55 protein-coding genes, 1 tRNA gene and 2 pseudogenes (2 of these 58 only partly in view) are annotated in these 57,098 nt (G+C 57.8%); 29 read left to right on the top strand and 29 right to left on the bottom strand.

Annotated features, from left to right (window positions below):
* The 4 genes from thiL to QZ487_RS06840 form a co-directional block, all read left to right on the top strand.
* On the top strand, positions 1-283 hold the end of the coding sequence (thiL, locus tag QZ487_RS06855; protein WP_296023893.1) for a thiamine-phosphate kinase. It extends 545 nt beyond the left edge of the window; only the last 283 of its 828 coding nucleotides appear in the window; the start codon falls outside the window, past its left edge; the stop codon is at positions 281-283.
* Positions 284-426: 143 nt separating this feature from the next.
* Positions 427-2,544, top strand: a complete 2,118-nt coding sequence (locus QZ487_RS06850; protein ID WP_296023892.1) for a sodium-translocating pyrophosphatase — start codon at positions 427-429, stop codon at positions 2,542-2,544.
* A 119-nt stretch (positions 2,545-2,663) separates the two neighbouring features.
* The gene (locus tag QZ487_RS06845) at positions 2,664-3,572 is read left to right on the top strand and encodes an acyl-CoA thioesterase II (RefSeq protein WP_285974909.1); all 909 of its coding nucleotides are present in this window, start codon (positions 2,664-2,666) and stop codon (positions 3,570-3,572) included.
* 205 nt (positions 3,573-3,777) lie between these two features.
* Entirely contained in the window at positions 3,778-5,310 is a 1,533-nt protein-coding gene (locus tag QZ487_RS06840) for a carotenoid oxygenase family protein (RefSeq protein ID WP_296023890.1), read from the top strand.
* A gap of 59 nt (positions 5,311-5,369) precedes the next feature.
* Here QZ487_RS06840 and QZ487_RS06835 read toward each other — a convergent pair whose 3' ends face one another.
* Entirely contained in the window at positions 5,370-5,732 is a 363-nt protein-coding gene (locus QZ487_RS06835; RefSeq protein WP_296023889.1) for a hypothetical protein, read from the bottom strand.
* 253 nt (positions 5,733-5,985) lie between these two features.
* On the bottom strand, positions 5,986-7,938 hold the full coding sequence (uvrC, locus tag QZ487_RS06830; protein WP_296023888.1) for an excinuclease ABC subunit UvrC: 1,953 nt from the start codon (positions 7,936-7,938) through the stop codon (positions 5,986-5,988).
* A gap of 132 nt (positions 7,939-8,070) precedes the next feature.
* Here uvrC and QZ487_RS06825 point away from each other — a divergent pair, with 132 nt between their 5' ends.
* Positions 8,071-9,333, top strand: a complete 1,263-nt coding sequence (locus QZ487_RS06825; protein ID WP_285974905.1) for an APC family permease — start codon at positions 8,071-8,073, stop codon at positions 9,331-9,333.
* 18 nt (positions 9,334-9,351) lie between these two features.
* On the top strand, positions 9,352-10,527 hold the full coding sequence (locus QZ487_RS06820) for an NAD(P)/FAD-dependent oxidoreductase (RefSeq protein WP_285974904.1): 1,176 nt from the start codon (positions 9,352-9,354) through the stop codon (positions 10,525-10,527).
* Positions 10,528-10,798: 271 nt separating this feature from the next.
* Here the strand turns inward: QZ487_RS06820 and QZ487_RS06815 are convergent, their stop codons facing one another.
* On the bottom strand, positions 10,799-13,597 hold the full coding sequence (locus QZ487_RS06815; protein WP_296023886.1) for a hypothetical protein: 2,799 nt from the start codon (positions 13,595-13,597) through the stop codon (positions 10,799-10,801).
* A gap of 194 nt (positions 13,598-13,791) precedes the next feature.
* On the opposite strand from QZ487_RS06815, the gene infA reads away from it, so the two are divergent.
* From infA to purQ, 9 genes are all read left to right on the top strand, one after another.
* A complete protein-coding gene (gene infA, locus QZ487_RS06810) occupies positions 13,792-14,049 on the top strand; it encodes a translation initiation factor IF-1 (protein ID WP_067600927.1) in 258 nt (85 codons plus the stop codon).
* A gap of 15 nt (positions 14,050-14,064) precedes the next feature.
* On the top strand, positions 14,065-14,637 hold the full coding sequence (locus QZ487_RS06805) for a nucleoside triphosphate pyrophosphatase (RefSeq protein WP_285974902.1): 573 nt from the start codon (positions 14,065-14,067) through the stop codon (positions 14,635-14,637).
* Positions 14,630-15,589, top strand: a complete 960-nt coding sequence (locus QZ487_RS06800) for a ribonuclease (RefSeq protein ID WP_296023884.1) — start codon at positions 14,630-14,632, stop codon at positions 15,587-15,589. Before QZ487_RS06805 ends, QZ487_RS06800 begins: the two co-directional genes overlap by 8 nt.
* Positions 15,586-15,774 (top strand): DNA gyrase inhibitor YacG, encoded by a 189-nt coding sequence (locus tag QZ487_RS06795; RefSeq protein WP_285974900.1) that lies wholly within the window; start codon positions 15,586-15,588, stop codon positions 15,772-15,774. The genes QZ487_RS06800 and QZ487_RS06795 overlap by 4 nt, the downstream gene beginning before the upstream one ends.
* Positions 15,775-15,897: 123 nt before the next feature.
* Positions 15,898-15,973, top strand: a tRNA-Phe gene (locus QZ487_RS06790).
* 148 nt (positions 15,974-16,121) lie between these two features.
* Positions 16,122-16,928, top strand: coding sequence for a phosphoribosylaminoimidazolesuccinocarboxamide synthase (gene purC / locus QZ487_RS06785; protein ID WP_296023883.1), 807 nt, complete (start codon positions 16,122-16,124; stop codon positions 16,926-16,928).
* Between the two features lie 63 nt (positions 16,929-16,991).
* Positions 16,992-19,826, top strand: coding sequence for a pitrilysin family protein (locus QZ487_RS06780; RefSeq protein ID WP_296023882.1), 2,835 nt, complete (start codon positions 16,992-16,994; stop codon positions 19,824-19,826).
* Between the two features lie 119 nt (positions 19,827-19,945).
* Complete coding sequence (purS, locus tag QZ487_RS06775; RefSeq protein ID WP_296023881.1) at positions 19,946-20,194, top strand: phosphoribosylformylglycinamidine synthase subunit PurS; 249 nt, start codon at positions 19,946-19,948, stop codon at positions 20,192-20,194.
* Entirely contained in the window at positions 20,194-20,871 is a 678-nt protein-coding gene (gene purQ, locus QZ487_RS06770) for a phosphoribosylformylglycinamidine synthase subunit PurQ (protein WP_285974896.1), read from the top strand. Before purS ends, purQ begins: the two co-directional genes overlap by 1 nt.
* On the opposite strand, the pseudogene QZ487_RS06765 reads toward purQ, so the two are convergent.
* The 5 genes and pseudogenes from QZ487_RS06765 to QZ487_RS06745 all read right to left on the bottom strand — a co-directional run.
* Positions 20,868-21,302, bottom strand: a pseudogene (locus tag QZ487_RS06765) (EAL domain-containing protein); the annotation flags it as partial. The gene purQ and the pseudogene QZ487_RS06765 sit on opposite strands and share 4 nt — an antisense overlap.
* A gap of 23 nt (positions 21,303-21,325) precedes the next feature.
* The gene (locus tag QZ487_RS06760) at positions 21,326-21,637 is read right to left on the bottom strand and encodes a hypothetical protein (RefSeq protein WP_296023879.1); all 312 of its coding nucleotides are present in this window, start codon (positions 21,635-21,637) and stop codon (positions 21,326-21,328) included.
* An 88-nt stretch (positions 21,638-21,725) separates the two neighbouring features.
* Positions 21,726-22,106 carry a GFA family protein gene (locus QZ487_RS06755; protein ID WP_285974895.1) on the bottom strand — a complete coding sequence of 127 codons (381 nt, stop codon included), beginning with the start codon at positions 22,104-22,106 and terminating at the stop codon, positions 21,726-21,728.
* Positions 22,103-23,926 (bottom strand): glutamine--fructose-6-phosphate transaminase (isomerizing), encoded by a 1,824-nt coding sequence (glmS, locus tag QZ487_RS06750; RefSeq protein ID WP_285974894.1) that lies wholly within the window; start codon positions 23,924-23,926, stop codon positions 22,103-22,105. The genes QZ487_RS06755 and glmS overlap by 4 nt, the downstream gene beginning before the upstream one ends.
* Before the next feature lie 91 nt (positions 23,927-24,017).
* Complete coding sequence (locus QZ487_RS06745) at positions 24,018-24,908, bottom strand: DMT family transporter (RefSeq protein ID WP_285974893.1); 891 nt, start codon at positions 24,906-24,908, stop codon at positions 24,018-24,020.
* A gap of 231 nt (positions 24,909-25,139) precedes the next feature.
* On the opposite strand from QZ487_RS06745, the gene QZ487_RS06740 reads away from it, so the two are divergent.
* Positions 25,140-26,690, top strand: a complete 1,551-nt coding sequence (locus QZ487_RS06740) for a CpaF family protein (RefSeq protein ID WP_285974892.1) — start codon at positions 25,140-25,142, stop codon at positions 26,688-26,690.
* A gap of 10 nt (positions 26,691-26,700) precedes the next feature.
* Here the strand turns inward: QZ487_RS06740 and QZ487_RS06735 are convergent, their stop codons facing one another.
* Positions 26,701-26,868 (bottom strand): hypothetical protein, encoded by a 168-nt coding sequence (locus QZ487_RS06735; RefSeq protein ID WP_285974891.1) that lies wholly within the window; start codon positions 26,866-26,868, stop codon positions 26,701-26,703.
* A 156-nt stretch (positions 26,869-27,024) separates the two neighbouring features.
* On the opposite strand from QZ487_RS06735, the gene QZ487_RS06730 reads away from it, so the two are divergent.
* Positions 27,025-27,939 (top strand): DMT family transporter, encoded by a 915-nt coding sequence (locus QZ487_RS06730; RefSeq protein WP_296023878.1) that lies wholly within the window; start codon positions 27,025-27,027, stop codon positions 27,937-27,939.
* Positions 27,940-28,092: 153 nt separating this feature from the next.
* On the top strand, positions 28,093-28,218 hold the full coding sequence (locus QZ487_RS06725; RefSeq protein ID WP_285974890.1) for a hypothetical protein: 126 nt from the start codon (positions 28,093-28,095) through the stop codon (positions 28,216-28,218).
* On the opposite strand, the gene QZ487_RS06720 is transcribed toward QZ487_RS06725, so the two are convergent.
* From QZ487_RS06720 to QZ487_RS06695, 6 genes are all read right to left on the bottom strand, one after another.
* On the bottom strand, positions 28,215-28,817 hold the full coding sequence (locus QZ487_RS06720) for a DUF938 domain-containing protein (protein ID WP_296023876.1): 603 nt from the start codon (positions 28,815-28,817) through the stop codon (positions 28,215-28,217). The two genes, QZ487_RS06725 and QZ487_RS06720, sit on opposite strands and share 4 nt — an antisense overlap.
* 8 nt (positions 28,818-28,825) lie before the next feature.
* Positions 28,826-30,388: a long-chain-fatty-acid--CoA ligase gene (locus QZ487_RS06715; protein WP_296023875.1), complete on the bottom strand. Its 1,563-nt coding sequence runs from the start codon at positions 30,386-30,388 to the stop codon at positions 28,826-28,828.
* Positions 30,389-30,469: 81 nt separating this feature from the next.
* Positions 30,470-30,922, bottom strand: coding sequence for an ABA4-like family protein (locus QZ487_RS06710; protein ID WP_296023874.1), 453 nt, complete (start codon positions 30,920-30,922; stop codon positions 30,470-30,472).
* The gene (locus QZ487_RS06705) at positions 30,919-31,617 is read right to left on the bottom strand and encodes an NAD(P)H-binding protein (RefSeq protein ID WP_296023872.1); all 699 of its coding nucleotides are present in this window, start codon (positions 31,615-31,617) and stop codon (positions 30,919-30,921) included. The genes QZ487_RS06710 and QZ487_RS06705 overlap by 4 nt, the downstream gene beginning before the upstream one ends.
* Positions 31,610-32,767 (bottom strand): deoxyguanosinetriphosphate triphosphohydrolase, encoded by a 1,158-nt coding sequence (locus QZ487_RS06700; protein WP_296023871.1) that lies wholly within the window; start codon positions 32,765-32,767, stop codon positions 31,610-31,612. The genes QZ487_RS06705 and QZ487_RS06700 overlap by 8 nt, the downstream gene beginning before the upstream one ends.
* Positions 32,768-32,866: 99 nt before the next feature.
* Positions 32,867-33,829 carry an alpha/beta hydrolase gene (locus QZ487_RS06695; protein ID WP_296023870.1) on the bottom strand — a complete coding sequence of 321 codons (963 nt, stop codon included), beginning with the start codon at positions 33,827-33,829 and terminating at the stop codon, positions 32,867-32,869.
* A gap of 238 nt (positions 33,830-34,067) precedes the next feature.
* On the opposite strand from QZ487_RS06695, the gene QZ487_RS06690 reads away from it, so the two are divergent.
* Positions 34,068-34,313: a hypothetical protein gene (locus QZ487_RS06690; protein ID WP_296023868.1), complete on the top strand. Its 246-nt coding sequence runs from the start codon at positions 34,068-34,070 to the stop codon at positions 34,311-34,313.
* Here QZ487_RS06690 and QZ487_RS06685 read toward each other — a convergent pair.
* Genes QZ487_RS06685 through QZ487_RS06665 form a run of 5 tightly spaced genes read right to left on the bottom strand, consistent with a single transcriptional unit; the run spans position 34,310 to position 37,662 of the window.
* A complete protein-coding gene (locus QZ487_RS06685) occupies positions 34,310-34,627 on the bottom strand; it encodes a hypothetical protein (RefSeq protein WP_296023867.1) in 318 nt (105 codons plus the stop codon). The two genes, QZ487_RS06690 and QZ487_RS06685, sit on opposite strands and share 4 nt — an antisense overlap.
* Positions 34,628-34,666: 39 nt before the next feature.
* Positions 34,667-36,118, bottom strand: coding sequence for an NAD(P)(+) transhydrogenase (Re/Si-specific) subunit beta (locus QZ487_RS06680; protein ID WP_296023866.1), 1,452 nt, complete (start codon positions 36,116-36,118; stop codon positions 34,667-34,669).
* The gene (locus QZ487_RS06675; RefSeq protein WP_285974881.1) at positions 36,118-36,402 is read right to left on the bottom strand and encodes an NAD(P) transhydrogenase subunit alpha; all 285 of its coding nucleotides are present in this window, start codon (positions 36,400-36,402) and stop codon (positions 36,118-36,120) included. Before QZ487_RS06675 ends, QZ487_RS06680 begins: the two co-directional genes overlap by 1 nt.
* Positions 36,402-37,529, bottom strand: a complete 1,128-nt coding sequence (locus QZ487_RS06670) for an NAD(P) transhydrogenase subunit alpha (protein ID WP_285976971.1) — start codon at positions 37,527-37,529, stop codon at positions 36,402-36,404. The genes QZ487_RS06675 and QZ487_RS06670 overlap by 1 nt, the downstream gene beginning before the upstream one ends.
* Positions 37,530-37,539: 10 nt before the next feature.
* Positions 37,540-37,662 carry a hypothetical protein gene (locus QZ487_RS06665; RefSeq protein ID WP_285974880.1) on the bottom strand — a complete coding sequence of 41 codons (123 nt, stop codon included), beginning with the start codon at positions 37,660-37,662 and terminating at the stop codon, positions 37,540-37,542.
* 270 nt (positions 37,663-37,932) lie between these two features.
* Here QZ487_RS06665 and QZ487_RS06660 point away from each other — a divergent pair, with 270 nt between their 5' ends.
* Entirely contained in the window at positions 37,933-39,351 is a 1,419-nt protein-coding gene (locus QZ487_RS06660) for a sigma-54 dependent transcriptional regulator (RefSeq protein ID WP_296023864.1), read from the top strand.
* A gap of 19 nt (positions 39,352-39,370) precedes the next feature.
* A pseudogene (locus QZ487_RS06655) lies at positions 39,371-40,150 on the top strand (SDR family NAD(P)-dependent oxidoreductase).
* A 4-nt stretch (positions 40,151-40,154) separates the two neighbouring features.
* Here QZ487_RS06655 and QZ487_RS06650 read toward each other — a convergent pair.
* Positions 40,155-41,300, bottom strand: coding sequence for an alkaline phosphatase D family protein (locus QZ487_RS06650; protein ID WP_296023863.1), 1,146 nt, complete (start codon positions 41,298-41,300; stop codon positions 40,155-40,157).
* Positions 41,301-41,371: 71 nt separating this feature from the next.
* Positions 41,372-42,487 carry a dihydropteroate synthase gene (folP, locus tag QZ487_RS06645; protein ID WP_296023862.1) on the bottom strand — a complete coding sequence of 372 codons (1,116 nt, stop codon included), beginning with the start codon at positions 42,485-42,487 and terminating at the stop codon, positions 41,372-41,374.
* A gap of 323 nt (positions 42,488-42,810) precedes the next feature.
* Here folP and QZ487_RS06640 point away from each other — a divergent pair, with 323 nt between their 5' ends.
* Complete coding sequence (locus QZ487_RS06640; RefSeq protein ID WP_296023861.1) at positions 42,811-44,034, top strand: P1 family peptidase; 1,224 nt, start codon at positions 42,811-42,813, stop codon at positions 44,032-44,034.
* A 44-nt stretch (positions 44,035-44,078) separates the two neighbouring features.
* On the opposite strand, the gene QZ487_RS06635 is transcribed toward QZ487_RS06640, so the two are convergent.
* The 3 genes from QZ487_RS06635 to QZ487_RS06625 form a co-directional block, all read right to left on the bottom strand.
* Complete coding sequence (locus QZ487_RS06635) at positions 44,079-45,215, bottom strand: site-specific DNA-methyltransferase (protein WP_296023860.1); 1,137 nt, start codon at positions 45,213-45,215, stop codon at positions 44,079-44,081.
* 203 nt (positions 45,216-45,418) lie between these two features.
* Complete coding sequence (locus tag QZ487_RS06630) at positions 45,419-46,345, bottom strand: calcium/sodium antiporter (protein ID WP_296023859.1); 927 nt, start codon at positions 46,343-46,345, stop codon at positions 45,419-45,421.
* Positions 46,346-46,372: 27 nt separating this feature from the next.
* A complete protein-coding gene (locus QZ487_RS06625) occupies positions 46,373-46,987 on the bottom strand; it encodes a ribonuclease HII (RefSeq protein ID WP_296023858.1) in 615 nt (204 codons plus the stop codon).
* Positions 46,988-46,997: 10 nt separating this feature from the next.
* On the opposite strand from QZ487_RS06625, the gene QZ487_RS06620 reads away from it, so the two are divergent.
* The 6 genes from QZ487_RS06620 (at position 46,998) to QZ487_RS06595 (ending at position 51,891) form a co-directional block, all read left to right on the top strand.
* Entirely contained in the window at positions 46,998-48,155 is a 1,158-nt protein-coding gene (locus tag QZ487_RS06620; RefSeq protein WP_296023857.1) for a PQQ-dependent sugar dehydrogenase, read from the top strand.
* Positions 48,156-48,220: 65 nt separating this feature from the next.
* Positions 48,221-48,727 (top strand): GNAT family N-acetyltransferase, encoded by a 507-nt coding sequence (locus QZ487_RS06615; protein ID WP_285974871.1) that lies wholly within the window; start codon positions 48,221-48,223, stop codon positions 48,725-48,727.
* Between the two features lie 60 nt (positions 48,728-48,787).
* Positions 48,788-49,336, top strand: coding sequence for a DUF1285 domain-containing protein (locus tag QZ487_RS06610; RefSeq protein ID WP_296023856.1), 549 nt, complete (start codon positions 48,788-48,790; stop codon positions 49,334-49,336).
* Positions 49,333-49,941 carry a CoA pyrophosphatase gene (locus QZ487_RS06605; protein WP_285974869.1) on the top strand — a complete coding sequence of 203 codons (609 nt, stop codon included), beginning with the start codon at positions 49,333-49,335 and terminating at the stop codon, positions 49,939-49,941. Before QZ487_RS06610 ends, QZ487_RS06605 begins: the two co-directional genes overlap by 4 nt.
* Complete coding sequence (locus QZ487_RS06600; protein ID WP_296023855.1) at positions 49,931-51,106, top strand: CCA tRNA nucleotidyltransferase; 1,176 nt, start codon at positions 49,931-49,933, stop codon at positions 51,104-51,106. Before QZ487_RS06605 ends, QZ487_RS06600 begins: the two co-directional genes overlap by 11 nt.
* Before the next feature lie 236 nt (positions 51,107-51,342).
* The gene (locus tag QZ487_RS06595; RefSeq protein WP_285974867.1) at positions 51,343-51,891 is read left to right on the top strand and encodes a hypothetical protein; all 549 of its coding nucleotides are present in this window, start codon (positions 51,343-51,345) and stop codon (positions 51,889-51,891) included.
* Between the two features lie 79 nt (positions 51,892-51,970).
* On the opposite strand, the gene parC is transcribed toward QZ487_RS06595, so the two are convergent.
* The 4 genes from parC to QZ487_RS06575 all read right to left on the bottom strand — a co-directional run bounded on the left by parC (position 51,971) and on the right by QZ487_RS06575 (position 56,884).
* The gene (parC, locus tag QZ487_RS06590; RefSeq protein WP_296023854.1) at positions 51,971-54,304 is read right to left on the bottom strand and encodes a DNA topoisomerase IV subunit A; all 2,334 of its coding nucleotides are present in this window, start codon (positions 54,302-54,304) and stop codon (positions 51,971-51,973) included.
* Between the two features lie 95 nt (positions 54,305-54,399).
* Positions 54,400-54,675 carry a 2Fe-2S iron-sulfur cluster-binding protein gene (locus tag QZ487_RS06585; RefSeq protein ID WP_285976970.1) on the bottom strand — a complete coding sequence of 92 codons (276 nt, stop codon included), beginning with the start codon at positions 54,673-54,675 and terminating at the stop codon, positions 54,400-54,402.
* Between the two features lie 56 nt (positions 54,676-54,731).
* Positions 54,732-55,808 (bottom strand): cysteine desulfurase family protein, encoded by a 1,077-nt coding sequence (locus tag QZ487_RS06580; RefSeq protein ID WP_296023853.1) that lies wholly within the window; start codon positions 55,806-55,808, stop codon positions 54,732-54,734.
* A complete protein-coding gene (locus QZ487_RS06575; protein ID WP_296023852.1) occupies positions 55,805-56,884 on the bottom strand; it encodes an aminotransferase class V-fold PLP-dependent enzyme in 1,080 nt (359 codons plus the stop codon). Before QZ487_RS06575 ends, QZ487_RS06580 begins: the two co-directional genes overlap by 4 nt.
* A 30-nt stretch (positions 56,885-56,914) precedes the next feature.
* Between QZ487_RS06575 and QZ487_RS06570 the strand changes: the two genes are divergently transcribed.
* Positions 56,915-57,098, top strand: partial view of an alpha/beta hydrolase gene (locus QZ487_RS06570; RefSeq protein ID WP_285974863.1) — the 5' portion only. Its footprint extends 473 nt past the window's final position; the window shows 184 of its 657 coding nt (coding positions 1-184); it begins with the start codon at positions 56,915-56,917; the stop codon falls past the right edge of the window.

Here is a 57,098-nt window from a genome sequence, read left to right as displayed (position 1 = left end):
GGATATCTCGGACGGGCTGATGCTTGATGCTTTCCGCATGGCAAGTGCAAGCGAAGTCTCTATTGCAATCGACAGTGCACTCGTACCCGTGGCATCGAATGAAAGACGCAATGAATGCATGCGTTGGGGCGATGATTACGAGTTATTATTCACGCTACCGCTCGAATCCGAACCACCTATCGACTGCATGCGCATTGGCACAGTCGAACAGCAAGGTTTTGCGCCGCTGATACTCGATGGCAATCCGATCGTGAACCCGGAAGGTTTAGGCTACCAACACTAGCGAAACTGGTGAAACGCAAGGAAATTGGCCGCAAACCGCCGATTTCACCCTTGTCACCCGCGTCGCATACCGTATAGCACCTGCACTAATCGCCTCTGCGTCCGCAGGGGCGTATTTCCACGTGGGTTTAAGGGGAAGAGTTCGTGGACCTAATTCGTATTTCAATCGGGCTGGGACTGCTTGCCATCGTATATGGCATTTTCACCAGCCGCCAAGTTCTCGGGGCAGATCCCGGGAACGCAAAAATGCAAGAAATCGCCGGTGCCATTCAAGAAGGCGCGCAGGCCTATCTCAATCGCCAATACACTACCATTGGCGGCGTCGGTGTGGTTGTCGCAATCTTGGTCGGGGTGTTCCTCGGCGCGATCCCGGCTGTAGGTTTCGTTATCGGCGCAGTCCTGTCAGGAGTTGCAGGCTATATCGGGATGAACATCTCGGTTCGCTCCAACGTACGCACAGCACAGGCAGCAAGCACTGGTTTGCAGCAGGGCCTCACCATCGCATTCCGCGCTGGCGCGATCACCGGCATGCTGGTGGCAGGCTTGGCTCTTCTGGCTATCGCTGTATTCTTCTACGTTCTGATCGGTCCGATGGAACTCGAAGAGAACAGTCGTGCGGTCATTGACGGGCTGGTTGGGCTGGCATTCGGTGCATCGCTGATCTCGATCTTCGCACGTCTGGGCGGTGGTATCTTCACCAAGGCTGCAGACGTTGGCGCCGACCTGGTCGGTAAAGTCGAGGCAGGCATTCCTGAAGACGACCCCCGCAATCCGGCGACCATCGCTGATAACGTGGGCGACAATGTTGGCGACTGTGCCGGCATGGCTGCCGACCTGTTCGAAACCTATGTTGTGACCGTTGGCGCAACCATGGTTCTGATGGCGCTGCTTCTGACCGGTATTGGCGATCTGTTGCTGCCATTGATGGCACTTCCGCTGCTGATTGGCGGCGCGTGTATCGTGACATCAATCATTGGCACTTACTTTGTCCGTCTCGGCAATGGCACAAATGTCATGGGCGCGATGTACAAGGGCTTCGTCGTTACCGCCGTTCTGGCGATCCCACTGATCTGGTATGCAACGTCATACGCACTGGGCACAGCTGGCATGGACATGAACACAGTGCTCAATCCGGGCCTGGGTATGGTCGAATTTACCGGCCGTGACTTGTTCTATTGCTCGTTGATCGGTCTGGTTCTGACCGGCGTCATCATCTGGATCACAGAGTACTACACCGGCACCAACTACCGTCCGGTACGCTCGATCGCCAAGGCTTCAGAAACGGGCCACGGCACCAACGTGATCCAGGGTCTGGCAATCAGCCTTGAATCAACCGCTCTGCCTACCATCGTGATCATCGCTGCGATCATCGGCGCATACCAGCTTGCTGGTCTGCTCGGCCTCGCATTCGGTGCTACGGCAATGCTCGCACTTGCTGGCATGGTTGTCGCGCTTGATGCTTACGGCCCAGTAACCGACAATGCTGGCGGTATCGCTGAAATGGCCGGTCTGGACGAAAGCGTCCGCGAAAAGACCGACCTACTCGACGCGGTTGGCAACACCACCAAGGCTGTGACCAAGGGCTATGCAATCGGCTCCGCCGGTCTCGCAGCGCTCGTGCTGTTCGCTGCATACACCGCTGACCTTCGCGAGTATTTCCCGAACGCTGAAGTCAACTTCAGCCTCGAGAATCCTTACGTGATCGTCGGTTTGCTGCTCGGCGCATTGCTGCCGTACCTGTTCGGTGCAATGGGCATGACCGCTGTTGGCCGCGCTGCGGGTGACGTGGTTGTAGACGTGCGTGACCAGTTCGCGAACGACCCGGGCATCATGGAGGGCACCAGCCGTCCAGACTATGCCCGTACCGTTGACCTGGTGACCAAGGCCGCAATCAAGGAAATGATCATCCCGTCGCTGCTTCCGGTGCTTGCGCCGATCGCGACCTACTACGTGATCTACTTCCTGGCGGGCCAGAACGAAGCGTTCGCGGCCGTAGGCGCTCTACTCCTCGGCGTGATCGTAGGCGGTCTGTTCGTTGCCCTGTCGATGACAGCTGGTGGTGGCGCCTGGGATAACGCCAAGAAGTACATCGAAGACGGTAACCACGGCGGCAAGGGCTCTGAAGCTCACAAGGCTGCTGTAACTGGTGACACTGTGGGTGACCCGTACAAGGATACCGCAGGCCCGGCCGTGAACCCGATGATCAAGATCACCAACATCGTCGCATTGCTTCTGCTTGCTGCACTGGCTGGTGCTCACTAAGACAAGAGTTCCCCTTGAGGGACTGGGACCCCGCTCGGAGCGATCCGGGCGGGGTTTTTCTTTGGTCTGAGGAATTTGGCGCGTTGACGTTCGCGTCAGCGCGAAGCAATGCTTCCTTCATGACCGACACAGCCTCCCCCGAACGCATGGTCGCCGGCCTTGTAAAGCTGCTCACAGTGGAGCCCGCTGGCGCAATGCAATTCACTGGCAAAGCGCAGAAGAATGGCGTCGGCCGGATGTTCGGCGGACAAGTGATCGCACAAGCGCTCCAGGCCGCGCAAGCAACGGTCGGCGATGGCAAGGAAGCGCATTCCATGCACGCGTACTTTCTGCGCGGGGGCAAAGAAGGCCCGGAAACCACGTTGGATGTCGCGGCCGATTTCGACGGGCGCAGCTTCTCCAACCGCCGCGTCGTCGCCAGCCAATTGGAAGAGGATGGCAGCAACCGCCCAATCCTTAATCTGGTGGCCAGCTTCCAGAAGCCCGAGCCGGGGCTTGAGCATGACGACTATCAGATGCCCGATGTCCCGCAGCCCGAGGATTTGCGCCCCGATATGGAGCTCCGCCGCGAATATGCGGACCAGGCCGGGATCGAAGGCACAGCGCGCGATGTCATGCTCCGCCCGCGCCCCATCGATATGCGTACGACCGACAAGCTGCACTGGATGAATTCAGAACCCCGCCAGCCCAGCGCGCATAGCTGGTTCCGCGCAGCTGCGCCTCTGCCCGATGATCCCGCGCTGCACCGCGCGGTGATCGCCTATGCCAGTGACTTTACATTACTTGGCACCAGCGCATTGCCGCATGGCCTGTCATGGATGCGCGGCGAGTTGACCGGGGCGAGCCTGGATCACGCCATCTGGTTCCACCGTCCAGCCCGCGCGGACGAATGGCTGCTGTACGCCACCGATGCACCCTGGAGCGGCGCCGGGCGCGGCTTCAATCGCGGACGTATCTTCAACCGCGACGGCAAACTGATCGCCAGCGTAGCTCAGGAAGGCATGATCCGTCGGAGGAACAAGAGCTGATCATTCGCCTGCGGTCCGCCCGAAACCCTACAGCATGGAACACTTGGAACACTGTCCAGAGCGCGAAAATCCATCAGCCTGTTTCCGGCAAGAAATCCCCGATCACTGCGAGTTCAAAGAACGGCATCCGTGTAGTCACCTCGTGTGAAGTAGGAAACTTGCGTAGCGGCCGGGACGCGCTACTCTCCGCGCCGAGAGGAACGTCATGCAAATTACTCGCGAAGCACCGTTGCAATACTCGCTGGAGCCCAGCAACCACCCCTATTTATCTGGTCCGTGGACACCCGTGCATGAAGAAGTGTCAGTCGACGAACTCGAAGTGATCGAAGGTGAAGTGCCCGCCGACATCGACGGGATCTACATCCGCAACACGGAAAACCCCATCCACCAGCCACTTGGCCGCCATCACCCCTTCGATGGTGATGCGATGATCCATCAGGTCGACATTCGGGGCGGCAAGGTCAGCTATCGCAACCGCTTTATCCGCACGCATTGCTTCGAGGCTGAACAGATTGCCGGCCAATCGCTCTGGGGCGGCTTGATGGACCCAAAAGGCACATCGAAACGGCCCGGTTTCGGCGCGCATGGCGGGCTGAAGGACACTGGCAGTACTGATATCATTGTGCATGCGGGTGTAGCTTACGCCACGTTCTACCAATGCGGTGAAGCATGGATGGTGGACCCGGTTTCGCTGGAAAACCTCGGCAAGGCACCATGGGGGCCGCTCGATGGCGTCTCTGCACATCCCAAGGTGGATGAAGAGACCGGCGAGATGATGTTCTTCAACTATTCGGTCCATGCGCCATACATGCACTATGGCGTTGTCGATCGCTCGGGCAAGCTGGTGCATTATGTCCCGATCCCCTTGCCCGGCCCTCGCCTGCCGCATGACATGGCGATCACGAAGAATTGGTCGATCCTGAACGACATGCCGCTGTTCTGGGACCAGGAAGCGCTGAAGAAGGACATTCACGCCGCGCGCATGCACGACGGCGTACCGACACGGTTCGCACTGATACCGCGCCACGGCCAGCCGGAAGATATCCGCTGGTTCGAAGCCTCACCGACCTATGTGCTCCATTGGACCAACGCCTATGAGGCCAAGAATGAAAACGGCGAGGATGAGGTTGTGCTGGAAGGCTATTTCCAGGACAAACCGATGCCCGATCCTCTCGAAGAATTCGGGCGTTACGCGCATATGATGGCGTATGTAGACGAGCACAGCTTCCAGCCGCGCATGCATCGCTGGCGTTTCAACTTGAGCACCGGCGAGACTTCGGAGGAGCGCCTGTCTGATCGCATCGTTGAATTTGGCATGATCAATCCGGCGTATTCGATGAAGAAATCACGCTATGTCTGGCACACGACCAGCAAGCCGGGCTGGTTCCTGTTCAACGGATTTGTGAAGCACGATACCGAGACTGGCGAGGAGCAAGTGTTTGAGCTTCCCGAAGGTGTCTATGCGAGCGAGAGCCCGATTGTACCGCGGAAAGGGGCGCAATCTTCGTCAAGTAGCGGTTGCGAAGCACAGCCGAAGGCTGAACCGATAGGACGACAAGGACGCGAAGATGACGCCTATCTGGTCACCTTCCTGATCGACGAGAATAGCGGCACGTCCGAATTCGCAATCCTGGATGCACGCGACGTGACGAAAGGGCCGATATGTCGACTGGCTTTGCCGCACAAGATCAGCAGCGGCGTGCATTCGACCTGGGTGGAACGGACGATGCTAGGGTAACTCTTCAATTACCGCAATTGGGGTGGAAAGCAGACATTCGGTCCAGCCCAAACTTCTGCCTATTTTCGTCTGTTTGCCGACCAAAGAAACACGCCCGAAAAGAGCGCTCCGGCAACACTTGCCACCACAAAGAAGCGCCCCGAAAGCAGAATGTCCTCGTTCCAATACATCCACGCTCCAGCCACGGCGAAAGCTAAGCTACTGCCCCCAATTATGACTTCTGTTTTGATCAGCTTTCTCGGATCGGCAGGTTTTCCCGTTCCAGCCTCTGTCACTGGCCGACCAAATACATGAACAGCAATCGCCATGATGGCTAATCCCCCAATAGCCATCCACCAAACCGCAATGATCGGCACGATAAAGTAGAGAATATCTTCAAACATCAATTGGTAGCCATAACAAAGCATTGGTTCGCTGCCCATATCAGCAATGCGCGCACTTACGAAGGTCAGCTACTGGGTCGTTTTCAGACATTCCAGTTTCGTCATTCCCGCGAACGCGGGGATGAAAAAGTATCTAACGGATACTCTCCTGGCCTTCGACAAGCTCAGTTTAAGCGTGTGTGTGCATCAATGAATGGCAGATCCAGGGTTGTTGACGGACATCCACCCGTCATGATTGCAATCTCAAGCAAGAGAGCACAGCTTTCGTTGGGGTGCCTGTAGTCACATCCCTTCACCCACCTGCGTGGTAAAAATCATAAATCTTGCGCGCCACCGCATCAGAGACGCCCGGCGCGCGCTGCAAATCTTCCAATGCCGCCGCGCGAACCTTGCTTGCCGTGCCGAAATGCAAGAGCAGTGCGCGCTTGCGAGCCGGCCCGATGCCCGGGATCTCATCAAGCGGCGAAGCAGTGATCGCGCGGCTGCGTTTGGCACGGTGCGCGCCAATGACATAGCGGTGCACTTCGTCGCGCAGATTTTGCAGATGGAACAGCACCGGCGAATTGGTTGGCAGGGTTTTTTCGCGCCCGTCGGGGAAGTGGAACACCTCCCGTCCCTCACGCCCGTGGTGCGGCCCCTTGGCAATTGCGATCAGCGGCACATCTTCGATACCCAATTCTTCCAGCGTATCACGCACCGAAGACATCTGGCCTTTGCCGCCATCGATCAGGACAAGGTCAGGCCAGACTGCCCCTTCACCGGAAGTCTCGCGATCTGGATCGTCCTTGATCGCGCGTTCAAACCGCCGCCGCATCACTTCGCGCATCATGCCGAAATCATCGTTGGTCTGCGCTTCCTTGATATTGAACTTGCGATACTGGTTTTTGACGAAGCCATCCGGTCCCGCAACCACCATCGCGCCAACCGCCTTGGCGCCTTGGATATGACTGTTGTCGTAAATCTCGATCCGCTGCGGCGGGCTTTCCAGCTCGAGGAATTCCGTCATTTCGCGCAAGGTCTTGGCCTTTGTGCCGCGTTCGGCCAGCCGCCGGTCAAGCGCTTCTTCAGCATTCCGGCTTGCCTGTTGCATCAGCTTGCGCCGCTCGCCGCGCTGCGGAACAGATACGCTGACCTTCCTGCCCGCCAGTTCTGACAGCGCGGCTTCTACCAGCTCGGTTTCAGGAAGCGGACGATCGACCAGCACAGTCGCCGGCGGGGGCACTTCCTCATAAAACTGCAGGATCACGTTGGAGAGAACCTGATCTTCCGCCACATCCTTGGTATGGGTCGGGAAGAAGGCCCGATGGCCCCAATTCTGCCCGCCGCGAATAAAGAATGCCTGCAGGCCGACCTGTCCGCCCTTCGTAGCTAGCGCGAACACGTCTGCATCGCCTACGCCCTGGGCATTGATAGCCTGGCTACCCTGAATGAAGGTCGCTGCACGCAATCGGTCACGCAGAATTGCGGCGGTTTCAAAATCCAGGTCTTCCGCAGCCTTCTTCATCTGTTGTTCCAGATCAGCCTGCACGGCAGAGGATTTGCCAGACAGGAAATCCTTCGCTTGGCGCGTCAGATCGGCGTAATCCGTTTCGTTGATCCGCCCCACGCACGGCGCACTGCACCGTTTGATCTGGTAAAGCAGGCAAGGCCGGTCACGGCGGCTAAAAAAACTGTCGGTGCAGGATCTGAGAAGAAACAGTTTCTGAAGCGCATTGATCGTGGTGTTGACGCTGCCCGCGCTGGCAAACGGCCCATAGTAATTGCCTTTCGCCTTGCGCGCACCGCGATGTTTCATGATGCGCGGGAAATCATGCCCTTCGCGCAGCAGGATAAAGGGAAAGCTTTTGTCATCGCGCAACAACACGTTGAATGGCGGGCGATAGCGCTTGATCAGCTGTGCTTCCAATAGCAGCGCTTCTGCCTCGCTATTGGTGGTGACGATTTCCATGCTGCGGCATTGGCTGACCATGCGCTGCAACCGATTGGTCAGTTGCGGCACTTGCGTGTAATTCGCCACCCGAGCTTTCAGACTGCGTGCCTTGCCGACGTAAAGAACGTCTCCGCGCGCATCACACATACGATACACGCCCGGCACCGGCTTGAGCGTGTCCACCGTGTCGCGGATCGCTTTCACTCCGGCTTCAAGGTCGGGCTGCGCACTCGATACCGTATAGGCCGCGCGCTCCTCATTGAAGCGTTCGGCCCCTCTCGGGTCGTGCGGAGATCCTGCTTTGGCGCGTGACATGGGATGAGAGATAGGGGGCAAGACGCGCCAACTCAATTCCGCAAACGCACACAGCTATGCACAAAGAGCATGGGGCCGCTTGCACGCTCTGCCCGCACATGCGAACGGTGACACGGTCTCAGGGGGAATTGCATGAATGATCAAGTAAAGCCGCCGCGTACCGTTGGTGTCTGGGGGACCTCACTGATCCAGATCAACGGGATGATCGGTGCTGGGATCTTCGCCCTGCCTGCGGTTCTGGTCGCGGCGGTAGGCAGCTTTGCGCCGGTCATGATCATCATGGGTGGCATACTGATCTTGCCGTTGTGCCTTAGCTTTGCATGGCTTGCGACGCGCTTTGACAGAACGGGTGGCCCCGTTCTCTATGGTAAGGTAGCCTTTGGCAGCTTCGCAGGATTTCAGGCCGGCTGGGGTCGTGCTGCTTCGGGCATAGTCGCACTCGCAGCGAATACGCATGTGATGTTCAGCTATTTCGCAGCGATTTTTCCCGTTCTGGAGAACGAGACCATTAATTCTGCCGCAGTGTTTCTTACGCTGATTCTGGCGACGCTCTACAACATCCTGGGCATGCGCAGCTCGGTCAACGCACTGGGCGTATTGACCGTGCTCAAGCTTGTGCCGTTGGGGATATTGGTCTTGGCAGCGGTATTCGGAAACTTCACCTCACCGTCCATTATTCTGCCGGAATTCAGCGATGCAGAAACAGTCATTCTACTCACATTCTACGCTTTTACCGGCTTCGAAGGCGTTGTTGTACCCGCCGGTGAAATGAAGAACCCGAAACGGGATCTGCCGCGTGTAATCATTGTAACTCTTGCCGGCGTAACGCTTGCCTATGTGCTGATCATCTGGGCCTATCTGACGATAGTTACAGAGCCTTCCGGCGATGCCAACGCCTTAGCCGGAGCAGCTCAAATCGCTCTGGGGCAGGTTGGCGCGGCGATGATTGCGCTCGCAGCCGGTTTCTCGATCATGGCCAACACATTTGGCGGAATGGTTGTTGTACCACGAATTGTCTATGGAATGGCCGAGCAAGGCATGCTGCCGGGCTGGTTCGAGCGGATCCATCCGCGCTTTCTTACGCCAGCAAATGCGATCATGTTTTACGGTTTCACCGGTGCGCTGTTCAGCCTGACCGGCGGCTTTGCAGCACTTGCCGCCGCTAGCACTCTTACACGCATCCTGACCTATGTGATTACGGCTGCTGCATTGCCCATGATTGAACATCGTGAAGGCCGCATCAAGCCGCTGCATGGCCTGATGGCGGTTCTGGCGCTTGCATCGTGTGTCTGGATTGCCTCGCATGCCGGGATGCAATCATGGACAACCTTCGGCGGTCTTTTCGTTGTTGGAACAATTTTGTTCCTGATCGCACGGAGGCAAAGCGGCGATTAGCCAGAGGCGGTATGACCCGTGTTTAAAAACTACGATACCATTATCCTGGGCGGAGGGGCCGCCGGCCTGTTCTGCGCTGCGCGCGCTGGCCATCGCGGCAAACGCGTGCTGGTGCTTGAACGCGCGGCAAAGGTCGGCAAGAAAATCCTGATTTCAGGCGGTGGACGCTGCAATTTCACTAATGTGAATGCGGGCCCGGCAAACTATCTTTCCTCAAACCCGCATTTCGCCAAGAGTGCCCTCGCCCGCTACTCTCCGAAGGACTTCATCGAACTGGTCGATAGCTACGGCATCGCGCATCACGAAAAGACATTGGGTCAGCTGTTCTGTGACGGACCCGCCCAGCAGATCGTCGATCTTCTGCTGGCGGAGTGCGCAAAGGGAAATGTCGAAATCCGATGTGAAGAAGATATCGAAAAGGTCTCTCACTCTGATCAAGCCTTCACAGTCATAACCCAGAACGGCACCTATTCGGCGCCTGCCTTGGTGATTGCGACTGGCGGGCCTTCGATCCCCAAGATGGGCGCGACAGGCTTTGCCTATGATCTTGCGCGGCAGTTTGGCCTCAAAGTGGTCGAGCCGCGCCCTGCCCTCGTGCCGCTGACTTTGGGCGGTGAGCAAGTGCTCTTCCGGGAGATATCCGGCGTGTCCGCGCCGGTTGTGGCCACAGCCAACAAAGCAAGCTTTGCAGAAGCGGCCTTGTTCACGCACCGCGGCCTGTCTGGCCCGGCTATCTTGCAAGTCAGTTCATATTGGAAGCCCGGCGATGCGGTCAGCATCAATTTCCTGCCTGATCACAGCGAAGGCTGGCTGCTGGAAGCCAAGCGGCTCAAACCGCGCGCAACGCTGAGGTCTGTGTTTCGCGAAGTCCTTTCCGACCGGTTGGCAGACATTCTTGCGGACAAAATCGCTCTATCCACCGAGCTAGGCAATGCGCCGGACGCTAAACTGCGCGAGGCAGAGGCCCGTCTGTCACGCTGGATATTCCAGCCCAACGGCAGCGAAGGATTTGCCAAGGCGGAAGTCACGATCGGCGGCATCTCGACCGCTGAACTATCCTCCAAGACTATGGAATCACAGAAAATTCCTGGCCTTTATGCCATTGGCGAAGCTGTAGACGTGACCGGTTGGCTGGGCGGCTACAACTTCCAATGGGCCTGGGCCAGCGCTGTTGCAGCCGCAGACGCGCTTTAGACACCTTTGGCGTCATAGCAGTTGGGGGCCCTTCCCTTGCGGAACCTCCTGACGCAGGCGGTAAGTTGACCAGGCACGCGCTTCTGTTAGCGTCTGCAACAGAAAGGTGTCTCAAGGCATCGAAACGGGAGAGAACCGTTGCGTGATAATCGCAATCGCTGACAAGCTGGCACAGGACGAAGGCGAATGGGCGCCATTCGAGCCTTCGCTCGCGCAACAGTGGATGTATCCGCACACCGGCTTCAATTAAGCGCCGAGAACTCGCTTATTGTCAGAATACCTTGCGGATATCTATCCCAAGGTAGCGCCCGTTCGGATCGATCAAGAACGGTTGATAGCGGAGCGGCGTATCGCCGTTGTCGTCGACAATCCGGCGCTGCGCATCGAGCACATTGTTCGCCAATAGCGACACTGTAAGCCCCTTCAGCGGACCATTCTCTGCCCCTGTGAGCGTGCCCAGATTGGCAAAAACGCGCAGATTGAATGTGGCCAGATCTTCAAAGAACAGCGGGCTTGCGCCGGTTACGGCATTTCCGTTGATACGGGCTTTGCCAGTGTAAAAGCCTGACAAACGGATACCTTTCCCATCGCGGAAGAAACCGGCCTGGAGCTGGGTCGAATGTCGCGGCTGGCCGAAATCGCTTTGCGCATCACCATCGAGCAGATTCAGCACGACTCCGCCCTCTGCAATAAGGATCTGGTTTTCCAATTCAATCGTGTGGCTAAGGCTAGCAAAGTAGCTCCCTCGCACGTCGCGTCCGAAGCCGCCCGAGATCGGGTTGGGTATAGTGCCCGCGGGGCGTTGTTCGGAGTTATCGCCGCCGGAGGGCCCACCGCGCATTTGTTCCGGATCCATCGAGCAGATCCGCTCGCGGAATTGGCCAAGGCGTTCACGATCAATCGAGCCGTCTTCGCCCTTGAACCGTTCGAGCATGCGCTGCGCGCGCGTCAAATCAAGGTCAGGAAACTGCTCGGATAAATCTTCGCCACGCTCGACCGCTCCGGCGATCTGTTCCAGAAACGCCATACCATCATCGGCGCACAGCTTTTCGCGGAAAGCCATGAAGCGCTCACGCTGTTCAGGCGTAGGCGGGCCGCGGCCTTCAGCGCCGGGCGGCGGACCTGGCCGCCCTTCACGCCGCATTCCGGCGGGAGGGCCGCGCCGTCCACCATCGGCCTCTCCTGAAGCCGAACCGCCCCACGATCCGCGCGTGAACAGGCCGAACACAAGCCGCTCGCTGCGCGCGCTGTCGAAGGTCACAGAGCGTCGGTCGAGCGAGACCAGATTGCCGCCCGTCTCGCGCACCACTCGGTCGGGAAAAGCGACTTCGGTTTCTGCCGTCAGAGCGGGAAAGCCGCGCGTCACATCGCTTGATCGGTTGCGAATATACTCGCCGAAGAACGTCGTATTATCCCAAAACGGGATTTGCCAATTCGCGCTGAAGCGCCAATCACGCTGAGTCTCTGCCAGCAAGTCAGGGTTCCCGCCGCTGGTTACCGTTGCAAGGACTGTCTCTCCATTTACAAGATCGAACACCGGCACATTAAAGGTCGTGACGGTCGGGCTACCAAGATCGCTTAAGCCCGGCGCAGCTTCGCGCCATACGTAGGTAGCGGCCAGGTTGAGCCGATCTGTGGGCGCCCAGTTCAGCCCTGCCGTCCAATCCATCAGCGAACCGAAATCTGACAAATCCTCAAAGCCGATGCTGCCATTGAGCGAGAAGCTGCCCAGCGTATCGAGAAAGCCCTCTCTGCGGCTGGTGAGTGGAACAACGATACTGACCCCGCCTTCGAATTGGCGACGCGAAAGCTGCGTCTCGCCATCCGTTCGGGTGTCTTCACTGTTGATGCGTTGCCAGTTGAGGCCAAGATCGAAAGTCGTCGAAACCTCTCCGGCAGGAAGCAGCAGCGGGCTGCCGCGCAGGGTCGCCTTGTTGACGGTAGTGATGGTCTGACTGCGCGCCACGTCGAAGCCGGCGTCAGCTTGTACGGGAATCAGCCCGTCGATCGCCAGCATTCCTGAAGCCGCCGCGTCGATCAGTGCCTGTGTATCGACGCGCCTGTCGATCTCGGTCTCGTTTTCGATCAGACTGGCGTCTGCGGTTGCAGTGAATTGATAGCCGCCAAGCTGGCGCGAATAGCTCGCTGAACTGGACAACGTATCGCGCGCATTTCGTATCTCCAGCGGATCGTCCGCCCCGAAGGTGCGAAAGGCGCTACTACCATCAGGCGCGGTTAGCAGCACGCCATTGAGCCCCGACAAGCCAGTTCCATCAAAGCGATCATATTGCAGGTTCAGACTGACCGATGCTCCGCTGTCCAGAAAAGCTTTCGCCCAGTTAATCGACGCTTGCAGCTCGCGCGTGTCGTTGACTAGACTGCGAAACTGCGCGGGATCAGGATCGCTGGCGAGATCTGAAACCGAACCATCTGTCTGGACTATGTCCCTTTCAGCCTCGGTCAGTTGATTGCGATCGCTGGCCTCAAGGTTGAAGTTCATCCGCGCGCCATCATTGATCGTCAGCAGAGCGAATTCCTGCCCATTGCGCCAGTATCCGCCCCGGTCCGGCGCCTCGAACTCCAACTCGACTTCGCGGCTGGAGAAATTCTCTTTCAGGATGATGTTCACCACACGCCGATCCGGGGCAAAGCCAAAACGCTGGGCCACCTCCTCTGGCATCACTTCGACTTTAGCCACCGATTCAGGTGGGTAGCTTCGCAACTCGCGAAAGCTGCCAATGCGAATGCCGTTGACCAGGAAGACAGGTCGACCAGCGCCCCGTCCTTGAGAAGATCCCGTTTGCGGTCCGATCGCTTCGATCAACTCTTCGATCGAATTGGCGCCAAGCGAGGCAATATCAGCTTCGTTCAACTCGAGCAGCGGCGGTTGCTCTACATCGAGCTGACCACGCAGCCGCTCCGCCTGCACGACGATTGTGCCCGGAGCTGCTGGGGACGTATTGACCTCTACCGGCTGGGCCGCGTCTGGATTTTCTTGTTGCGCATGCGCGACAGTTCCAAAACCAACGCTAAGGCAGGTTGCGCTCAAAAGAAGATATCGGGGGGACATAGAGGCGCATTTCTCTCAATCGAAGCGGACTGACAAGCCGCTGAATTGTATCGGTTTGCATTAATGGTTTCGAAACGTGGCGCATTTCAGACGCATGGATGATTGCGGCTACAACGCACGAGGCTTCCCTTTTGCTCCCGGCGCGGCTAAAGCGCGCCAAATTCGACACTCACTAGGTAAAGCTAAGGAAATTCATGGCTAAAGAAGAACTCCTCGAAATGCGCGGCAAGGTGGTCGAACTGCTGCCTAATGCGATGTTCCGGGTCGAGCTCGAGAATGGCCACGAAGTCCTTGGCCACACTGCCGGCAAAATGCGCAAGAACCGCATTCGCGTTTTGGTGGGTGACGAAGTGTTGTGTGAACTCACACCTTATGACCTGACCAAGGCGCGTATCACCTATCGCTTCATGCCAGGTCGCGGCGGCCCGGGCCAAGGCCCCGGCCCAGCCTAAGCGCGCTGCTCGGATATGAGCGCGCCCATCCTGATACTTGGATCTGCCAGTCCACGTCGCCGCGAGTTGCTCGCGCGTCTGGGCGTGGTCCCTGATGCAGTCTCTCCCGCAGAGATCGACGAGACTCCGTTAAGGAGCGAGCTTCCGCGCGACTATGCCAAGCGCATGGCGCGCGAGAAAGCGATGGCAGTGTCTGGCAACGGGCACATTCTGGCAGGAGACACCGTCGTCGCGGCCGGGCGCCGCATTCTGCCGAAAGCCGAAGATGAAGCAACCGCACGCCAGTGCCTTGAGCTGTTGTCGGGGCGGAGGCACCGCGTACTGTCCGCGATTGCGCTGAAATCTTCCGATGGCGCCCTGCACGAGAAGCTAAGCGAGACCATCGTACGCTTCAAACGGTTGAGCGAAGCCGAAATCGCCGCCTATCTCGCCAGCGGTGAGTGGGAGGGCAAGGCTGGTGGCTATGCGATCCAGGGCATAGCTGAAGGGCTGATCGCATGGATTCAGGGCAGTCACTCTGGCGTAGTCGGCCTTCCCCTGTTCGAGACCCGCGCGCTGCTCAAAACCGCTGGATTCAACATTGGCTGAGTGGCTGATCGAGTATGGCATCGGTGAAGATCGCGCGATGCTGGTCGAAGGCGAAAGGGTGCTCGCAGCAAAGCTTCACTGGCCCGGCGAGATATTCGCGGGACAGATAGTTGAAGCGAAGCTGGTGTCGCGCGCCGCCGGATCGAGCCGCGGCACTGCGGTAACACAAACTGGCTCGCAAATCCTGCTTGATCGCATCCCTAAAGAGGTAACCGAAGGCAGCATGGTCGAAGTGGCGATCACTCGCCCGCCCATTGCAGAGATCGGTCGCACGAAACTTGCCCAAGGGCGCGTGACTGACGGCCTCCAGCACGGCAAGAATTCGTCATTTGACGGGCTCGATGCTCGCGCCATGCCGGGGTTCCCTTCCGGATTGTGGGAAGATATCTGGCACACAGCGTCCTCTGGTCAGGTCGATTTCGCAGGCGGATCAGCGATCTTCAGTGCGACCCCGGCGATGACGTTGATCGACATTGATGGCGAAGGGTCGCCCAAAGAACTCTCGCTCGCGGCTATCCCAGCGATTGCACAGGGCTTGGCGTGGTTTGATCTTGGCGGGAATATCGGGATAGACTTCCCTACCATCGAAGCAAAATCAGATCGCAAGGCAGTCGATAGCGCTCTGGCGAAAGCACTCGATCACTGGCCGCATGAGCGCACCGCAATGAACGGATTTGGCTTTGTACAGATCGTCGCACGGCTAGTGGGACCATCATTGGTTCACCGATTCGCTTCTTCACGCACCGGCATGTGCGCCCGCTATGCCCTGCGCGTTGCCGAGCGGGCCGAAGGCGCAGGCGTAACCCTGCTCACCGTCCACCCGGCGATCAAAGCCAAGCTCAAACCCGAATGGCTAGATGAATTGCGCAGGCGCACGGGTCGTGAATTGCGCGTAGAACCCGATCCCGGCCTTGCGCTTGAAGCGCCAAGTGCGCAAGTAATTGGGTCATGAGCAAATCTTCCAAACCCTGCCCCATCTGCAAGCGACCACGAACCGAGGAATTCACGCCCTTTTGTTCCAGCCGGTGCAAAGACCGTGATCTGGCGAAGTGGTTCGGCGACGGCTATGCCTTGCCCGGCCGACCAGCAGCTCCGGAAGAAATCGCGGGAGAGATCATCCGCGAAGAGCGCGACTGAAGCCGCGCTCCGGGAAAATCCGCCATTTCCTTCCCAAATACCCCTTGCCAAGCCCGCGCACCTTCGCCATAGGCGCGCTCTCACTCGCTCGCCGGTGTTTCAAGGCACCCGCGCCGCAGCGATGCCTCGGTAGCTCAGTTGGTAGAGCATACGACTGAAAATCGTAGTGTCGGTGGTTCGATCCCGCCCCGAGGCACCACTCCCTTTCTCTGTGCGCAGACCGATACGGCAAGATTGCCAATTCGCCCGCTTCCGACTATGGTAACCACTCTCGCCCCGGTCGCCCTTTTGCGCATTTGCAAGGCCAGCCGGGGCGCATGTATTTTTGCAGCAAGAAAGCAAAGCCCATGTCGCGTCGCCGCCAGATCTACGAAGGCAAGGCCAAGATCCTTTATGAAGGCCCGGAGCCGGGTACGATCATCCAGTATTTCAAGGATGATGCGACCGCGTTCAACGCGGAGAAAAAGGGCACAATCAATGGCAAGGGTGTGATCAATAATCGCATCAGCGAACATGTGTTCACCCGCCTTGCGCATATCGGGATCCCGACCCACTTTATCCGCCGCTTGAACATGCGCGAGCAACTTGTCCGGCAGGCCGAAATCATCCCGATCGAGGTGGTGGTGCGCAATGTCGCGGCAGGCTCAATCTGTAAACGGTTGGGTATGGAAGAAGGCGATCCCCTGCCCCACACTCTGATCGAATATTATTATAAAGACGATGCTCTGGGCGATCCGCTGGTTTCCGAAGAGCACATTGCGTGTTTCAACTGGGCCGGCCCGGAGGAAATGCAGGACATCGCCAGCATGGCGATCCGCATCAATGACTTCATGAGCGGCATGTTCGCAGCGATCGATATTCGCCTGATCGACTTCAAACTGGAATTCGGCCGCATATTCGATGGCGATTTCAGCCGCGTGATCCTGGCTGACGAGATCAGCCCCGACGGCTGCCGTCTTTGGGATATGAAGACAGGCGAGAAGCTCGACAAGGACCGTTTCCGGCGCGATCTGGGCGGCGAAAGCGAAGCTTATCAAGAGGTCGCGCGACGCCTTGGCCTGCTGCAGAATGACGACAACGGCCCCGGCGAAGTGTTCGATATGTCGAGCCATCGCAGCCGCCTGCGCGGGACGCCACCTCTTCCCAAGAAATAGGCCGCCCACAGCCTATTCGATTCAGTAATTTGTCAGCCTGTGCGAGGCAGGTAAGCATGCATCATGCGTTTGTTTGCCTCGTTAGCGACCCTTGTCGCAGTCGCCTTATCGCCCACGCCGTTGCTTGCGCAGGAAAGCGCGCCGGATGAGCCCGCTTGGGCATTCGAGGACAGCGACATTCCGGTCGACCCGGCATTCCGGTTTGGCGAGCTAGACAATGGCATGCGCTACATACTGCGGCAAAACTCTACGCCCGAAGACACTGCGCTGGTACGGCTGTATATCGGCTCCGGTTCGCTCGATGAAACTGATAGCGAGCGCGGCCTTGCGCACTTCGTGGAACACATGGCGTTCAACGGTTCAAAACGGATTCCCGAAGGCGAAATGATCCCTCTGCTCGAACGTGAAGGACTTGCGTTCGGGGCAGACACCAATGCCAGCACTGGCTTTGATCGTACGCTCTATATGCTCAATCTGCCGCGCAATGACGAGGACTTGCTGGAAACCGCGCTGATGTTGATGCGGGAGACCGCGAGTGAATTGCTGATCGAGCAGGAAGCGGTTGATCGCGAGCGCGGCATCATCTTGGCAGAACGGCGTGATCGCAACAATTTCGCATTCAAGGCAGCTGTTGACGGTTTTGAATTTGCTGCGCCGGACGCGCGGTTTGTCCAGCGCGTACCGATCGGAACGTTGGAGGTGCTCGAGAATGCCGACGCAGAGCATTTGCGCGGCTTTTACGAACGCACTTATGTGCCTGAAAACGCAGTGCTGGTGATCGTTGGCGATTACCCAGAGGAACTGCTCGAAGACCGCGTGAAGCACTGGTTTGCTGACTGGCAGGGTGGCGCAGAGCGAACCGATCCAATCACCGGGCCAGTCGACATCACCCGTACCAATGAAACCGACATCTATGTTGACCAGGCGCTCAACGAAACCGTCTCCGTCACGCGATACGCACCTTGGGAAGAGCGTAAAGACACGGTCGCAAATCGCCAACAGAACCTGCTGCGAGAGGTTGGTTACGGCATAATCAACCGGCGTCTAGCGACACTCGCGCGGGCAGAAAACGCACCTTTCAGAGCGGCAAGTTTTGGCACGAGCGATCTGTTCGAGGAAGCACGCTCTACGAGCCTGACTGTCACCACTTCAGATAACGAATGGCGCAGCGGAATGATTGCTGCCGGAACAGAGCTGCGCAAGGCGTTGCAGTACGGTTTCAGCGAAGCCGAGGTCGCCGAGCAAGTCGCACGTCTGCGCACAAGCATTGAGAACAGCGCTCGTTCTGCGAATACGCGCAGCAATGGTGCATTGGTCTCTGCCGCACTTGGTCTGGTGCAAGAGGAGAATGTCCCCTCCACACCGGAAAGCTCACTGGATCGCTTTGAAGCTTTCGCTGATGAGATTACGCCGGAGGTCGCATTCGCAGCCGTGCTGGCGGATACGGCTGAGCTGACTGACCCGTTGATACGGTATCAAGGCCGGACAGAGCCAGAAGGTGGCGCGGAAGGGCTAACCTCCGCATGGGCAGAGGTTGAAGCGGCAGTGATTACCGCGCCTGAATTCGCTGAAATGGCAGAATTCGCCTATCAGTATTTTGGCACTCGGGGTGACATCGTTTCCGACGAGACAGAGGAACGGCTCGGCATCCGCATGATCCGCTTCGCCAATGGCGTAATGCTCAATTTGAAACAGACCGATATCAACGAGGATCGCATTCAGTTCCGTGTGCAGCTCGATGGCGGCGACCTGCTGAATACCAAGGACGCACCGCTGACCACGGCATTGGTAAGTTCGCTGGCAGGCGGAGGTCTGGGCAAGCATTCACAAGACGAACTGGTCAGCATTCTGGCGGGCCGCAGCGTTCGCCTGGCGTTGTCTTCCGCCGACAAGGGTTTCCAGATGTCCGGAACCACGACCCCGCGCGATCTTTTGCTTCAGATGCAGCTGCTCACCGCAGGGATTACCGACCCGGGCTATCGCCCGGAAGCGATCGAACGTTTCCGCAGAGGTGTCGCGCAATTCTTCGCAAGCATGGATGCGACGCCGGGACAGGCGCTGGGCAACAATATCGGCGCAATCCTGTCTGATGGCGATCCGCGTTTCTCGCTTCAGTCTGAAGAAGCTTATAACGCGCTGTCATTCGATCGGTTGCGCGAAGACATCAGTGATCGTTTGGCCAATGGGGCGATCGAGATCGCCATGGTTGGAGATTTTGATCAGCAAGCAGCGATCGATGCTGTCGCAGCAACATTCGGCGCGCTGCCAGAACGCGAAGCCGAGTTCCAACCCCGCGAAGAAGCTCGTGAACGTACTTTCACCGCAGATCGTGAAACGCGCATCATCACGCATTCTGGCGAGCCAGATCAGGCGCTTATCCGGATTGTCTGGCCCACCACCGACGATACCGACCATGCAGAAAACATTCGTCTGAGCCTGCTTGCCCGCGTTGTCCAAATCCGCTTGCAAGAAGTGCTCCGCGAAGAGCTTGGCCAGGCCTATTCACCTGGCGCGAACAGTTCACTGTCGCGAACATGGCGCGATTACGGCACATTCGATATCAATGTCGCGGTTGATTATGAGCAAGTTGATGCAGCGAGCAGCGCGATCATGGGAATGATCGCGGGGCTGCGCGAAAGTGTGGTTTCAGACACGGTTGACAGGGCGCGCGCACCGCTGCTCGAACAGTATGACAATTTGCTCAAGACGCTGGGTGGCTGGATGTCGCTGGCAGACAATGCACAGAGTGAAGCGGAGCGGTTGGAACGGTATTTCAACGCACCAGACATGATCCGCGCAGTGACACCGGACGATATTCGTGGTGCAGCACAAACCTATCTCTCTCCGGATGAAGCAGTGCAGATCATCGTTGTTCCAAAGAGCGTTCAGGCTGAATAGTCGCATTTGCCGGTGGGCAACCACGTGCATCACGATTGCAACATGCACCCATCGCGCTATAGGGCTGCGCATATTGCGGGCACGCGCAAAGCCGCCATGCCCCACCAGAGGAGCTGCTCATGAAAGTCCGTGTCCTGGTTCGATTGAAGCCCGGAGTTCTCGACCCCCAAGGCCGCGCAGTCCACCATTCTCTTGAAGGGCTCGGTTTCGAAGGTGTTGAAGACGTGCGCATCGGGCGTGTTATCGAAATGGATCTGGCCGATGGTACAAGTGAAGCAGCCATCGATGATATGTGTCAGAAGCTGCTCGCCAACATGGTGATCGAGGATTACTCGATCGAAAAGCTCGGTCAGACGGAGCCCGCCTGATGTCTTTCCGCGCAGCTGTGATCACATTCCCGGGGTCCAATTGCGATCGGGACATGGCAGTGGCGATCGAGCAAGTCTCGGGTACCGCTCCCTTGCAGGTCTGGCATGGAGACGATGCCCTGCCACAAGGCCTCGACTTTATCGCGCTGCCTGGCGGTTTTTCCTACGGCGACTATTTGCGCTCTGGTGCCATGGCCTCGCGGAGCCCGATCATGAAAGCGGTGGTGAAAGCTGCCGAAGCAGGCGTGCCGGTCCTCGGCGTCTGCAATGGCTTCCAGGTGTTGACTGAGGCCGGTCTCTTGCCCGGCGCATTGATGCGCAACGCAGGCCAGAACTTCATCTGCCGAACGATGCCTTTGACGGTTGAAAACAACCAGACCCTGTTCACAAGCGCCTATGAAGCTGGTGAAACTGTCCGCATTCCGGTGGCACATCACGACGGTAATTTCTTCGCGGATGACGATACGCTGGACCGGATCGAGGGCGAAGGTCGCGTGGCGTTTCGCTACGCCGAACCGTGCAATGGCTCTCGCCGTGACATTGCGGGCATCCTCAATGCATCAGGCAATGTTCTGGGCATGATGCCGCACCCCGAACGTGCGATTGAAGACGTGCTGGGCAGCAGCAATGGCCGCCGCTTGTTTGAAAGCGTGATTGGAAGCCTGGTCAGCGCTTAGGCGCGTTGTTGATTGTGCCGCACGGCAAAGATCTTGCCGGCATCTTCGGCGGACATGGGCCTGCCGAAGTAGTATCCCTGGATCTTGTCGCAACCTAGCTCACGGATAAGCTTCGCTTGCTCGGGGGTTTCAACACCTTCAGCGGTGGTGGTCATTTCAAGACTTTGCGCCATCGCCACAACCGCACGGATAATCGCGAGGCTTTCTGCGCTTTGTTGTGCAGCGCCGATCACAAATGTTCGGTCAATCTTGATGGTCGAGAAACGCAGCTTGCGGATGTAACCCAGCGAAGAATAGCCTGTCCCAAAGTCGTCCAAGGCCACGCTGCAACCCAGAGCCATGACTTGCTCAAGCGCATTTCGCGCAACACTGGCATCGCGGACAAAGATGCTTTCGGTCACTTCGATCTCCAGCCTTTGTGGGCGAAGACCAATATCCCGACCGGAGCAGCCGTTTAGAACAGGGTTGAAGCAGTGATCAGAACTGCCACGATGGTCCAGACCACGGCGCTTTCCACGCCACCCGCCTTTGGGGCAAAGACCAGCAATGCGACCGACCACAGCAGACCGGACGCAACGGGCGTAACCAATTGGTACCGGAATTCCTCTTTGGTGATCCTGCGCTTGTTAGTGTCGGCCAAACCGTTGTCGAACCTCATGCCGCGCAGGTGTGCCCACTGCTCGTCCGCCGGATCATTCAGACCAAGAACTGCGGCAGTGGAAAAACGCATTGGTTCGTCAACAAAGGCAGATTCGTGCTCGCTCACGCCATCGCAGTTCACGCGGAAAGGTTATATTGCGGTAAATGCAGGCCTAATAATCGAATAGCCCGTCAGCCAAACGATCAAAATTGCTTCAGATTCGACCCTCGGCCGCCTTTTCCCAATTCTTGCCGTCAAAAGGCACGATTTTGGGAGCAAGCACCTCTGCATCATCGAGACAACGCAAGTTTACGCTCCAGTCATCCGGGTGCGAACGCGGCTGGTAGAAGCATTTGATACCGCAAGTCCTGCAAAAGAGATGTTCTGCCTCTTTCTTCCCGAAACGATAGCGCGCTTGCGCGTCAGGCGCGGCGATTAATACGAAGTCATCGTGCGGGATGAACAAGTGAACATAGGCAGTCTTGCTGCAGATCGAACAATTGCAATCCCACACTTCGGGGTTCGGGTCTGAAACAGCCGTGAAGCGCACTGCGCCACAATGACAACCGCCTGAAACCGAGACCTTTTCGCTCATTCAACAGTGACTGACTTGGCAAGGTTGCGGGGCTGATCGATATCCGTACCCTTCACACAGGCAACGTGATAAGCCAGCAGCTGAACCGGAATTGCATAGACCATAGGTGCGATTAGCGGGTGCACCCTGGGCATTTCAATGGTGGCCATGCAGCCCTCACCAGCCTCGGCCAGGCCTTTGGCATCAGAAATCAGCACGATCTTTCCGCCGCGCGCACGAACCTCTTCCATGTTGGAGACTGTCTTCTCAAACAACGGTCCTGACGGCGCGATAACGATGACCGGCACCTTTTCATCGATCAGAGCAATCGGGCCGTGCTTCATCTCGCCCGAAGCATAGCCCTCGGCATGGATATAGCTGATTTCTTTCAGCTTGAGCGCCCCCTCCATTGCGAGGGGGAAGTCCTGACCACGGCCGAGATAGAGCACATCGCGCGCTGGTGCAATTAGGTGCGCCATCGCAGCAATATCCTCGTCGTGATCAAGGGCTGCATTGAGCGAAGCCGGTACTTCGAGCAGGTGCTGAACCACCTCCTTCTCTTCCTCTCGGCTCATCCGACCTTTGGTCACCGCCATATGCGCCGCAAGCGCTGCAAGCACCGCCAATTGGCACGTGAATGCCTTAGTAGAGGCCACACCGATTTCTGGACCCGCATGCGTCGGAAGCAGCAGGTCCGCTTCACGCGCCATCGTGCTGGTCGGCACATTAACAACAACGCCGATGGTTTGCCTTGCCTGCTTGCAATGGCGCAGCGCCGCAAGCGTGTCTGCAGTTTCGCCGCTTTGAGAGATGAACAGCGCCAATCCGCCATCCTCCAGCACCGGATCGCGATAGCGGAACTCACTCGCAACATCCACGTCGACCGGGAGCTTCGCAAAATGCTCAAACCAGTATTTGGCCACCAAACCCGCGTAATAGGAGGTGCCGCAGGCAACTATGGTCAGCCGCTTGATGGCTGAAAGATCGAAATCGAACTGCGGCAAAGCGACTGAATTGTCTGATCGGCGCAAATAGGATGTGAGTGTTTGCGCGACGGCTGTTGGTTGTTCGAAAATCTCTTTCTGCATGAAATGGTGAAAATTGCCCTTCTCGACCGCAGCAGCGGATGCACCCGAATGGCGCGTTTCGCGCTCAACGGGATTGTTTTCTGCATCGAAGATTTCTGCACCCTCTTGCGAAATGACTGCCCAGTCACCTTCCTCCAGGTATGAAATCTGCTGAGTCAGATGGGCCAGCGCCAGCGCATCAGAACCAAGGTACATTTCACCATCGCCGTACCCGACAACAAGCGGTGAACCCAATCGCGCGCCGATCAGAATATCAGGGAATCGGCGAAACGTAATTGCAAGCGAAAAAGCACCCCGAAGCTTTGGCAAAACCTCTGCTACAGCCTCCTGAGGTGTGAGCCCGTTTTCTATCCGCACCGAAATGAGATGGGCGACTATCTCCGTATCCGTTTCGCTCTTGTATGTGCGATTTTCACCTTTCAGCTCATCCCGCAGAGACTTGTAATTCTCGATAATGCCATTGTGAACCAATGCCAGTTCATCGGTCATGTGCGGGTGGGCGTTACTTGTCGTCGGGGCACCATGCGTTGCCCAACGCGTGTGGGCGATCCCGACGGATCCGGCGGCCGGTTCTGCGCCTAGTACCTCGACCAGATTGGCAAGTTTGCCCGATGCCCGGCGGCGCACCAGCTCACCATCACTGATTGTGCACAGGCCCGCGCTGTCATAACCACGATATTCCATTCGGCGCAGACCTTCGACCAGTCGATCAGCGACCGGATCCGATCCGACTATTCCAATAATACCGCACATTGTTCTGACCCTGAATTGCTGTTTCGGATATGGCGGCGCTAGCGACCACGCCCTTAACTAGAGATTGCCCTTACTTGTATTGGCCCCTGCTTCAAGCCATCTCTTTGTCGCCAGTGCTTTGATGCCAAAGAAAAATGCCAGCGCCAATGATTATACATGCACCGATCAAAGTGATTACATCAGGCACATCGCCAAAAAACCACCAGCCAAGAATAGTCGCAACCAACATCTGAATGTAGGATGCCGGCGCCACCTGGGATGCGCCGGCGCGCATAGTCCCGAGATAGACGAGCCAATGCGCCGTCGTTGCAGTCAGAGCCACGAAGGCACAACGCAGCACGACATCGAACTGGGGCCACGAGATCGACAGTTCATCAATCGCAGAATACTCGCCAGCGATGGTCGCCATGATCAGGATTGGGGCAGCGATAACAGCCATATAGGCCTGCATCGCCAAAGCGCTGCCCGTGCCCGCAGATGCCCGGTTTGCAATAATCATCAATGAGAAAAACACAGCGGAAATCAACGGCAGGATTGCAAGCCAACCAATCTCAGCCAGATTGGGTCTGAGAATAAACGTCACACCGACCAATGCGGCAATGCATGCCGCCCAAACCGCTCTGTTCACTTTTTCGCCCAACAAAGGCCCGCTCAACACTGCTGTCAGCACGGGCGAGAGGAAGGTGATCGCCATTGTTTCCGCCAGAGGCATTACGAAGATCGCGGAGAAAAATGCCAAAGATGCGCCCGCGAGACAGAGGCCACGTGCGACTTGCAGCCAAGGCTTGTTCGGACGAAAGCCGGCTTTGCCTTCGCTCAGCCCAAGCAATGCACTGAGCGCAATGGCACCGATTGTGAAGCGCAGGGCTGCGACGGCTGTCACTGGCCAATCGCCTGCCATGCTTTTTAGCACCGCATCACCCACCGAAAGTGTGGCAAAGCCAATAACTGCAAGCAGAATCCCGGAACGCGTATCTTGCAATCTTCGCCAATCAGTTTGTGTGTTCAGGCCAGTCGTGGTTGATAGACATAATTCATGCCTGGGCAAGCCGATTTCGTCTTGGGCAAGCCTCGCTCAAAGCCACGCTGCCATAGGCGGCAATCTTAGGAAAATAATAAGGTTTCCCATTTATTCACCATTCATCGAGAGGCACTGTTCGCGAATTGTGGACATGCCGAATTGGAATTGAATCAGCCGCTTGGGGGCCAAGGAATGAGCGCATTCGGCAAAAAGACCGGACCTGGGGGAATGAAGCCCGGGGCACGTCCATCTTTTGGCGTTGCACGACCAATGAAGTCGGGCGAGAAAGCTGATGCCGAAGGGTCCGAAGAAAGGGGCGGCAATCAGTTCCCGCCGCTTCCGAACGGTGGTGGCTCGGCTGAGCCGGCGCCCGCCGCGCCTAAACCAGCGCCATCATCTGGCAATCCCAATTACGACGCGATGGCGCGCCTGTCTGAGCGCATGAATGCAACACATGCGACTGATTCGGAAGTCGGTGGCTTCGAAGCCAGCATTCACAAGATCAAAGAGCAAGTGCTGCCACGTTTGCTTGAACGTGTCGACCCCGAAGCCGCGGCCACGCTGACCAAGGATGAACTGTCGGAAGAATTCCGCCCGATCATCATGGAATTGCTCGCAGAGCTTAAGGTCACTCTGAACCGCCGCGAGCAATTCGCACTTGAGAAAGTACTGATTGACGAATTGCTGGGCTTTGGCCCGCTCGAAGAATTGCTCAACGACCCCGATGTTTCGGACATCATGGTCAATGGCCCGCAGCAGACCTACATCGAGAAAAACGGTAAGCTGAAGCTGGCCCCTATCCAGTTCCGCGATGAAAGCCACCTGTTCCAGATCGCGCAGCGTATCGTGAACCAGGTTGGTCGCCGCGTTGACCAGACCACCCCACTCGCCGATGCCCGCTTGAAAGACGGCTCGCGTGTCAACGTGATTGTGCCGCCACTGTCGCTCAAAGGCACAGCCATCTCGATACGTAAGTTTTCCGAGAAGCCGATCACCTTGGACATGCTCAAGGAATTCGGCTCGATGAGCGATAAGATGTGTACCGCGCTGAAGATCGCTGGAGCTAGCCGGATGAATATTGTCATCTCAGGTGGTACGGGTTCGGGTAAAACAACCATGCTCAACGCCTTGTCGAAAATGATCGACCCGGGCGAGCGTGTTCTGACCATTGAGGACGCGGCGGAGCTTCGCTTGCAGCAGCCCCACTGGCTTCCGTTGGAAACCCGTCCACCCAACCTCGAAGGCCAAGGCGCGATCACCATCGGCGACCTGGTGAAGAACGCCCTCCGTATGCGCCCGGACCGTATCATTCTGGGTGAGATTCGTGGCGCGGAATGTTTCGACCTTCTCGCCGCCATGAACACCGGCCACGACGGCTCCATGTGTACGCTTCACGCCAACAGTCCGCGCGAGTGCCTGGGCCGTATGGAAAACATGATCCTGATGGGCGACATCAAGATCCCGAAGGAAGCTATCTCGCGCCAGATCGCGGAATCGGTTGACCTGATTGTTCAGGTGAAACGTCTGCGCGACGGTTCACGCCGCACGACCAACATCACCGAAGTTATAGGGATGGAAGGCGACGTGATCGTGACCCAGGAACTGTTCAAGTTCGAGTATCTGGAAGAGAGCGACGACGGCAAGATCCTTGGCGAGTTCCGCTCAAGCGGCTTACGCCCTTACACGCTGGAAAAGGCGCGTCAGTACGGCTTTGATCAGGCGTATCTTGAGGCTTGCCTGTAAGGATAGCGGTCTATTGCGAGAATAGAGCTGTCGGCAACGAGAGCGCCAACAGGCCCCCTCCGATGATCGCGCATGCCAGAAACACGAGAGTCCACGGCACCCATCCCACACGATCGAGCCGCGCTAGCCGCTCGCGCCGCGAACGCAGACGGTCCATAATCAGTGCAAAAATCGCCACGGCAATGAAAACTCCTCCTAAAAGAGCGACTTGATGGGCTTCGCTGGCGAATAGAAACGGGTTTGAATTTTTCACAGGGCGCATTTGGAGGCACTGAAGACGAAGAGCAATGCTTTCCGCGCTTGCGTCACCTTTCAACCGCCTTACAGCGGAAGCGTGACCAGCGAAGCCCCTGCCCAACGCCCCATGTTTGCCTTGCTGATCAGGCTTGCCGCGGCTGCAACACTGTCGGTGATGGTAGCACTGGTCAAACTGGCGAGCGAAAGCGGCCTGTCACTGCCAGAGATATTGTTTTGGCGACAATTGCCAACAATCCCGATCATTCTCTTGCTCTTCTGGAGCACAGGTAAACTGTCGCAACTGCGATCGAAGCGCCTTGGACAGCATGGCATGCGCGCTGCACTCGGGATCGGTGGCATGTTCCTGAATTTCGGTGCAGTCACATTGCTGCCTCTGGCAGAAGCTACCAGTTTCAACTTCACTTCAGCCATCTGGGCAGTCATCCTGTCCGCACTGATCCTGCATGAGAAAGTCGGGCTTTGGCGGTGGGGCGCGGTCGCGCTTGGCTTTGCCGGTGTCCTGGTGATTGCACAGCCCGGCAGCGGTCAGGTCCCTGTGTTCGGTGCCAGCGTTGCATTGGGTGCCGCGTTCATGATCGCGCTAATCTCTATCTATATCCGCGACCTGACCAAGACCGAGGGCTCGCTGACGATCGTATTCTATTTTGCATTGTTTTCACTGCTAGCACTGGCGATCCTCTTGCCATTTTTCTGGCAGACCAAGTCTGCCGAGCAGTGGTTTTACCTCATCGCTTTGGGCGTCAGCGGCCTGCTGGGGCAATATTTGCTGACCAGTGCCCTTCGATATGGAAGTGTGTCGAGCGTGATCGTGATGGATTACTCCGCGCTGATCTGGGCCGCACTGCTAGGCTGGTCGCTGTTTGATCGCTTGCCTCCGGCAACGACCTGGCTCGGCGCACCTTTGATCGTCGGAGCCGGCTTGCTGATCGCATGGCGGGAACAGCAGTTGAATATCGCCAGAAATCGATCTCACACGATCGAGCCATCCTAGCCGCTCGCGCTGCGAATGCAGCATATCGATGGAGTGAGGCAGCGGAGCGATGATCCACAGATCGCAGGTGGTTTGCGTCACGAATGATTGCTGCTGTTGCCGTGGCGTTCGGGTGGCGACTTGGCGCACCCGTAAGCAAAGGATACGCAAACTATGCGCAAGACGCTGATTGTAGCTGCGCTGGCAGCAATGACTTTGGCCACCGCCGCATGCAACACTGTGCGCGGCGTGAGTGACGACCTCAAGTCGGTCGCCGACGCGGTTGACGAAGAAACTTAAGCTTCGTCTATCCGGCGACACACCAGAATCAAGTTATTGGCGGGCAATTCGTAGCGGTTTGCTCGCCTGAAACCCGTTTGCGAAGCAAGTCTGTCGACGTCGATTGTCGAGCGCAGCCCCCATCGCGGATCGCGTGCCTTCAGACTTGCATCGAATCCCAGATTCGACTGCGCAGTCTCCACATCCGGTTCAACATAAGGTCCGTATAGGATCAGTGGCGCAGTACCCGTCAGCAATCGCGCGGCGCCCGCAAACAATCCCTCGCTCGCTTCCCATGGGCTGATGTGCACCATATTGATGCATAATATCGCATCAGCCTGATCAGTCGGCCACTGATCGGATAGCGCATCGAGTTGCAAAGGCGGGCGAAGGTTGGCGCTCCCTTCATCGTCCCGCCACGCCTCGATTGATGCGCGCGCCTCCTCGCTGGGGTCGCTGGGTTGCCAGATCAGATCGGGAAATCGCGACGCAAAATAAACAGCATGCTCACCGGTTCCACTCGCCACTTCGAGCACAGTGCCGGACGCAGGCAATTCCTTTGTCAGAACTGCTGCGATGGCATCACGGTTGCGCAAAGTGGCGGGCGCATACTTCTTCACAAGCGGCGCTAGCTGACCTGCCGCTCCTGCCCAGCCCAATAAGGCTCGCGCAGCTGCCGGCGCAGGATCTTTCCGGACGGGTTTCGCGGCATTTCAGCGATCACATCAACACTTTTGGGCGCTTTGAATGCGGCCACGCGTTCGCGCGCATAAGCGATGATGTCACCTGCCTCGACATTGTGGCCAGGCTTGCAAACCACGCATGCCTTGACCTCTTCACCCCATTGCTCGCTTGGCACGCCGATCACAGCAACTTCGGCGACTGCCGGGTGGCCGAAGATCGCGTTCTCGACCTCGGCCGGATAGACGTTTTCTCCGCCAGATATGATCATGTCCTTGATACGGTCTTGAATATAGATGTAGCCGTCTTCGTCCATGATCGCCGCGTCACCGGTGTGCAGCCAGCCATCCGCATCAATCGTTTCGCGCGTCGCATCGGGAAGTTGCCAGTATCCCGCCGTGTTCGAAGGTGACTTGACGCAAACCTCGCCGATCTCGCCCAGCGGCACCTCCTTGTTGTCAGGGCCGCGCACTTGAATCTCTGCACCCGGCACGGCCTTGCCCGCAGAGCGCATCCGCTGGTTGCCTTCGAGCGTGTGATCTGCGGGTGGCAGGATCGAGATCGTGCCCGATGTCTCAGTCATGCCGTAGGCCTGCAGGAACCCGGCATTTGGCATGGTTCGCACGGCTTCTTTCAAAAGTTCCAACGGCATCGGCGCAGCGCCATACATCAGATATTTCAGCGCGCTGAAATCGGTTTCTGCCGCGCGCGGATGTTGTACCACCATTTGCAGGGCTGCCGGTACGATAAACATATGCGTGGCGCCATTCTCGATCGCTTCGAGTACGCCCACAGGCGTGAATTCTGCTTGTATGAGCGTGCGGATGCCGTTGACGATGGCAATGTTGACGAGGCCCGTCCCGCCAATATGCGAACACGGCATGGCGACCAGCATACACTCGCCACCTTCATAGAAATTCCATTCCAGCCCCGCTTCATTGCCCGGGTTACGCAGACCCAGCAAATTGGCGTTGGACAACATCACACCTTTGGGATTGCCGGTGGTTCCCGAGGTATAGAGCTGCAGTACGGGCTCGTCGTCGCCGACCCGCTCGTGCTCGCCCGGTTCGGTGGCTGCAATTGCCCTGCGCGTTTGCGCTTCGCCCATGACGATTGGATTGGCTGGCAATTCAGAAGCGATCTTCGCGGCAGTCTCTGTAAAATCCTCACCGGTAAAGACGATCTTCGCGCCTGTATCCTTCAGGATATAGGCGATCTCCGGTGGGGCCAACCGCCAGCCAACCGGTACCATCACAACACCTACGCGCGCAGAAGCAAGATAAAGCTGGCAATAAAGGTCAGAGTTCTTGCCAAGCCAAGCAACCCGATCTCCCTTGGTCACACCATTTGCCGCCATAAGCGCGATGATACGGCGCGTATTCTCCTCAAGCTGAGAATAGCTTGTCGTTCGACCTTCCTGCTCAAGTGCTGTGTCATCAGGGCGTGCGCGGGCCCAGAAATTCAGGATGTCGTCAAAATTGATGAAGGCGTGATAGGCATTCTGGCCCATGGCGTGATCTCTCCCCGTGATCCTCTTTTCAAGGACTCTAAGAGAAAACGCTCGGTGGGCAAACTGTTCCTTTGATCTGCTCTAGCTCCAGCGGCCCTGCGCGCGTGCCCTGCCCTCCCGGATCACCAACCACAGGAACAACCCAAGCGGGCCAGCCATTAGCGTGAAGAACAGGATCGGCGCTTGCAGGAAGCGCGAAAAGTCCTTTGCATCGGCATCGCGTGCGATCCAGATACCTACGAACAGATCAAACGCCAGATAGTGGATCCAGCCAACCGTAATACCGCCATCGCTGGCAAAGACCGCGCGGACACCTTCGATGCTGCTGAAATTGGCTGAACCATCGCCACCAACCGCGTCAAATGTGCCTGTCATGATCCCGATCAGGCCAAAAGCGTAGGTGAGGCTCAGACCGCCCACCATCAGGTAAAGAAGAGCGCTGAGCAAGGCCGGCCATCGCGGCAGAAACACTAGCGCGACCCAAGCGATGAGCGCGACCATATTGGCAGCACCGAAAATTGCGTCCCAGTTCATTCACTCTCTCCCGATTTTACCCACTGGCGCGCGCATCGCACAATCTGGTCATGCGTATGCGTAAACCTGCCCGATGCCTTTCGGCCCGCAAAACCCAGCGCTGCCTGCGCCACCACTCGGGCATCGATAGATCGGTAGTCGCGATATTTCCCGCCCAGAAATGGATCGATCAGGGGCGCAATCAATTGCCCGATACCTTCGCCGGTTCGCTGGTCATTCTCTCTGGGACCGCGCAACAATCCCGGTTGCAAAAGGTCCAGACGCTTGAAGCCGATCCTGGACAGCTCTGCTTCAGTCTCACCCTTGACCCGTAGGTAGAAGTTCTTGGCGCGTGCATTGGCGCTGATGGAGCTGACCGCAACCATCCGGGTCACTCCCGCATCTTTGGCGGCGCGAGCTGTTTTGATGACAAGATCATGATCAATCGCGCGAAATGCCTCTTCGTCACCACCCACCTTTTTCATTGTCGTACCGAGAGCGCAGATCAATGCTGTGGGTCGCAATGCCTCGAACACGTCGCCCCATTTCTCAAGTTCGGCAACGAACAATTCCATCCGCGCGCCATGCGGCAGCTTAACTTCGCGACGTGCAATCGCCACCAGTCGTACGTCAGGCCTGCCGATGCATTCTTCGATCACACGCCGACCGACAAGGCCCGTTGCACCCACTAGCGCTACACGAAGTGGCTCAAACATTGGTCAATCCGCTCGGTCGTTCCCCATAGATTGCGGCACAACGCTCAATCGCGAAACGGTCGCTCATCCCGGCAATGAAGTCAGCAATCATCCGCGCACGTTGAGGGTTTTCAGCAGGAAGATTCGCTTTCCATTCTTCCGGCATAAGGCTGGCGTCCTGAGCATAAGCTTCAAACAGTTTTGCCACCACCTCGTGCGCGCGCTTAGCGGCTGCCACCTGATCCGAATGGTAGTAAAGCTTGGCGTACATGAACTCTTTGAGGCCGCGCTCTTGCTCTGCGAAGGATGGCGAGAATCCACCGAGCTGGCGCCCTGCCCCACGCACTTCTTCAACCGAACCAATTCCGGCAACCTGCGCCTTGGTATGGGTGATGACATCATTGACCATCAGCCCGATCTGATCGCGCACCAGCTCGCGCTGCAACCGGTCACGCGGCGCATTGGGGTAACGCCTTTCAACCGCGCGCCATTGGTCCTTCAACAGATCAAGTTCGAGTAGATCTTCAAGCGCCAGGAAACCCGCGCGCAGCCCATCATCAATGTCATGATTGTCGTAAGCGATGTCATCCGCCACTGCTGCAACCTGCGCTTCCAGCGAAGGCCACTGCTCGAACTTAAGCGGGAAAGCCTCGTCCAGCTCCGCCAGAGCCCAGTTTGGGGCTTCGATCGGCCCGTTATGCTTGGCCAGTCCTTCAAGCAGATCCCAGGTCAGATTGAGACCGTCATGGCCGGGATACGGGCTTTCAATCCGCATGATCGTGCGCAACGATTGCGCATTGTGGTCAAATCCGCCGTGGCGCTCCATCGCTTCGCACAAAGCATCTTCGCCTGCATGTCCAAACGGCGGGTGGCCCAGATCATGCGCCAAACACAGTGCTTCAGTCAGGTCTTCATCAAGTCCAAGACTGCGCGCGATCACCCGCCCGATTTGCGCGACCTCAAGACTATGCGTCAGCCGCGTGCGATAATGATCGCCCTCTGGTGAGATAAATACCTGCGTCTTCGATCGAAGCCGCCGGAAACTCATCGAATGGATGATCCGATCCCGGTCGCGCTGGAATTCGCTTCGCGGACCACGCGCGCCGGCGCGCTCTTGCGGAAATTCGCGACCCCGACTGATTTCAGGATTGGCTGCGTATGGCGCTCTCATTGCCCGCAGCGACTAAGTTAACCGCGCGCCCGCGACAACAGGAACAATAAGGCAACACCGTTTAGCTGTGTGGATTATCGCGACGAAGCGTCGCCAATATCACCCCTCGGGCTCCGCAGGCATCAGCTGTTCAATCCATTGGCGCAAGTCATCGAAGCTTTGCGCGGCATGTTCCTGCTGCGGAATGTGACCGATTTCTGGATAAGCGACAAAAATATTGTTCGGAAGATGCTGCGCGTACCATTCACCCGCGGCGAGGGGTATCAACGCATCTTCTTCCCCCCACATGACCAATGTTGGAACCTCCAATGCCTCAATCTGCTCCTCCGAATAGACCACTCGCGGCGTAGCGAAACGCTGCATCGTTGCCTGCCGGTTGCCGGGCAAACGTGCGAGCTCCCAATAGCGGTCAATCTCAGCATCGGTCACAATGTCCTGGTTCGAGACTGATTGTGAAAGGCTTCGTTCGAAGATCGAGCGCGGCATGAAGTGGCGCGCCACGTCCCGCAGTACCGGCGTTTGCGCGATGCGGAAACCGAGCGGCGGCGGCCCATCACGCTCGATTGGCGCGCCGCTGGCATCGACCAGAACCAGCCCGGCCAACCGATCCGAATGCTCAAGCGCGTAACCAGCTGAAATCCATCCGCCCATGGAATTACCGCCAAGAATGAATTCCTCCACGCCAAGTGCATCCGCAACAAGGCCTACGTCCTTGGTGAAACTCGCCAGGGTATAGTCTTCATCGGGAGCAGCACCTGTCAGCCCATGCCCGCGCTGGTCATACCGGATCACGCGATAGTCAGCCTTGAGCGCCTCTACCCACGGTTCCCATGTGTGCAGATCCGCATTCGAACCGTGCAGCAAGATGATCGGCATACCATCACACGCGCCTTCGTCGCGCAGATGAACGGTAAGACCATTGGAAAGCTCGACAAATTGCGAGGGCTCGCCTCCGTACTTGGCACGCATCTCCGTGGCATCTGTGTCTGGCGTTCGGAAGAACAGGAAAGCGATCACCAACAAAGCGACCAGTACGCCAAGAATTCGCAGCACCCACTTCATCCGAAACTCTCCACAAACAACTCAGCGCTTGGTGTGACAGCTAAACCCATGGAAATGCAAGCATAGGGAAATATCAGCGACCATACGAAGCCGCTTGAAGCGTGGGTAAACGACGAATTCGACGAGAAGAAAACACGACAATACGTCGCATCTACACTTTTGACCTTGTTAACAATCGCCTGCCAGATGTGTGCACGCGTAGCTTGGAATGCGTATACAATCACGGGAGGTCTTCCACTTGGCTGGTATCTTGGGCTACGCGCTACTTCCGTTTGCCCTGTTTCCTGTGACCTTTCTTTTGATCTATTCCAGTGCCAATGGAGTGAGCGATCTCGACGAACTATCCTACGGGTTGGCGGTTCTTGTCTGGCTCGCCTGCCAATTCTTTTTGGCGGCGATTTTCATCCCTTGGGCGAACAGCTGCCTAGGGGAAATCCGCAACCAAAGATACTTTGAGCCGGAAGGCTCCGACCCACCGGCCTAGTCCAGAAACGTCTCAAAGGCGCAGCTACCGCCAGCGCGAACGAGCACTTCCAGCGCTTCACGATCTTCAACGCGTTCAAGCCGTGTCAACGCCTCCCGCCCGCTTAACGGAACGACATCCTCGCCCTCTTCAGGCCCCAACCGTTCAAGTTTTCTTAGTTGAGGCAGTGTCAGTCGGTCGACCATCTTGGGTGCCATGCATTCGGCCATTTCCGGGCTGACACCGGCGTCTGTCAGAGCTCGCTCTACGCGCCGCTCAGTCACACGGTCGAACGCGCCGAGGTAATACGCCGCACCGACACCAGCCGCGATCAATAGAAGAAAGATCAGGAGTTTTCGCAAGCGGTTCGCAACCTAATCCAGCGCCTTCACGATCTCTTCGACCATCTTCTTTGCATCGGACAGCAGCATCACTGTCTGGTTCATGTAGAACACGTCATTGTCCACGCCGGCATAGCCCACGCCGCCCATGCTGCGCTTGATGAAGAATACCTGCTTGGCCTTGTCCACGTCGAACACCGGCATGCCGTAAATCGGGCTGCTCTTGTCCGTTTTCGCTGCCGGGTTCACCACATCATTCGCGCCAATGATGAAGGCGACATCGGCCTGCGCAAATTCGCTGTTGATGTCTTCGAGCTCAAAAACCTTGTCATAGTCGACGCTGGCCTCCGCGAGCAACACGTTCATGTGCCCCGGCATACGTCCCGCCACAGGGTGGATCGCGAATTTAACTTCCACACCCTTTTCTTCGAGCATGTCGCACATTTCGCGCAATGCGTGCTGCGCCTGCGCCACTGCCATGCCATAACCCGGTATGATAATAACCTTCTCTGCCTGCTCCAGCATAAAGGCGGCATCTTCCGCGCTTCCTTGTTTGTATGGGCGCGCTTCGCGGGCTTCGCCGCCGCCGCTCGAATCATCCGCGCCAAATCCGCCTGCGATTACGCTGATGAAGCTGCGGTTCATCGCGCGGCACATGATGTAGCTCAGGATCGCGCCTGAAGAGCCAACCAGCGCGCCGGTGATGATCATCGCCGTATTGCCCAGCGTGAAACCCATCGCCGCCGCGGCCCAGCCCGAATAGCTGTTCAGCATCGACACCACCACCGGCATATCCGCCCCGCCGATCGGGATAATCAGCAGAAAGCCGATCAGGAAAGCCGCGATTGTGATGTAAATGATCAGCTGGCCTTCACCACCTCCGCCTGCTCCGGACATCGCATAGGCGGCGATCATTCCAAGGATCCCAACAAGCGTGCCCAGATTGATCACATGGCGCATGGGCAGCAGGATCGGATTGCCGCTCATCCGGCCAGAGAGCTTCAGGAACGCAATGACAGAGCCGGAGAATGTGATCGCACCGATCGCGATCCCCAGCCCCAATTCAACCCGGCTGACCATCAAGATCTGTCCTGCTGCATCGGTTATCCCGAATGATGCCGGATCAAGCCAGGCCGCAAGGCCCACCACGACAGCTGCCAGACCGACCAGTGAGTGGAAGCCCGCAACCAGTTCCGGCATGGCCGTCATGGCGATTTTGCGCGCGACAGTCACGCCGATGACCCCGCCAAGGGACATGGCTATCCCGATTTCGGCGATATTGGCGATCTCATGCGTTACCAGTGTGGTGACAACTGCGATCAGCATGCCGAGCATGCCATAGCGGTTGCCCGCGCGGCTAGACGCCGGGCTGGATAGTCCGCGCAACGCAAGGATGAAGAACACGCCTGCAATCAGATAGGCCAGCATCGCCCACGCAGGGGTCCCTGCGCCATCAGCAGCACTCGCGAGAATGGAGAAGCTCATCACTTCTTCTCCTTCTTCTTGTACATTGCCAGCATGCGCTCCGTGACGGCAAAGCCGCCAAAGATGTTCACGCTCGCAAGTACCACGCCAAACAAGCCAAGATATTTGGCCGTCACGCTACCCGCTTCAGCCGAGGCGATTAACGCGCCAACGATAATCACACTGGAAATCGCATTGGTCACTGCCATAAGCGGCGTGTGCAGTGCTGGCGTAACCGACCAGACCACGTAATAGCCGACGAAGCACGCCAGCACGAAGATCGAGAGGATTGAGATAAAGTCCATTATCCGTTCTCCTTCAGTCTCTTATTCACAACCTCGCCGCCTTGCGTCAGGCGCACGGCATCGCCGATTTCCTCGTCAAGCACCGGTTTGCCCGCTTCCTTATCCCAGAACGCGCTGAGGAAATTGAACAGATTGCGTGCAAACAGCGCCGAGGTGTCGGGCGCGAGATGTGCGGGCGTATTCGAATAGCCCATGATAGTGACACCGTGGCGCACCACCAGTTTGTCGGGCTTGGAGCCTTCGACATTGCCGCCTTGAGCGACAGCCAAGTCGAAGATCACACTGCCCGGCTTCATGCTCTTGATCTGCTCGTCTCTGATCAGTCGCGGCGCTGCGCGGCCCGGGATCAGCGCCGTTGTGATCACAATATCCTGTTTGGCGATATGGCCGGACACCAGTTCGGCTTGCGCCTTCTGGTATTCCTCGCTCATCTCGGACGCATAACCGCCCGCACCTTCACCTTCGATCCCCTCGACGCTTTCAACGAAAATCGGCTTCGCGCCCAGCGACTGGATCTGTTCCTTGGTAGCGCTACGTACGTCAGTAGCAGAGACTTGCGCACCCAAGCGCTTGGCCGTAGCAATCGCCTGAAGCCCGGCAACGCCCACGCCCATGATAAAGACGCGTGCAGCCTGCACCGTACCCGCAGCAGTCATCATCATCGGGAATGCGCGGCCATATTGGTTGGCCGCAGCGATCACAGCTTTGTAGCCGGAAAGGTTCGATTGGCTGGAAAGCACATCCATGCTCTGCGCACGCGTAATGCGCGGCATGAATTCCATGGAAAGCGCTTCGAGCCCAGCCTTCGCATAGGCCTCGACACGGTCTCTTGCACCAAATGGATCGAAAGTCGCCGCCACCCATGCGCCTGGCTTGGCGCCATTGAGCAGTTCTAGATCCGGAGCCTGCACGCCCAGCACGATATCCGCGCCTTTGACCGTGTCCGCAGCCGAGCCCACACTCGCGCCAGCCTCGGCATAGTCTGCATCACTGATAGAGGCGGTGTCGCCTGCGCCGCTTTCGACAGCGAGCTCTGCGCCAAAACCGGCGAATTTCTTGACTGTCTCAGGCGTGATCGCCACGCGCCGCTCTCCGGCTGCGCGTTCCTTCAATACCGCGATGCGCAATGCCACAAGCTTATTCGGCAATCAGCATGATTACGAACAAAGTGATCACTGCAATGATCGGAATCGACCATTTAAGCAAGGAAATGAACCCGCCGTAGGTCTTATTGACTGATTTCATGTCATGCGAAGCCATCAAGTTTGATCCTTTTTCAGAGGTTTGCTTACAATGCGGGGATTTGCCCCGTTTGTTGAATGATCCGTTCCGTATCGAAGCATCGAACCAAGCTCAAGCCCCTCACTACTCTCAGCCCTCAAAATACAGCAACGCTACACTCGATCACTTATTAGGGCAACGACCTATAAAGCCGGGCTTTATCCAATTTGAGATACGATAGCATTAATAAGGTCTTTACCCCTAGCTCTTATTCTCGCGTTTTGTTTCACGGCGGGACGAAATTGAACAATGGACACGGGCGATAGCCGCATTCTGATGCTGATCGACGATGAGCCTGCGCAATGCCGGTTGATCAGCGCGCTTGCCGCACGCGAAGGCTGGCGCACCATTGTTGCGCCTAATTCAGACACTGCCATCGCATTACTTGGCACCCGTGACGGGATGCAAACTGCCGCCATCATCCTTGACCAATGGGTGCCGGGCGACGATGCCTGTCAATTGATCGAAGAATTAAAGCGTAGACGCCCCGCTCTGCCAATTCTGATGCTGACGACCAGCACCTCACCGCTGCTTGCAGTCGAAGCCATGCGCGCAGGCGCAACCGACTATCTGATCAAGCCGGTCGCGCCCGATCGCTTGCTAGAGGCGCTGCGCAGCGCAACCGAAGGCGAAAAGGCACAGGACGAGCTTCAGCCGCTGGCAGAAAAGCTCAATGCCTCGCTCGATTTCGATGCCATGGTCGGAACCGCCCCAAAATTTCGCACTGCGCTGGCTCAGGCAGCCAAAGCTGCGCGAGGTCACAACCATGTCTTGATCGAAGGCGAGGCAGGCACTGGCAAGGAAATGCTGATGCGCGCGATGCATGCAGCAAGTCCGCGTAGCAAAGCGCCATTCCGCATCATCAACCTCGGCGGAGTTCCGGCAACTTCTGTCGAGTCCGTCCTGTTCGGACATGAGCCAGGAGCCTTTGCCGGCGCGTTCGATCGTCAGATTGGCGCTCTGCAACAATGCGATGGCGGCACGCTGGTTCTGGACGAGATCGATCGGATCATTGAGGCAGTGCAAAGCAAGCTTCTGGAAGTATTGACCAGCGGCATTGTGCGCCCGCTAGGCGCGACACACGGTTTCCGCGTCGACGTGCGTTTGCTGAGCGCCGGCAATCTGCCGTTGAAGCAGCTCGCACAGAATGGCCAGTTTGATACGGACCTCGTCGAGAGACTGGCGCAAACAACAATCAAATTGCCTGCATTGCGGGAGCGGGCAGGCGATATTCCCGCCCTCACCCGCCACTTCCTGTCGCGCATTGGCGAGCAGCCAGGCCTGAGACACCTGTCTATTTCGGATGGCGCGCTATCACTGCTCAAAGCCTATGATTGGCCGGGCAATGTGCGGCAACTGCAGGCAGTGCTGTTCCGCGCAGCAGTGTTCTGCGACAAGCAAACGTTGACCGCAGAGAGCTTCCCGCAGCTCAGCGAATTGCTAGGCGAACCGGTCGACACCGACAGCAGTATTCAGGACGGCGCAGGAGTGATGCTTTACACCGAGGACGGCAACCTTCGCGCGCTGGAAGAGATCGAGGCAGACGTTATCCGCTTGGCAATCGGCCATTATCGCGGTCGCATGACCGAAGTCGCACGCCGCTTGGGCATTGGCCGTTCGACGCTCTATCGCAAGCTTTCAGATCTGGGCATCGACAACGCAGCGTGAATTGCCTAGCCCGTGCGGCATGGCAAAACTCAAAGACAAAATCTGTGTAGTCACCGGCGGAGCAAGCGGCATTGACCGTGGCACCTGTGACGCATTTGCGCGCGAAGGTGCGCGCGCGATCCTGACTGATATCGATGAAGAAGAAGGCATAAAAGCTGCCGCAGAAATCGGCTGCGAATTCTTTGCGCTCGACGTGCGTGACAAAGCGCAATGGGCTCGGCTGGCCTATGCTTATCCGCAGATCGATGTTCTGTTCAACAATGCCGGGGTAACCGGCTTTGAGAGCAGCGCCGGTCCGCACGATCCCGAAAACTGCTCGCTCGATGACTGGCACGCGGTCCACGCGGTCAACACCGATGGTGTGTTTCTTGGCTGTCGATACGCGTTCAAGGCCATGAAAGCGAAATGCAGCAGATCTATCATCAACATGTCTTCACGCTCTGGCCTGGTCGGCATTCCTGGCGCGGCCGCATACGCCGCCAGCAAAGCTGCGATCCGCAATCACAGCAAATCCGTTGCGCTTTATGCCGCCCAGCAAGGATGAAAGATCCGTTGTAACTCGATCCACCCCGCCGCTATCCTGACCCCGATCTGGGAACCGATGATCGGCGATGGTCCAAACCGCGAAGAGAAGATGGCTGCGCTGGTCGCTGATACGCCATTGAAACGTTTTGGGACGATCGAAGAAGTCGCTCAGCTCTGCGTTTTTCTCGCCAGCGATGAAAGCGGTTATATGACCGGCAGCGAGTTGACACTGGATGGCGGCTTGCTCGCAGGCAGCGCCGCTTCTCCAGGCTAACCGATCACCACTCGACCGTACGTGAAACCCGCGTTTCACCCTGGCTGCCGCGCATGCCCATGGTGAATGTCTTCGCCTCCCAATCGATTTCGACCAGTCCGAAATTCTCTTCCGATATGAAGTCAGTCAGACGCTTGGGATCGGGCTCGCGCGCGGTGTTCCGCTCTGTCGAAGAGAAGGAGTAATTCATAGAAGAGCTGGTCAGTTCCCAAAACTGCTCACCAGCGGCCTGCGGCGTATCAGTGTAGATCCCACCCGCATGGCGATCGCCAGACAGCAACACCAAACCGCTGTCTTCGCGTGCCGCCAGCATGGCATAGAGCTTCTCACGCTCCAGCGGCAGATTTTCCCACGCCTCGTAATCATGCGCGTCCGTCAGAACCTGAATCGAGGAAACCACAATCCGCAGATCAGCCGGTTTCGCCAGTTCCTGCTCAAGCCATTGCCACTGCGCATCGCCTAGCATGGTCTTGGATGGATCACTGCTCGGCTGATAGGGGCCCAAAGGCGGGCGCTCGTTTTGATAAGGCATGGTCTCCAGATCGGAGCGGAAGAAGCGCGTGTCGAGCGTGATGATCTGCGTGACCTTGCCATCTTCGCCGAACATCCGGCTTTCGTAGATGCCGGGCCGCGACTTTACTTCATCAGACGAACCCCAGAATGTCTCGAAGATCGTCTCCGACCATCCACGATAGGCGAAGCTCGCTCCGCCGTCGTTGAAACCATAATCGTGATCGTCCCAAGTGATCATCATCGGCACCTGCGCGCGGAAGGCAGCCAGCTCGGGTGTTTCAGCCATAACGCCATAGGCTTCGCGCAATGTCGCCAGTGCTGCGTCACCATCCCACATCTGATCACCGTAATTGTTGTCGCCGATGAACAGGAAAAGGTCAGGGTCGGTCGCTGCAATCTGGCCCCACATGTGTTGGCTACGCAACTGGTGGTTACAGCTGCCGAAGGCGATCCGGGTCAGCGTGTGCTCATGCGCGAGCGAGACATTGGCGGGCGCAACCGGCAGCTCCACCTCTTGGCTCAGCTTCGCGTAGTATGGCGCGAGCAAATCCTCTGGCGTCAGCTCAACACCTTGGTCAGCGGCCAATGGAGCTGCAAGCATCGTAACAGCGGCGAGAGCAAGGGAGGGTTTGCGCATCAGAGGTATCCTACACTTTCAATTGTTGCCGACTTCTTGCCCGCGAACCGTGACCGATTCAAGAAACTGCATCAGCTATCTGGAAGTTCCGCGAAATCGGTCAGCGCCGCATCGCGCAGGCCGCGCCACACATTGCGCGCCTGCACCGTCTCGGCCACATCATGCACACGCAGCAATTGCACGCCGGCATTCATGCCTGCGACGGCCAGCGCGAGCGAGCCACCAAGCCGCTTATGCGAGTCTGCCTCATTCGACAGGGCGCCGATCATGCGCTTGCGGCTAGCACCCAGCAACAAGGGCTGTCCAAGCGCGTGATACATCGGCAGCGCGTTGATGATCGCCAGATTGTCCGGTAGCGACTTGCCGAAACCGATGCCGGGATCCAGCACGATATTCGCGCGCGATATGCCCGCCGCCACCGCGGCATCGCGCCGTTCTTTCAACACGTCGAACACATCGAAAGCAACGTTTTCATAATTGCCCTTGCTGTGCAGGTCTTCGCCATCGCCGGGCGCATGCATCAGGATGACGGGGCAACCGGCTTTCGCAGCCATTGACATGCTGCGCGGATCGTGTCGCATGGCGGACACATCATTGGCAATATGCGCGCCTGCTTCCAACGCAGCCTCCAAAACGCCCGCGCGTCGCGTGTCGATACTTATCGCTGCGCCCATCGCAGCGCAGTATTCAATCGCAGGAAGCACGCGTTCTTTCTCGTCGCCTTCCCAGGTCGCGGTGGCGCCCGGACGCGTGCTCTCACCACCAATATCAATGATTGTCGCACCCGCTTCCAGCATGGCAGAGGCATGTGCGCTGCCGACTTCTGGCTTCTCGAAGAACTCGCCGCCATCGCTGAAGCTATCAGGCGTGACGTTAAGGATGCCCATCACTTGCGGCTGATCGAGCCGGATGACGCGCGCGCCCAAATTGAGCGGCGGGTGTTTCAGCGTCAGATTGGTGAGTTGCGCCTGCGCTTCGTCTGAGACGCTTGCGGGCAGCCCGGCCAGCACCTCTCCGATTGTATCGGTATCGCACACCCAGCGCCTGGTGAACTTGCCATCCTGTCGCAAGACCACCGCAAATCGTTGCGCGTAGACCATCCCGCCCGCCAACCGGATAACCTTGCCTTCCTCATGTTGCGGCCCTGGCACAAAGCCCACCGGGCGGATGTAGATTTGGTCGGTCATTTACGCTGATTCCCCTTGGGAAGTCTTATAGGATGGAGCACATGGAACACTGCCCACAGACAAGAAAAACTCAAGGCCTTCAATTGGGTTTTCAAAGACAATTGGAAAGGGCCAAGCGCGCGCATTGCCCCTATGTATCGCGCTAGGTGAGTGTCTGATAGCGAATTTGCGGATGATACACGCGAAGCGCTGCACTCCGGGACAGGCCTAAACGTCCTTATCGGCCGGCTAAGAGTGATTTTAATTGAACTTGTTTGCCAGACCGACGAAGCACGAACCTCAGGGCCAAATAGGCAGGTGAATATCTGAGGGGGAGAACAGCAATGCGAGCTTTTTCAAAAACAATCGGCGCATTGCTGCTACTGGGGGTGGCCGGTTTCGGTACACTAGGCTTGGCGGATGACGACGGGAAAAAACTCAACATAGCACGCGCACGTGACCTTGGCGTGCCTTTCGACGGTCGCACTGGTCCGAACAACGCAATCACTGACGTGCCGGGAATAGAGGTCGGACACACAACCTTAATCTCTGGCGATGGCAAACTGGTTGTTGGCCAAGGACCGGTTCGAACGGGCGTTACCGCGATCCTACCCCGCGGAAAAACATATGATCCGGTTTTTGCAGGCTGGTTCTCCTTGAACGGTAACGGCGAAATGACCGGCACAACCTGGGTTGAGGAATCGGGCTGGCTCGAGGGACCAGTCATGATCACTAACACGCACAGTGTCGGCACCGTACGCGACGCGACGATCGAGTGGGCTTTCGAGCGAAGGTTTTTCAAACCGCTCGCGGGAGAGGAAGACACATTCTGGATGTTACCGGTGGTCGCTGAAACTTACGACGGTGACCTGAGCGATATCAACGGCTTCCATGTAAAGAAGGAGCACGTTTTCGCGGCTCTCGATAGCGCCTCGGACGGACCGGTCGCAGAAGGAAATGTGGGCGGCGGCACCGGCATGATTACCCACGGTTTCAAAGGCGGTATTGGCACGTCCTCGCGCCTCGTCACAATTGGCGAGACGGACTACACTGTAGGGGTATTGGTTCAGTCCAACTATGGAATCCGTGAAACGTTTGCAGTGGCGGGGACCCCTGTCGGGCGCGAGATCAGTGATTTGCAAACAACCTATGGTGACCACAATCAGGAGAACGGATCCATCATCATTGTTGTCGCGACTGATGCGCCCTTGCTTCCTCATCAATTGAAGCGTCTGGCGAGACGGGCAGCAATGGGAATCGCGCGAAACGGGTCTTACGCTTCGAACGGGTCCGGAGATATTTTCATTGCGTTCTCGACAGGCAATCCGGGCGCGTGGAGCCGCGAGGAGTCGGCCCGGCTCGATATCCTTCCAAATGATTTAATGGGCCCGCTATTCCGTGCCACTGTCGAAGCGACTGAGGAAGCGGTGATCAACGCGTTGGTTGCTGCACGCACGATGACCGGCATCAACGGCAACACGGCCCATGCCTTGCCGCATGACCGCCTCCAGGCTGCGTTGCGGAAGTACGGTCGCCTGATAGAATCAGGGACCCAGACCGCAAAGTAATCGCGAATATTTGATGCGAGACGCTGGCTACCGCCCTTATGGCCTCAATCCTCCATCGCCAGCAAATATAGCTGCCGCGCGGCGTCGATCGGCTTCACGTCTCCGTCCACTTCATAGTGCCAGAAGCTCCAGCCGTTGCAGCTGGGTGCGCCTTGCAGCTCTTTGCCAAGACCGTGGATCGATCCCACCTGCTTATCATACGCAAGCGAGCCGTCTGCCCGCACAGTGGCGATCCATTTGCGCTTCTTGTCGAACACCTTTGTGCCCGGCATGATGTAACCGTTCTCGACAAGCGCGCCGAAGGCAACGCGTGGGGCCGATTTCTTGCTCTGCATCGTCTCGATCGCGCTTTCATCGAGCGGCAATTCCTTGGCAATGCGTTTATAGGCGGCGTCGCGATACACATTCTCACGCTCGCAGCCGATCCATTCGCGGCCCAGACGCTTGGCTACTGCGCCGGTAGTGCCTGTGCCGAAGAACGGGTCAAGCACAACGTCGCCCTTCTCTGTCGTGGCCAGCAGCACGCGGTAGAGCAGCGCTTCGGGCTTTTGCGTCGGGTGAACCTTGGTTCCGCCCTCTTTCAAACGTTCGCCGCCAGAGCAGATCGGCAGAACCCAGTCGCTGCGCATCTGCAACTCGTCATTCAGCGTCTTCATCGCGCGATAGTTGAAGTGATACTTCGCCTTTTCGCCTTGGCTGCACCACAACAGCGTCTCATGCGCATTGGTGAAGCCCGTGCCCTTGAAATTGGGCATCGGGTTAGTCTTGCGCCATACGATGTCATTGAGGATCCAGAAGCCCAGATCCTGCAGGATGGCACCGACGCGGTAGATATTGTGATAGCTGCCGATCACCCATAGCGAACCATCGGGCTTCAGGACGCGGCGCGCCTCGGTCAGCCAGTCGCGAGTGAAGTCGTCATAAATCTTGAAGCTGTCAAACTGGTCCCAGTGATCGGTAACCGCATCCACCTGGCTCCCGTCAGGGCGATTGAGGTCGCCCCCCAGCTGAAGGTTGTACGGCGGATCTGCAAACACACAGTCAACCGAATTGTCAGGCAGGCTGCGCATCGCTTCGACACAGTCACCGTCAAGGATCCGCCCCAAAGGCAAATCCGCTTTGGCAACAGCAAAAGTTGTCGCGCGCGCGACGCGCGCCTTCGTGGTCTCCAGGACCGCCATAATTCACCCCTCAGTAACAGTTATCCACAGGGTGAGTCCCTTTGGACTCCGGGTCAAGCACAAAGCGATAGGGGGATATGGTTAATTCCGCGTTAGCTATGACAGAACAAAAAGAGTCCCGCACAAGATGTTGAGACTCTTGCGGTTTGCGGGACTCAACATAGTGGTGTGTTGCGCCGAGGACTCAACGCGGCATTAGTTTGTCAGGCAAAGGCGATCACGATCGTGCCGGCATAAAGCGCTAGCAAGAATGCGCCCAATGCGCGGCCGATCTGCTTCGCATAAGACACGATCAGCAAGAACAGCACCGCACTGCCCGCGAGCACGACAAGCTCATAGGTCAACAAATCCGCGGGGATCGCGAAAGGCGCAATGCTCATGGTCGCCCCGCCGATCAGCAGGATGTTGTAAATGTTCGAGCCCACAACATTGCCGATCGCCAGGCCCGGCTTCCCGCGCAATGCCGCTGCAACGGATGCCGCCAGTTCAGGCAACGATGTACCGATTGCCACTACTGTCAGCCCGATCGCGGTCTCGCTGACCTCGAAAATACGCGCCAGATCGATCGCACCGGACACCAGCATCGAACCGCCGACAACCAGCAATCCCAACCCGCCCAGGAACAACATGATCGCCCAGTTCAAAGTGGTCGTTGGTTCAGTCTCGTCATCATCATCGCCCGCGTCCGAATGCGGATGATTATAGCGCCAATAGATATACGCGGCGATACCAGCGAGCAGCACGATACCGATCCAGATCGAGCCGGTTTGAAGCCACGTCATTAACCAGATTATCAGCGTCGCAATCAAAGCTACAACAGCATCACGCCGCCCGGTTCCAATCAGTGCAATCGGCATGATCATTGCCGTCGCACCCAGTATCAACAGTGTATTTGCCAGATTGGATCCGACCACATTGCCCCAGGCAATTCCCGGTGAACCAGCCAACGCAGCCTGAATGCTTGCAACCATTTCCGGCATCGAGGTGGCAAATCCGACAATGACCAATCCTGTGACGAGATTGGATATGCCAAGCCGCTGTGCAATGCTGACCGCACCGCGCACCAGCAGTTCGCCGCCAAACGCCAGGCCGACCAGGCCAACCGCGCTATAGAGGATCGCTTCAATCACGATTGCGCGCTTAGACTATTTGCCGGATTAAAGAAGCGTCAATTGCGCAACCGGCGCAAAAGACTGACGATGAAGCGGTGTTGGTCCATGCGTGCGCAACGCTTGCATATGCTCAATGGTTCCATAGCCTTTGTTTCGCTCCCACCCGTAATGCGGATGCGCCTCGGCCGCTTCGCACATCAACCGGTCACGCCACTCCTTGGCGATGATCGAAGCCGCCGAGATCGCGGGCTCCAGCGCGTCGCCCCCGATGATCGGCTTGGCATCGGGCCAGCGCCATTCATCACAGCGCCCATGGGGCGAGAGGTTACCGTCGATCAACACGGCTTCGGGTTCCTGGCCAAGCTTCTCGACCAGTTCGCACACGGCCAGCGTCATGGCTCGCATGGTTGCCTGAAGGATGTTGATCTGGTCGATTTCGTGCGAGTCGACCACACCCAGCCCCCATATGCAGCTGGCGCGGATCTGTTCGTCGAGAGTAGCACGCCGTTTAGCCGAAAGTTTCTTGGAATCGTCCAGACCTTGCGGATAGCCCTCGCCAAGCACTACTGCTGCAGCTACCACCGGCCCAGCCAATGGCCCTCGTCCGGCTTCGTCAACACCGACGATAAATTTACGGGCACCAAGTTTGTTTTCGTGCATTGCAGAGGACATGACCATGATCTCGAAATTCTCATCCGCACTATTCCCCGCCACCATTCTGCTCGCAAGCTGCGGCGCCACTGCAAATGTGGACACCGAAGCTTCCCAGACTGAGCCGACGCTCAAGATTGCGGAAATCGGCACCTATAACGAGCCATGGGCTGCGGCCTTTGTGCCGGGCACGGAAACGCTGATCATCACGCAGAAGACCGGCGAGATTCTGGGTTATGACACAGCGACAGGGCGGCAGTTCACCGTCAATGGCGCACCGGAGATCGACTATGGTGGCCAAGGTGGCCTGGGCGACGTTGCATTCCTTAACAGCGAGGCGACTGACACTCTCGCCCCGCGCACGATCTATTTGAGCTGGGCCGAAGCTGGCGAAGGCGATACGCGTGGTGCGGTTGTCGGCAAGGGAACGCTTGATTGTGTGGCCGACAGCGACTGTGCCATCGAAGGTCTTGCAGTGATCTGGCGCCAAGCCCCCAAGACCAGTCGGAAAGGCCACTACTCGCACCGTATTCGCTTCTCTCCTGACGAAAAGCACTTGTTCGTGACCAGCGGCGACCGTCAGGAGCTCGAACCCGCGCAAGACACCAGCAATAACCTGGGTACGATCGTGCGTCTGAATCTCGATGGTACTCCAGCGCAGGGCAATCCATTTGCCGATCAAGGTGGCGTGACAGCGCAAATCTGGTCTTATGGCCACCGCAACCTGCTCGGCTTCGACTTTGATGCCGAGGGGCGTCTGTGGGACGTGGAACACGGCCCGGCCGGCGGTGATGAATTCAATCTGGTCGAAGCGGGTGCCAACTACGGCTGGCCAACCCGATCGAACGGCGATCATTACAATGGCGATGACATTCCCGATCACAACGCGGATGACGGCTTCGACAAGCCTGCAGTCTGGTGGACACCCGTGATCGCACCGGGTGACATGATCTTCTATCGCGGCGACATGTTTGGCGCATGGAAAGGCGATGCTCTTATTGCAGGCTTGGGCGCATTGGGCCTCGTACGTGTCGAGATTGACGGCGATACGGCTACAGAAGCGGCGCGCTATGACCTGGAAGGTCGGATACGCTCTGTTGATGAAGCGCCCGACGGTTCTCTTTGGGTGTTCGAAGACGGCGAAGGCGGGCGGCTCTTGCACCTTACCGCAGAGTAACTTTCGCAAGGCCAACGACAAATTGCATCGACATGGCGTAGCGCTACCACTATTCGCGCTGCCCCATGGCGAGCGTCATTCCCTTAGCAAATGTCGAACCCGACATGATCGAGCAAGTGCTCGACCGAGCCTTCGGGCCTGAGCGACATGCGCGCACCGCCTATCGCATCAGGACGGGCATGGATTGGCTCGAGGCGCTGAGCTTTGCCGCGCTTGATGACGATGACATGCTGGTCGGTACAATTCAGCTTTGGCCGATTGCGCTCACCGACCCCGATGGCCACGCGCATCCCATGCTGATGGTTGGGCCGGTGGCGGTTTTGCCAGAGCATCAAGGCGAAGGATATGGGCAGGCCTTGATTGCAGCATCGCTTGGATCGCTCGATCCGAATGCATCCTTGCCGCAAGTCTTGATCGGTGATGAACCTTATTACGGGCGTTGGGACTTCAGCGCCGGTTCGACAGCTGCATGGCGTTGCCCCGGCCCATGGGCGCCAGAACGCCTGCTTGTCCGATGCGCAAATCCGATAGTCCTTCCCCGCGAAGGCATGCTCGGCCCTTGGAATGGGTGATCGCAGCCTACTACTCGCCATTGAACACCGACACTCATTCTGGCAACGCTTCGAATAGCAATGCCTTACGAACCACCACCGCACCTTGCTGAATTGTCCTTGGCGCAGATCGCCGAGCAAGTCGCCGCGCGAAAATTGCCGCCAGTGGAAAGCTGGAACCCGCAAGCTATCACAGACAGCTTCATGCGGATTGCTGCTGACGGAACCTGGTTTCACCAGGGTGATCCGATCAAACGCGAAGCCATGGTTAGGGCGTTTGCAGGACTATTGACGCGCGATGAGGCCGGAAACCACTGGCTGGTCACACCCTTCGAAAAATCCTCCATCGACGTCGAAGACGCAGCATTCATTGCGGTCGATGTGGCGCGCCGCGATGATGGCTTGGCCTTCCGTCTCAATACGGATGAGTTGGTAATAGCGGGGCCGGACAACCGCTTGCGTGCAGCAGGGGACGCAGAGACGCCCGCGCTTTATCTGCACGTCCGGCGCGGTTGCGAAGCGCGGCTCAACCGCAGCACCTATCAGCAATTGGCGGACATCGCGCTTGCAGAAAGCGATGACTGGACGATCACAAGCATGGGCGAGACATTCTCGCTATTGCCGCGATGAGCGTGCTGTTCGACCGATTGAGCGCCGCGCTTGAGCGGGGGCACGCGCGCGATATTCCAGACCTTTTGAGCGACGAGCGTTTCGCGCAAGCCGGGCGCACGGCCAAGGCAGCCGTTTTGATCGCGGTGACTGATCGCCCCGAGCCGGGCGTGATCCTGACGCAGCGGCCACAGGATATGCGCGATCATCCTGGTCAAGTTGCGTTTCCGGGCGGAAAGATTGATCCGGGCGAGGATGCTGTCACCGCTGCGCTAAGGGAAGCAGAGGAGGAGCTGGCGCTGGATCGCAAGCATGTTCGGGTGATCGGCACAACCGATCGCTATCAGACCGGCACCGGTTTTGACGTGACGCCCGTGCTAGCGGTGGTCCCGCCCGGTCTCGAATTCACCCCCAGCCCGACCGAAGTCGAAGCCTGGTTCGAAGCTCCGCTGACATTGCTGCTCGATCAGAATGCCTGGGCAGAACATGAAGTGTTTTGGCGCGGGGCGATGCGCAACTATCTAGAAATGCATTACGAAGGTTTCAGAATCTGGGGTGTGACAGCGGCGATCATTGCCAATCTCGCACGCCGGCTGGATTTGCAGGAGCTCGACAATGTTCGCTGAGCTGTCCGATGCTGCGTGGACCAAACGCGAAGGGTTGCGCGCGCTGACCAATGCACTCGGTGCAGAGAATATCCGCTGGGTGGGCGGCGCTATTCGCGACAGTTTGTTGGGCACTGATGTAAATGACGTTGATTGTGCCACCAAGCTCTCGCCCGACGTTGTCATAGATCGTTGCAAGGACGTCGGCATCCGCACCGTTCCCACAGGGATTGAGCACGGCACCGTCACAGCAATTCTGCCAGACGGCCCGGTCGAGGTTACAACGTTGCGGCGCGATGTCTCTACGGACGGGCGACGTGCCACTGTAGCTTTTGCACAGGATTGGCCGGAAGATGCCGCGCGGCGTGATTTCACCATCAACGCGCTATACGCTCACCCTGATACTCTCGAAATTTCGGACTACTTTGGCGGACTGGAAGATCTCGAAGCGCGAACAGTGCGGTTCATCGGTGATGCAAGGCAGCGCATTCGCGAGGACCATTTGCGGATCCTGCGTTATTTCCGCTTTCAGGCGCGGTTTGGCGCGGAGCTAGATGACGAGGCAGAAGCCGCATGCGCTGAACTTGCCTCTACGCTCAAGGGGCTCAGCCGTGAACGGATCGCTGCTGAGCTGACTGCGTTCCTCTCTTTGCCTAAACCGCATCCAACTGTCGCGCGGATGCGAAAACTTGGTGTCTTGCAGGAAGTGCTACCCGAAGCTTGTCCGCAACACATCGAGTTGCTGTGCGCTGTTATCAAGGCAGAGCAGGCGCAAGCCGTTGCGCCTGCTGCCATGCGGCGAATGGCCGCGCTCTTGCCGCCAATTAGCGACGTGGCCAATGCTGTGGCTTCGCGTTTGCACTTGTCGCGTGCGCAACGCGCGCACTTGGTTGCTGTCGCTGATCGCAAGCCGGATGATCTGGTTGATCCGCGCGCGCTCGCTTATCGCGAGAGCATCGACATCGCGATCGACCGCGTGCTTCTGCAAGCTGGCGACGCATCGCCGCTGATCGACTGGGATGTGCCGCAATTGCCGTTGAAGGGCGGCGAGATTGTGGAACGCGGTATCACCGCCGGCCCACGCGTTGCGGCCACTTTGCGCGCGGTCGAAACTGCATGGGTAGCAGAGGGATTTCCGCCGCGCGAACGTGTGCTGGAGCTGCTTGATCGGGAACTTGCCCGCTAGTTCTACATTCCTTCAGCACAGCTTCATTCTTGCGGTTGTATCCGGGCACCGGTTGCATTGCCCTTTACCTTATGGCTATAGGGCGCGCCCGCATCGGCTTTTTTTCCTCATTTCTTGAGGCTGCCGCTTGGGACACTGGTTTTCCGGTCTTCCTTGAATTGGCTTGCACAGTCGTACTCGCTGCGTGTGGCGCAATTGCGCCGCGTCGCTGGAAACAAATTAAACGGAGAAAATTCATGAAGTTTGCAAAGCTCGCCATCCTGGCCACCGCACTGGCGGCGACCCCGATTGCAGCAAGCGCGCAGGATGTTGGCGCGACCGTTTACGGAAATGACGGAAATCCTATCGGCACGATCGATAGCAATGACGGCACCAACGCTGTTGTAAACACTGGCAAATACACTGCAGCGCTGCCGGTGTCAGCTTTTGGCACCAGCGAGAATGGCCCGACGCTGAACATCACCAAGGCACAGATTGAAGAGCAGCTCGCAGCCGCTCAGGCGCAACAGGAAGCAGCCATGGCAGAAGCACAGGCGGCAGCCGAGGCAGAAGCCGCAGCCGCACTGGCAGCAGCACTCGTGGTTGGCGCGCCTGTCATCACCGCTGACCAACAGGCGCTTGGCATGGTTGAAGAGATTGCAGGCGAAAACGTGATCATCAAGTCTGAGGAAGATTCGCTGATCACTTTGCCGCTGAACCTGCTGGCTGCGAATCCGGAAGGCGGCTTGTTCGCGCTGGCGAACTTCGACGACATCATGGCTGCGGTCCAGGCTGTCGGTGGCTAAGCACTAGCGAGTTACTCGCCGCTTAAGTGAATAGGGGGTCGTGGGTGCAATCGCACTCGCGGCCCTTTGCATATCCGGATCAGGCTTCTTTCTCAGCCCTCTCGAGCCTATCCGGCAAAATGCCGAAGCGGTTGTCTTTCGGGAAGCCCTGCGGCGGCAAGCGCCCGGCCGCACCGCGCGCAACCTTCCATTGCCAAATGTCGGTTTCGGTCCGGGTGCGATCACCCTTCCCGCCCATCTGCCAGCTCAATCCATCCGCCAATACGAACGTTGTCGCATCGGACAATCCGCCATCGCGATAGCGTTGCAGCATTACGCCTTGCCCGCGCGCCATGACCGGCATTTCCTCCAGATTGAAAACCACCAGCTTGCGGTTGTCGCCCACGCAGGCGACATGATCATGCCCCTCCGGGATCGCGCGCATCACCTGTAGCTGCGCACCGCCTTTCAAATTGACCACCTGACGGCCCTTGCGGGTCTCGGCCAGCAGTTCAGCTTCTTCCGCGACAAAGCCCTTGCCGATGCTGGAGGCCAGAAGCAGCCGACCCTTGGGATTATGCACCAACATGCCTGCAATGCCTGTATCGGCCTCGAGATCAACCATCGACTGGACAGGTTCGCCAAAGCCGCGCGCACCCGGCAATTTGTCTGCGCCCAGAGTGTAGAAACGCCCGTTTTCCGCCGCGATCAGAATTTTGTCGGTCGTTTGCGCATGGACGATGAAAGCCAGCTCATCGCCTTCCTTGTATTTGAATTCCTGATCGAGCGGCACGTGTCCCTTGGCCGCGCGGATCCAGCCCTTCTTTGACAGGATGATAGTGACCGGTTCCTTCTCGATCATCGCATCCATGCTGAATTCCACCGCCGGTTCCGCCTCTTCGATCTTGGTCCGGCGCGCGCCCAGCTTGGTTTCAGGCCCGTATTCTTTGAGCAAAGCCTTCAGATCGCGTTTCAGCCTGGTGCGTTGGCGCGCGGGCGAGCCAAGCAGAGTTTCCAGCTCTTCCTGCTCTGCCAGCAATTCGTCCTTCTCATTGCGCAGCTGCATTTCTTCCAGCTTGCGCAAACTGCGCAGCCGCATGTTGAGGATGGCTTCCGCTTGGCGATCCGTCAGCTTGAATTCCGCCATCATCACGGATTTCGGATCATCTTCGTAACGGATGATCTCGATCACCCGGTCGAGGTTGAGGAAAGCGATGATATAGCCTTCGACCAGCTCCAGCCGCCGCGCGATCTGATCCAGCCGGTGCTGGCTGCGGCGCTGCAGGATGTCGATCTGGCTCGCAACCCAGTTCTGCAACAGCTCTTTCAGTCCCATGACCATCGGCGTGCGATTGGCATCGAGCACGTTGAGGTTGAGGCCAAAACGGGTTTCGAGATCGGTCAGCTTGAAGACCGATTCCTTGAGCAGTTCGAGGTCAACATTGCGGCTGCGCGGGACCAGTACAATCCGGATCTGCTCGTCAGATTCGTCGCGCACATCGTCTAGGATCGGCAGCTTCTTGTCAGCAATCGCTTGCGCGATCTGCTCGATCAGCTTGCCCTTCTGCACCTGATACGGGATTTGAGAGATAACCAGCTGCCATTGCCCGCCGCCCAGGCGTTCAATCCCCGCTTCGCGATCTTCGGCCTTGTCCGCCTCGGCCGCATGGAACACGCCGCGCACGCGAAAGCTACCACGCCCTGTTTCATAGGCATGCGCAATCGCTTCGTGGCTGTCGATGATCTGGCCGCCAGTGGCAAAATCCGGCCCCTGAAACAGCTCCATCAATCGCGCATGCTCAACATGCGGATTATCAATGAGCTCCAAAGTGGCGTCGATCACTTCTGCGACATTGTGCGACGGGATGTTAGTCGCCATGCCAACCGCAATGCCGCTCGAACCGTTCGCGAGCAGATTGGGGAACAGGCCGGGGAAAATCTCCGGCTCCTGCTCTTCACCATTATAGGTCGGGATGAAATCGACTGTGCCTTCGTCGAGGCCAGCCATCAATTGCAGCGCGGTCTTGGTCAGGCGCGCTTCGGTGTAGCGATAAGCGGCGGCATTATCGCCGTCGATATTGCCGAAGTTCCCCTGCCCCTCGACCAGCGGATAGCGCAGCGCAAAATCCTGAGCCAAGCGAACCATCGCGTCATAGACACTGGCATCACCATGCGGGTGGTATTTACCGATCACGTCACCCACAACGCGGGCGGACTTCTTGAATGCGGAATTGGGATCAAGCTTCAACTGCCGCATCGCCCACAGCAAGCGGCGGTGGACGGGCTTTAACCCGTCGCGCAGGTCGGGCAGCGAGCGCGCGGTAATCGTCGAGAGCGCATAAACGAGATAGCGCTCTTCCAGCGCGGAATCGAACGGCGCATCGACAATCGCGTCAAACGGATCGGAATCGGGAATTTCGGTAACGTCAGCCATCACTCACGCGCTTAGCAACGCGCGCCGGATAGGGGGAGAGGCGTTTCCACAGGAATGAACTGAATGTCAGGAGATGGGGTCGTTAGCGGACGTAACTACATCCGTCGCATATCATGCGCTTCGGCGGGTACAGTGACGCTGAGCCCGTCGAGCTCTTGGGTCAAATCGATCTGGCAGGAAAGGCGGCTCGTGCGGCGCACTCCGGCGGCGAAATCGAGCATGTCTTCCTCTTCTTCGCTCGCTTCGGCAAGCTTATCGAACCATTCCGCATCAACAATGACATGGCAGGTCGAGCAAGCCATCTGGCCTTCGCATGTGCCCTCCAGCGGCAGGCCCAGCGCCTGCCCCACTTCGAGCAGTGATTGGCCCACTTCACCCTCGCCTTCGGTGACATTGCCCTGTGTGTCCGAAAAACGGACTTTGATACTCACAGCCCTTGCTCCTTCGCCGCAACGTTGATCTTATTCGCCGCGATTTCAATCTCTTCCAGCGTGGTATAGCGCCCGAAACCCAGCCGGATAGAGGATTTCGCTTCAGCGTCTGACAGTCCGATCGCTTTCAATACATGGCTGGGGCGGCCCGATCCGCTCGCACAGGCAGAGCCCGCGCTGAACATAACATCGCGCACGTCAGACATAAGCCGGGCAACATCAAGCCCGTCTCTGCGAATATTGAGATTGCCGTGCCAGCGCGCCTCCGCACTGCCATTGAGCGTCCAGTCCGCGAACAACTCTCGCGCACGTACCCATAGTGCTTCCACATGTGCCGCGTCCTCTGCCATGCGTTCATTTGCGAGCTCTGCCGCTGCACCAAAACCAGCGATCAGCGCGGGCGATAATGTGCCAGAACGAAGCCCATACTCTTGCCCGCCGCCGGTCTGCATTTCGTTGAGCTCAACCCCGTCACGCACCCACAGCGCGCCGATGCCCTTGGGCCCGTGAAGCTTGTGCGCGCTAACCGCGATCATGTCCGCTCCGGTGACTTCCACTTTGCCGTACGCCTGCACAGCATCGCAGAGATAGAGTGCGTTCGCCTCCTTGGCTCTGCGATGCCACTCAACCGTCGGCTGGATCACGCCGATCTCATTGTTGATCTGCATCACCGCGATCAGCCGCGTGTTGGGCGGCAAATCCTGCGACGCGTCACACTGGCCGTCGTGGCCGACATTAAGGATGTGCGACTTGCCCGCAGCTTGCGCTGTATCGCCGACGGCGGAGTGCTCGATCGCGGAATAGGATACGCTGCCACCATTACCAGAGCCGCGGATCGCCAGGTTAAGCGCCTCCGTGGCGCCGCCGGTGAAGATTACTTTGCCGCCCGGAGGAAAAAGCGCCGCGATCTTGTCCCGCGCGGCTTCGATTGCGGCCGCCGCCATCCGGCCCATGCGGTGCGCGCTATGCGGATTGCCGAAACCGGTACCATCCGGCCCATCGAGCCAGCGCAGCATGGCATCGCGAGTCTCTGGCGCAAGCGGGTTCGTGGCCTGATAATCGAGATAGATCATGTGAGCGACTTCCAAGCTTTGGCAAACTTGGCCAAGTCGTCCAGCGTCGTGTTCCAGCCGATGCTGACCCGGATTGTCCGCGCCGCAACCTCATCGGATACGCCAAAGGCATCAAGCACGCGGCTTTTTTTGAGCGTTCCGGATGAACACGCGCTCCCCGCCGACACCGCATACCCCATCGCATCGAGACGGATCAGAAGCGCTTGGGCAGATATTGAGGGATGCGTCACCGCGAAAATATAATCATTCTGTTCACCAAAGCGGAGCACTTCCTTGCCCAGCTCCTCGGCAAACTTCACGCGATCTGCCGCCGTCGTTTGCCAATCACCCGCCTCTAGCGCCGCGGCCATTCCCAATGCCGCAGGCATGTTTTCTGTACCTTGCCGATATCCACGTTCATGTCCGCCAACGGGCTCCAACAAATTGTAATCCCGGACCAGCAGAGCACCGATACCAATCGGCCCACCAAACTTATGCGCAGAAACGACAATCATGTCAGCATCTGGAAGCGCGAGCTTACCCGCGCTCTGCGCGCAATCGGACAGCACGATCGCGCCCGTTTTTCGCACCGTCTCAACCATTTGATCGACGGGATTAATCACTCCGGTTTCAGAGTTCACGTGCTGGATCGTTAGGATGCAATTCTCATCAAAAATTGTGTTGTCTGAGATTTGTTCCGCATCGGGAGCAGCCCGGAACACAGCGTCGTGCTCCACAACGCTGACGATCCGGCGATCGACCTTCGCGCGGTTAAGCGCGATCCACAGCGCCTCGCTCGCGCCGCTCGTGAAAATCACCTCGCCACCCCAGCCGAGCGCGCGCTTGATCCGCTCGCGCGCATCCTCCAGCGCGGCCTTGGCCTTGCGCCCTTCGGCATGCGGAGAAGAGGGGTTTGCCCAGATGCGAAAGCCCTCTTCCATTGCCGCTTTTGCTTCGGGGCGCAGCGGGCTGGTCGCGGCGTGATCGAGATAGATGCGTTCGGGAATGGGACGAGTGCTTTCTTGCTGGCCAATTTCATTGCGATTTGCGCAATAAACCCTATATAGCGCGCGACTGCGCATGTGCCACCCGGCCAATGCGCCAACTCTTTTCTGGCAGGTTTCCCGATGCCCTCAGTCATCTTTCCCGGCCCCGAAGGCCGTCTTGAAGGTCGTTTCTCTCCACCACCGCGCCCGCGTGCACCGGTCGCAATGATTCTGCATCCGCACCCCGAAGGTGGCGGCACAATGAACGATCGCATTGTGCAGCGGATGTACAAGACCTTCAGCGATCGCGGCTTTGCAACGCTGC

The organism is uncultured Altererythrobacter sp. (assembly GCF_913057185.1).
Lineage (GTDB): Bacteria > Pseudomonadota > Alphaproteobacteria > Sphingomonadales > Sphingomonadaceae > Erythrobacter > Erythrobacter rubellus.
This window is presented reverse-complemented; position numbering and strand designations above follow the sequence as displayed.

Bases quoted from the DNA above. Each gene is read 5' to 3' on its own strand.
- purS (WP_296023881.1), top strand. From the start codon at position 19,946: ATGAAAGTCCGTGTCCTGGTTCGATTGAAGCCCGGAGTTCTCGACCCC.
- QZ487_RS06805 (WP_285974902.1), top strand. From the start codon at position 14,065: ATGAGCGCGCCCATCCTGATACTTGGATCTGCCAGTCCACGTCGCCGC.
- QZ487_RS06795 (WP_285974900.1), top strand. From the start codon at position 15,586: ATGAGCAAATCTTCCAAACCCTGCCCCATCTGCAAGCGACCACGAACC.
- infA (WP_067600927.1), top strand. From the start codon at position 13,792: ATGGCTAAAGAAGAACTCCTCGAAATGCGCGGCAAGGTGGTCGAACTG.
- purQ (WP_285974896.1), top strand. From the start codon at position 20,194: ATGTCTTTCCGCGCAGCTGTGATCACATTCCCGGGGTCCAATTGCGAT.
- QZ487_RS06600 (WP_296023855.1), top strand. From the start codon at position 49,931: ATGTTCGCTGAGCTGTCCGATGCTGCGTGGACCAAACGCGAAGGGTTG.
- QZ487_RS06625 (WP_296023858.1), bottom strand. From the start codon at position 46,987: ATGCACGAAAACAAACTTGGTGCCCGTAAATTTATCGTCGGTGTTGAC.
- QZ487_RS06615 (WP_285974871.1), top strand. From the start codon at position 48,221: ATGGCGAGCGTCATTCCCTTAGCAAATGTCGAACCCGACATGATCGAG.
- QZ487_RS06660 (WP_296023864.1), top strand. From the start codon at position 37,933: ATGGACACGGGCGATAGCCGCATTCTGATGCTGATCGACGATGAGCCT.
- QZ487_RS06780 (WP_296023882.1), top strand. From the start codon at position 16,992: ATGCGTTTGTTTGCCTCGTTAGCGACCCTTGTCGCAGTCGCCTTATCG.
- QZ487_RS06665 (WP_285974880.1), bottom strand. From the start codon at position 37,662: ATGGCTTCGCATGACATGAAATCAGTCAATAAGACCTACGGCGGGTTC.
- QZ487_RS06650 (WP_296023863.1), bottom strand. From the start codon at position 41,300: ATGCGCAAACCCTCCCTTGCTCTCGCCGCTGTTACGATGCTTGCAGCT.
- QZ487_RS06825 (WP_285974905.1), top strand. From the start codon at position 8,071: ATGAATGATCAAGTAAAGCCGCCGCGTACCGTTGGTGTCTGGGGGACC.
- QZ487_RS06635 (WP_296023860.1), bottom strand. From the start codon at position 45,215: ATGGCGGTCCTGGAGACCACGAAGGCGCGCGTCGCGCGCGCGACAACT.
- QZ487_RS06580 (WP_296023853.1), bottom strand. From the start codon at position 55,808: ATGATCTATCTCGATTATCAGGCCACGAACCCGCTTGCGCCAGAGACT.
- QZ487_RS06680 (WP_296023866.1), bottom strand. From the start codon at position 36,118: ATGAGCTTCTCCATTCTCGCGAGTGCTGCTGATGGCGCAGGGACCCCT.
- QZ487_RS06755 (WP_285974895.1), bottom strand. From the start codon at position 22,106: ATGAGCGAAAAGGTCTCGGTTTCAGGCGGTTGTCATTGTGGCGCAGTG.
- QZ487_RS06605 (WP_285974869.1), top strand. From the start codon at position 49,333: ATGAGCGTGCTGTTCGACCGATTGAGCGCCGCGCTTGAGCGGGGGCAC.
- glmS (WP_285974894.1), bottom strand. From the start codon at position 23,926: ATGTGCGGTATTATTGGAATAGTCGGATCGGATCCGGTCGCTGATCGA.
- QZ487_RS06705 (WP_296023872.1), bottom strand. From the start codon at position 31,617: ATGTTTGAGCCACTTCGTGTAGCGCTAGTGGGTGCAACGGGCCTTGTC.
- QZ487_RS06715 (WP_296023875.1), bottom strand. From the start codon at position 30,388: ATGGGCCAGAATGCCTATCACGCCTTCATCAATTTTGACGACATCCTG.
- QZ487_RS06835 (WP_296023889.1), bottom strand. From the start codon at position 5,732: ATGGGCAGCGAACCAATGCTTTGTTATGGCTACCAATTGATGTTTGAA.
- uvrC (WP_296023888.1), bottom strand. From the start codon at position 7,938: ATGTCACGCGCCAAAGCAGGATCTCCGCACGACCCGAGAGGGGCCGAA.
- QZ487_RS06620 (WP_296023857.1), top strand. From the start codon at position 46,998: ATGACCATGATCTCGAAATTCTCATCCGCACTATTCCCCGCCACCATT.
- QZ487_RS06640 (WP_296023861.1), top strand. From the start codon at position 42,811: ATGCGAGCTTTTTCAAAAACAATCGGCGCATTGCTGCTACTGGGGGTG.
- parC (WP_296023854.1), bottom strand. From the start codon at position 54,304: ATGGCTGACGTTACCGAAATTCCCGATTCCGATCCGTTTGACGCGATT.
- QZ487_RS06695 (WP_296023870.1), bottom strand. From the start codon at position 33,829: ATGAAGTGGGTGCTGCGAATTCTTGGCGTACTGGTCGCTTTGTTGGTG.
- QZ487_RS06700 (WP_296023871.1), bottom strand. From the start codon at position 32,767: ATGAGAGCGCCATACGCAGCCAATCCTGAAATCAGTCGGGGTCGCGAA.
- QZ487_RS06725 (WP_285974890.1), top strand. From the start codon at position 28,093: ATGCGCAAGACGCTGATTGTAGCTGCGCTGGCAGCAATGACTTTGGCC.
- QZ487_RS06845 (WP_285974909.1), top strand. From the start codon at position 2,664: ATGACCGACACAGCCTCCCCCGAACGCATGGTCGCCGGCCTTGTAAAG.
- purC (WP_296023883.1), top strand. From the start codon at position 16,122: ATGTCGCGTCGCCGCCAGATCTACGAAGGCAAGGCCAAGATCCTTTAT.
- QZ487_RS06675 (WP_285974881.1), bottom strand. From the start codon at position 36,402: ATGGACTTTATCTCAATCCTCTCGATCTTCGTGCTGGCGTGCTTCGTC.
- QZ487_RS06815 (WP_296023886.1), bottom strand. From the start codon at position 13,597: ATGTCCCCCCGATATCTTCTTTTGAGCGCAACCTGCCTTAGCGTTGGT.
- QZ487_RS06740 (WP_285974892.1), top strand. From the start codon at position 25,140: ATGAGCGCATTCGGCAAAAAGACCGGACCTGGGGGAATGAAGCCCGGG.
- QZ487_RS06595 (WP_285974867.1), top strand. From the start codon at position 51,343: ATGAAGTTTGCAAAGCTCGCCATCCTGGCCACCGCACTGGCGGCGACC.
- folP (WP_296023862.1), bottom strand. From the start codon at position 42,487: ATGACCGACCAAATCTACATCCGCCCGGTGGGCTTTGTGCCAGGGCCG.
- QZ487_RS06610 (WP_296023856.1), top strand. From the start codon at position 48,788: ATGCCTTACGAACCACCACCGCACCTTGCTGAATTGTCCTTGGCGCAG.
- QZ487_RS06710 (WP_296023874.1), bottom strand. From the start codon at position 30,922: ATGAACTGGGACGCAATTTTCGGTGCTGCCAATATGGTCGCGCTCATC.
- QZ487_RS06840 (WP_296023890.1), top strand. From the start codon at position 3,778: ATGCAAATTACTCGCGAAGCACCGTTGCAATACTCGCTGGAGCCCAGC.